This is a genomic window from Halalkalibaculum sp. DA3122 (assembly GCF_043951865.1).
Lineage (GTDB): Bacteria > Bacteroidota > Rhodothermia > Balneolales > Balneolaceae > JAMQKA01.
In genome coordinates, this window is the sequence record NZ_JBINJF010000016.1 from 57,672 (window position 1) to 107,076 (window position 49,405).

Annotated in this window: 48 protein-coding genes and 1 riboswitch (1 of these 49 running past the window's edge); of the genes, 28 read left to right on the forward strand and 20 right to left on the reverse strand. The window is 48.4% G+C overall.

Annotated features, from left to right (window positions below; genetic code table 11):
• Nucleotides 1–43 carry the end of a dienelactone hydrolase family protein gene (locus ACG2F4_RS11675; RefSeq protein ID WP_395260911.1) on the forward strand. It extends 302 nt beyond the left edge of the window, so only the last 43 of its 345 coding nucleotides appear in the window; its start codon lies beyond the left edge, outside the window; the stop codon is at nt 41–43.
• Nucleotides 44–94: 51 nt separating this feature from the next.
• Here ACG2F4_RS11675 and ACG2F4_RS11680 read toward each other — a convergent pair whose 3' ends face one another.
• The 3 genes from ACG2F4_RS11680 to lysS form a co-directional block, all read right to left on the reverse strand.
• A complete protein-coding gene (locus ACG2F4_RS11680; RefSeq protein WP_395260912.1) occupies nt 95–454 on the reverse strand; it encodes a hypothetical protein in 360 nt (119 codons plus the stop codon).
• 72 nt (nt 455–526) lie between these two features.
• Nucleotides 527–1,753 carry an FtsX-like permease family protein gene (locus ACG2F4_RS11685; RefSeq protein ID WP_395260914.1) on the reverse strand — a complete coding sequence of 409 codons (1,227 nt, stop codon included), beginning with the start codon at nt 1,751–1,753 and terminating at the stop codon, nt 527–529.
• A 249-nt stretch (nt 1,754–2,002) separates the two neighbouring features.
• Nucleotides 2,003–3,544 (reverse strand): lysine--tRNA ligase, encoded by a 1,542-nt coding sequence (lysS, locus tag ACG2F4_RS11690; RefSeq protein ID WP_395260915.1) that lies wholly within the window; start codon nt 3,542–3,544, stop codon nt 2,003–2,005.
• A gap of 254 nt (nt 3,545–3,798) precedes the next feature.
• Here lysS and ACG2F4_RS11695 point away from each other — a divergent pair, with 254 nt between their 5' ends.
• From ACG2F4_RS11695 to ACG2F4_RS11730, 8 genes are all read left to right on the forward strand, one after another.
• Nucleotides 3,799–4,830 (forward strand): TIGR00341 family protein, encoded by a 1,032-nt coding sequence (locus tag ACG2F4_RS11695; protein ID WP_395260917.1) that lies wholly within the window; start codon nt 3,799–3,801, stop codon nt 4,828–4,830.
• Between the two features lie 126 nt (nt 4,831–4,956).
• Nucleotides 4,957–5,592: a 4'-phosphopantetheinyl transferase family protein gene (locus ACG2F4_RS11700; RefSeq protein WP_395260918.1), complete on the forward strand. Its 636-nt coding sequence runs from the start codon at nt 4,957–4,959 to the stop codon at nt 5,590–5,592.
• A 197-nt stretch (nt 5,593–5,789) separates the two neighbouring features.
• Complete coding sequence (locus tag ACG2F4_RS11705; RefSeq protein ID WP_395260920.1) at nt 5,790–6,656, forward strand: Rossmann-like and DUF2520 domain-containing protein; 867 nt, start codon at nt 5,790–5,792, stop codon at nt 6,654–6,656.
• A 5-nt stretch (nt 6,657–6,661) separates the two neighbouring features.
• Nucleotides 6,662–7,024 (forward strand): MGMT family protein, encoded by a 363-nt coding sequence (locus tag ACG2F4_RS11710; RefSeq protein WP_395260921.1) that lies wholly within the window; start codon nt 6,662–6,664, stop codon nt 7,022–7,024.
• Entirely contained in the window at nt 7,017–7,532 is a 516-nt protein-coding gene (locus tag ACG2F4_RS11715) for a TlpA family protein disulfide reductase (protein WP_395260923.1), read from the forward strand. The genes ACG2F4_RS11710 and ACG2F4_RS11715 overlap by 8 nt, the downstream gene beginning before the upstream one ends.
• 5 nt (nt 7,533–7,537) lie before the next feature.
• Nucleotides 7,538–8,170 carry a thioredoxin family protein gene (locus ACG2F4_RS11720; RefSeq protein WP_395260924.1) on the forward strand — a complete coding sequence of 211 codons (633 nt, stop codon included), beginning with the start codon at nt 7,538–7,540 and terminating at the stop codon, nt 8,168–8,170.
• 107 nt (nt 8,171–8,277) lie between these two features.
• On the forward strand, nt 8,278–8,661 hold the full coding sequence (locus ACG2F4_RS11725; RefSeq protein ID WP_395260926.1) for a 6-pyruvoyl trahydropterin synthase family protein: 384 nt from the start codon (nt 8,278–8,280) through the stop codon (nt 8,659–8,661).
• Nucleotides 8,662–8,663: 2 nt separating this feature from the next.
• Nucleotides 8,664–9,314 (forward strand): 7-carboxy-7-deazaguanine synthase QueE, encoded by a 651-nt coding sequence (locus ACG2F4_RS11730; protein WP_395260928.1) that lies wholly within the window; start codon nt 8,664–8,666, stop codon nt 9,312–9,314.
• 164 nt (nt 9,315–9,478) lie between these two features.
• Here ACG2F4_RS11730 and ACG2F4_RS11735 read toward each other — a convergent pair whose 3' ends face one another.
• The 5 genes from ACG2F4_RS11735 to ACG2F4_RS11755 form a co-directional block, all read right to left on the reverse strand.
• Nucleotides 9,479–10,642, reverse strand: a complete 1,164-nt coding sequence (locus ACG2F4_RS11735; protein WP_395260929.1) for a citrate synthase — start codon at nt 10,640–10,642, stop codon at nt 9,479–9,481.
• Nucleotides 10,643–10,830: 188 nt separating this feature from the next.
• Complete coding sequence (gene mazG, locus ACG2F4_RS11740; protein ID WP_395260930.1) at nt 10,831–11,598, reverse strand: nucleoside triphosphate pyrophosphohydrolase; 768 nt, start codon at nt 11,596–11,598, stop codon at nt 10,831–10,833.
• Between the two features lie 112 nt (nt 11,599–11,710).
• On the reverse strand, nt 11,711–12,979 hold the full coding sequence (locus ACG2F4_RS11745; RefSeq protein ID WP_395260932.1) for an asparagine synthetase B: 1,269 nt from the start codon (nt 12,977–12,979) through the stop codon (nt 11,711–11,713).
• 2 nt (nt 12,980–12,981) lie between these two features.
• Nucleotides 12,982–14,919, reverse strand: a complete 1,938-nt coding sequence (locus ACG2F4_RS11750; RefSeq protein WP_395260934.1) for a tetratricopeptide repeat protein — start codon at nt 14,917–14,919, stop codon at nt 12,982–12,984.
• Complete coding sequence (locus tag ACG2F4_RS11755; protein WP_395260935.1) at nt 14,912–15,535, reverse strand: Maf family protein; 624 nt, start codon at nt 15,533–15,535, stop codon at nt 14,912–14,914. The genes ACG2F4_RS11750 and ACG2F4_RS11755 overlap by 8 nt, the downstream gene beginning before the upstream one ends.
• A gap of 554 nt (nt 15,536–16,089) precedes the next feature.
• Here ACG2F4_RS11755 and ACG2F4_RS11760 point away from each other — a divergent pair.
• From ACG2F4_RS11760 to ACG2F4_RS11785, 6 genes are all read left to right on the forward strand, one after another.
• Nucleotides 16,090–16,332, forward strand: coding sequence for a DUF3098 domain-containing protein (locus ACG2F4_RS11760; RefSeq protein ID WP_395260937.1), 243 nt, complete (start codon nt 16,090–16,092; stop codon nt 16,330–16,332).
• 3 nt (nt 16,333–16,335) lie between these two features.
• Complete coding sequence (locus ACG2F4_RS11765) at nt 16,336–17,166, forward strand: DUF92 domain-containing protein (protein ID WP_395260939.1); 831 nt, start codon at nt 16,336–16,338, stop codon at nt 17,164–17,166.
• A complete protein-coding gene (locus ACG2F4_RS11770) occupies nt 17,163–18,467 on the forward strand; it encodes a dicarboxylate/amino acid:cation symporter (RefSeq protein ID WP_395260941.1) in 1,305 nt (434 codons plus the stop codon). The genes ACG2F4_RS11765 and ACG2F4_RS11770 overlap by 4 nt, the downstream gene beginning before the upstream one ends.
• 604 nt (nt 18,468–19,071) lie before the next feature.
• Nucleotides 19,072–21,912 (forward strand): lamin tail domain-containing protein, encoded by a 2,841-nt coding sequence (locus tag ACG2F4_RS11775; protein WP_395260942.1) that lies wholly within the window; start codon nt 19,072–19,074, stop codon nt 21,910–21,912.
• 70 nt (nt 21,913–21,982) lie between these two features.
• Nucleotides 21,983–22,186, forward strand: coding sequence for a PID-CTERM protein-sorting domain-containing protein (locus ACG2F4_RS11780; protein WP_395260944.1), 204 nt, complete (start codon nt 21,983–21,985; stop codon nt 22,184–22,186).
• A 111-nt stretch (nt 22,187–22,297) separates the two neighbouring features.
• The gene (locus tag ACG2F4_RS11785; RefSeq protein WP_395260945.1) at nt 22,298–23,113 is read left to right on the forward strand and encodes an aldo/keto reductase; all 816 of its coding nucleotides are present in this window, start codon (nt 22,298–22,300) and stop codon (nt 23,111–23,113) included.
• Nucleotides 23,114–23,244: 131 nt separating this feature from the next.
• On the opposite strand, the gene ACG2F4_RS11790 is transcribed toward ACG2F4_RS11785, so the two are convergent.
• Both ACG2F4_RS11790 and ACG2F4_RS11795 read right to left on the reverse strand, forming a co-directional pair.
• Nucleotides 23,245–23,544 (reverse strand): acyl-ACP thioesterase domain-containing protein, encoded by a 300-nt coding sequence (locus tag ACG2F4_RS11790; RefSeq protein ID WP_395260946.1) that lies wholly within the window; start codon nt 23,542–23,544, stop codon nt 23,245–23,247.
• Nucleotides 23,545–23,627: 83 nt separating this feature from the next.
• The gene (locus tag ACG2F4_RS11795; RefSeq protein WP_395260948.1) at nt 23,628–25,292 is read right to left on the reverse strand and encodes an amidase; all 1,665 of its coding nucleotides are present in this window, start codon (nt 25,290–25,292) and stop codon (nt 23,628–23,630) included.
• Between the two features lie 397 nt (nt 25,293–25,689).
• Nucleotides 25,690–25,906: riboswitch (cobalamin riboswitch) on the forward strand.
• A 24-nt stretch (nt 25,907–25,930) separates the two neighbouring features.
• On the opposite strand from ACG2F4_RS11795, the gene ACG2F4_RS11800 reads away from it, so the two are divergent.
• From ACG2F4_RS11800 to ACG2F4_RS11820, 5 genes are all read left to right on the forward strand, one after another.
• A complete protein-coding gene (locus ACG2F4_RS11800; protein ID WP_395260950.1) occupies nt 25,931–27,118 on the forward strand; it encodes an ABC transporter substrate-binding protein in 1,188 nt (395 codons plus the stop codon).
• A complete protein-coding gene (locus tag ACG2F4_RS11805; RefSeq protein ID WP_395260951.1) occupies nt 27,118–28,197 on the forward strand; it encodes a FecCD family ABC transporter permease in 1,080 nt (359 codons plus the stop codon). The genes ACG2F4_RS11800 and ACG2F4_RS11805 overlap by 1 nt, the downstream gene beginning before the upstream one ends.
• Nucleotides 28,197–29,201, forward strand: coding sequence for an ABC transporter ATP-binding protein (locus ACG2F4_RS11810; RefSeq protein ID WP_395260953.1), 1,005 nt, complete (start codon nt 28,197–28,199; stop codon nt 29,199–29,201). The genes ACG2F4_RS11805 and ACG2F4_RS11810 overlap by 1 nt, the downstream gene beginning before the upstream one ends.
• A 70-nt stretch (nt 29,202–29,271) precedes the next feature.
• Nucleotides 29,272–29,973: an alpha/beta hydrolase gene (locus ACG2F4_RS11815; protein WP_395260955.1), complete on the forward strand. Its 702-nt coding sequence runs from the start codon at nt 29,272–29,274 to the stop codon at nt 29,971–29,973.
• 128 nt (nt 29,974–30,101) lie between these two features.
• Nucleotides 30,102–30,779: a response regulator transcription factor gene (locus ACG2F4_RS11820; protein WP_395260956.1), complete on the forward strand. Its 678-nt coding sequence runs from the start codon at nt 30,102–30,104 to the stop codon at nt 30,777–30,779.
• Between the two features lie 12 nt (nt 30,780–30,791).
• On the opposite strand, the gene ACG2F4_RS11825 is transcribed toward ACG2F4_RS11820, so the two are convergent.
• The 6 genes from ACG2F4_RS11825 to ACG2F4_RS11850 all read right to left on the reverse strand — a co-directional run bounded on the left by ACG2F4_RS11825 (nt 30,792) and on the right by ACG2F4_RS11850 (nt 36,434).
• Complete coding sequence (locus ACG2F4_RS11825) at nt 30,792–31,241, reverse strand: CBS domain-containing protein (RefSeq protein WP_395260988.1); 450 nt, start codon at nt 31,239–31,241, stop codon at nt 30,792–30,794.
• A gap of 305 nt (nt 31,242–31,546) precedes the next feature.
• Complete coding sequence (locus ACG2F4_RS11830) at nt 31,547–32,521, reverse strand: M23 family metallopeptidase (RefSeq protein ID WP_395260958.1); 975 nt, start codon at nt 32,519–32,521, stop codon at nt 31,547–31,549.
• Nucleotides 32,522–32,628: 107 nt separating this feature from the next.
• On the reverse strand, nt 32,629–33,657 hold the full coding sequence (gene hprK / locus ACG2F4_RS11835) for an HPr(Ser) kinase/phosphatase (RefSeq protein WP_395260960.1): 1,029 nt from the start codon (nt 33,655–33,657) through the stop codon (nt 32,629–32,631).
• Nucleotides 33,658–33,666: 9 nt separating this feature from the next.
• Complete coding sequence (gene hpf, locus ACG2F4_RS11840; RefSeq protein ID WP_395260962.1) at nt 33,667–33,966, reverse strand: ribosome hibernation-promoting factor, HPF/YfiA family; 300 nt, start codon at nt 33,964–33,966, stop codon at nt 33,667–33,669.
• Between the two features lie 28 nt (nt 33,967–33,994).
• Nucleotides 33,995–34,912, reverse strand: a complete 918-nt coding sequence (locus ACG2F4_RS11845; RefSeq protein WP_395260964.1) for a tyrosine recombinase — start codon at nt 34,910–34,912, stop codon at nt 33,995–33,997.
• A gap of 349 nt (nt 34,913–35,261) precedes the next feature.
• Nucleotides 35,262–36,434, reverse strand: coding sequence for a glycosyltransferase (locus ACG2F4_RS11850; protein ID WP_395260965.1), 1,173 nt, complete (start codon nt 36,432–36,434; stop codon nt 35,262–35,264).
• Nucleotides 36,435–36,530: 96 nt separating this feature from the next.
• Here ACG2F4_RS11850 and ACG2F4_RS11855 point away from each other — a divergent pair, with 96 nt between their 5' ends.
• Complete coding sequence (locus ACG2F4_RS11855; RefSeq protein ID WP_395260967.1) at nt 36,531–37,628, forward strand: hypothetical protein; 1,098 nt, start codon at nt 36,531–36,533, stop codon at nt 37,626–37,628.
• A 21-nt stretch (nt 37,629–37,649) separates the two neighbouring features.
• Here ACG2F4_RS11855 and ACG2F4_RS11860 read toward each other — a convergent pair whose 3' ends face one another.
• Nucleotides 37,650–38,318 carry a lysophospholipid acyltransferase family protein gene (locus ACG2F4_RS11860; protein WP_395260968.1) on the reverse strand — a complete coding sequence of 223 codons (669 nt, stop codon included), beginning with the start codon at nt 38,316–38,318 and terminating at the stop codon, nt 37,650–37,652.
• Nucleotides 38,319–38,402: 84 nt separating this feature from the next.
• Here ACG2F4_RS11860 and ACG2F4_RS11865 point away from each other — a divergent pair, with 84 nt between their 5' ends.
• The 6 genes from ACG2F4_RS11865 to ACG2F4_RS11890 all read left to right on the forward strand — a co-directional run bounded on the left by ACG2F4_RS11865 (nt 38,403) and on the right by ACG2F4_RS11890 (nt 44,907).
• Nucleotides 38,403–39,035, forward strand: a complete 633-nt coding sequence (locus ACG2F4_RS11865) for an O-methyltransferase (protein ID WP_395260970.1) — start codon at nt 38,403–38,405, stop codon at nt 39,033–39,035.
• A gap of 154 nt (nt 39,036–39,189) precedes the next feature.
• A complete protein-coding gene (locus ACG2F4_RS11870; RefSeq protein WP_395260971.1) occupies nt 39,190–39,888 on the forward strand; it encodes a PspC domain-containing protein in 699 nt (232 codons plus the stop codon).
• 530 nt (nt 39,889–40,418) lie between these two features.
• Nucleotides 40,419–41,693: an NAD(P)/FAD-dependent oxidoreductase gene (locus ACG2F4_RS11875; protein WP_395260972.1), complete on the forward strand. Its 1,275-nt coding sequence runs from the start codon at nt 40,419–40,421 to the stop codon at nt 41,691–41,693.
• Between the two features lie 359 nt (nt 41,694–42,052).
• Nucleotides 42,053–43,357 carry a ferric reductase-like transmembrane domain-containing protein gene (locus ACG2F4_RS11880; protein ID WP_395260974.1) on the forward strand — a complete coding sequence of 435 codons (1,305 nt, stop codon included), beginning with the start codon at nt 42,053–42,055 and terminating at the stop codon, nt 43,355–43,357.
• A 90-nt stretch (nt 43,358–43,447) separates the two neighbouring features.
• The gene (locus tag ACG2F4_RS11885) at nt 43,448–43,567 is read left to right on the forward strand and encodes a hypothetical protein (protein WP_395260976.1); all 120 of its coding nucleotides are present in this window, start codon (nt 43,448–43,450) and stop codon (nt 43,565–43,567) included.
• A 65-nt stretch (nt 43,568–43,632) separates the two neighbouring features.
• Complete coding sequence (locus ACG2F4_RS11890; protein ID WP_395260978.1) at nt 43,633–44,907, forward strand: MgtC/SapB family protein; 1,275 nt, start codon at nt 43,633–43,635, stop codon at nt 44,905–44,907.
• 51 nt (nt 44,908–44,958) lie between these two features.
• Here ACG2F4_RS11890 and ACG2F4_RS11895 read toward each other — a convergent pair whose 3' ends face one another.
• The gene (locus ACG2F4_RS11895; RefSeq protein ID WP_395260980.1) at nt 44,959–45,165 is read right to left on the reverse strand and encodes a dodecin family protein; all 207 of its coding nucleotides are present in this window, start codon (nt 45,163–45,165) and stop codon (nt 44,959–44,961) included.
• 56 nt (nt 45,166–45,221) lie between these two features.
• Nucleotides 45,222–45,530, reverse strand: a complete 309-nt coding sequence (locus ACG2F4_RS11900) for a hypothetical protein (protein ID WP_395260982.1) — start codon at nt 45,528–45,530, stop codon at nt 45,222–45,224.
• A 793-nt stretch (nt 45,531–46,323) separates the two neighbouring features.
• Between ACG2F4_RS11900 and tmk the strand changes: the two genes are divergently transcribed.
• Entirely contained in the window at nt 46,324–46,947 is a 624-nt protein-coding gene (gene tmk / locus ACG2F4_RS11905) for a dTMP kinase (protein WP_395260984.1), read from the forward strand.
• Here tmk and ACG2F4_RS11910 read toward each other — a convergent pair.
• Nucleotides 46,856–49,201, reverse strand: a complete 2,346-nt coding sequence (locus tag ACG2F4_RS11910; RefSeq protein WP_395260986.1) for an RND family transporter — start codon at nt 49,199–49,201, stop codon at nt 46,856–46,858. The two genes, tmk and ACG2F4_RS11910, sit on opposite strands and share 92 nt — an antisense overlap.
• Between the last annotated feature and the right edge of the window lie 204 nt (nt 49,202–49,405).

Consider the following 49,405-nt stretch of genomic DNA (forward strand, 5'->3'; position numbering starts at 1 on the left):
TTTTACAGGAAATTCCTCAACCGTTGATTTGAGATGTTTTTAAATTCTCAAATGGAATTAAACAGCAGTGTAAGACGGACTCACGCTATCGGTGTTATTCGAGAGGATTGGTCCACTGGTCAGATTCTTTGGGAGGCAGGGTGGCAGTAAATTCAATACTTTGCGTAATAAATTTATGGAGTGCTTTCCTGTGTTCATAGATCCCTGAAACCACTGAAAGTATCTTTCCTTCGGTATGGTCGGCCTGCCGAAAATGTTCTATACCCGGTTTTTCCGCCAGGGTATTACCCAGGGAATCACTCAGGCGCACGATGAGCAAATCATCGAAGATGCCAAAGCAGAGATTGCCATTCAGGAGCCATCCCACCCAGCCGAGATTTTTATTTTTGACCAGGCGTTCATTTTCGATCAGGTAGTGATCAATGCGGTCTTCCAGCTTTTGGTTGTAGGACATTTGGTGATACTATATGATTGACAATAGCTCGGAGCAACAAGGTCCGGCAGTACTGTGAGATCCCGATCGGGCTCAACGACCAAAAGCGATAACCTTAAGCGGATCGGTTTTGGCCGCCACTCTCGAGGGGAGCCACGATGCCAGCCCGCACAGCAGAAAAGTAACCAGGGAGACGATCACAAAATCCAGCCCGTGCGGTTCCACCGGGGCGTAGGCCATGTAATAGTTTTGTTCAGAAAGCGGGATGATATGCCAGGTCGACTGCAGCCACACAAATAACAGGGCCAGAGCGATGCCGATCAGGAGTCCCACCGCAGCCACAAAGAACCCTTCCAGCAGAAACACCCATTTGACGCTGCCGTCGGGTGCCCCGATCGTTTTGAGGATACCGATATCTTTGGTGCGTTCCAGTACCATCATCAGGATGGTGCCGATCAGGTTAAACGCCGCCACGATAATCATCACGCTGATCACAAAAGGAATGGTGGATTCCTGCAGGTCTACCCAGGCAAAAATATTGCCGTACCGGTCGTAGATGGTTTCCGTAAAATAGGGAAATGGCATATCGGAGGTCAGCTGGGCGTCGAACACCTGAATTTGATCGGCGCTCTTTAATTTTATCTCTACAGAGGTCGCCTCCCTTCCGGATATTTTAAATAGCGACCGCGCGTACTCGCGATCTACCATCGCGAAGACATCGTCAAACCGGTCGATGCCGGTCTGGTAGATGCCGGAGACCCTGAACTGCTGGATATCAGGTGAATTGAGAGGCGTGGGTATTCCATCAATGGTATAGGAGGTGAGTACGGACCCCACATCCGTTTGCAGGTTCCGGGCCAGCTCGGCGCCCAGGATGATGCCCGGCATTCCCGTGGAATCGACCTCCAGGTCATAGGCACCCCGGCTGATGTAGGAGCGCATGTCGGAGATATCTCCCCCGCGGTCCACCCCTTTCATGAGAATGCCGCTAATTTCCTCCGGCGACTGTATCATCGCCTGTCCGGAGACCACCGCCTGTGCCTTGTCTATTTGGGGATACTTCTGGAGCGTCGTCAGGAGGGTGTCAGCGCGGTAGATCGGGTCGTCGGAGAAGGTGGTTATCGTAATATGGGGTGCGAATCCAAGTATTTTGTCATTGATAACCGACTTAAATCCATGAACGATGGAGAGAGCGATCAACAGTCCGGCAGAACCGACGGCCACCCCGGTAATGGCCATGGTTTTGATAAAAGAGAGAAAGCGGGATCCTTTCCGCTTTCCCCTGAAATACCGAAGGGCCAAATACCACTCAAAGTTCATTTTGTTATCGGTTTTTCGTTATCAGAGGACTTTGCAAACCTAACTTCCTCTTTTTGAGGGAGTTGTACTCCCGGTTAAAGATCAATACGGTCGGTGGTACAACCACCTCCCAATAACATAGTATATTCCGCAAAGGTCCCTATTCGTTATCTGGGATATTGAGAAGTTGAAAATTCAGATGAAGTTTTCAAAAAGTAGAGCATCATTGGAAGATGTGATACTAATAACTATTCAACCAAGAACAAATAACTAATCTTTTTCCGGTTTCATCTGCGGGAAGAAGAGTACGTCTCGAATGGAGTCCGAGTCGGTCATAATCATCGCCAGCCGGTCGATGCCGATACCGAGCCCGGCCGTCGGCGGCATGCCATACTCCAGTGCCCGCAGGAAGTCCTCGTCCAGCTCTTCAATCGCTTCCTCATCGCCCTGAGCCCGAAGCCTGAGCTGCTCTTCAAACCGCTGTCGCTGGTCTACGGGATCATTGAGCTCGGTGAAGGCGTTGGCGATCTCCTTGCCGTTGCAAATACACTCAAACCGTTCCACCAGTCCCTCCTTTGTACGGTGCTTCTTGGCCAAAGGACTCATTTCCACCGGGTAATCGGTGATAAAGGTCGGTTGTATAAGGTTCGGCTCAACAAATTCACCAAAAATTTCATCGATAATTTTCCCTTTCCCGGTTCCTTCCTCCAGTTCAATATTGAGCTCTTCGGCGATCTCCTGCAGCTCATTGAGCTCCTTTTGATAGAGGTCGTAGCCGGTTGCTTCTTCGATCGCCTCCAGCATCGGGATGCGGGGCCAGGGACGTTTGAAGTCGACCTCGTTTCCGCCCACCGTCACTTTTGTAGAGCCGTGCAGCTCAATGGCCACCTTTTCGAGCAGCTCTTCGGTGAAATCCATCATCCAGTGGTAATCCTTGTAGGCCACATACAGCTCAACCTGGGTGAATTCGGGATTGTGAAAGCGCGAAAGGCCCTCATTGCGGAAATCTTTTGAAAACTCATACACCCCGTCATACCCGCCCACGATCAGTCGCTTCAGGTAAAGTTCATTCGCGATACGCAGGTAGAGCTTCATGTCCAGCGCGTTGTGGTGCGTTTCGAAAGGCCGGGCTGTGGCACCGCCGTAGATCGGCTGAAGGATCGGGGTTTCCACCTCCAGGTAACCCCGCTCATTCATGATGGTGCGCATCGCCTGTACCATCTCGGTCCGCTTGCGGAAGGTCTCCCGCACTTCCGGGTTTACAATCAGGTCTAGATACCGCTGCCGATACCGTTGCTCCTTGTCGGTAAACGCATCGTACACCTTCGTTTTACCCTCGTCGGTTTCCACCTCTTTGGGGATCGGAATCGGGCGCAGGGCTTTGCTGAGCAGCACAAACTCTTCGGCGTGTACGGTGGTTTCTCCGGTACCTGTTTCAAAGACAAAGCCTTTGATACCGACGATATCCCCGATGTCAGTCAGCTTTTTGAAAACGGTGTTGTAATTTTCTTTGCCCACATCGTCGCGACGGATGTACACCTGGATCTCCCCGGCAGAATCCTGCAGGTTAAAGAAGGTCGATTTCCCCATGATACGGCGGGTCATGATTCGCCCGGCGATGGAAACGCGCTCCAGCTCTTCTTCATCCTGCCCGTCCTGGCGCATTAATTTGGGATTTTCCAGGATCTGCCGGCTGGTGTGGGTTACGTCAAATTCATAGGGGTAGGGGTCGACATCCATGGCCCGGAGCTGGTCCAGTTTTTCCAGTCGAATTTCATGTTGTTCGCTGACAGTTGAATCGGCGTTGCTCATCAGGGTATCTGTAAAATTGTTTTAAATTTGTGACTCTTTGATAGTCGCGCAAAATAGGGAATTTATTTGACAGATGAGTATATCGATTTGGGAAATCCAGCCTGCATATTCCTAGATGGAAACTTGATCATGTTCCATCCTGATATTTTAATAACTTCACTTACCAGCAGGGATGAGCCAGGGGCGAGTTTATCCTTTTTTCTTATTCATTTCCTTTGTACTCTGTCACCGAACAGTCACCAAGATTTTCGCTGATGGATTATAGAATGCTCGAGCTGATGGCACCCCCGGATACGATCAGGGAGGCGCGGAAGGTTGTGGAACAGGAGCAGGTACTGGGAGTATGGACCGATACCCTGGATGACAGCTGTTCCATCCTGCGCGTATTGATTAACACCAATCGAACGGAAGCGCTTTCCGACCGGCTGACCCAGAAGTTTTCCAGTGCCGACGGATTCCGAATCATGCTTTTTTCTGTTGAGGCGACGGTACCGCAGCCGGAGGTTGACCAGGAAGATGAAACGGCGGATGACACGAACGGCGAGAACGACTCCTCGAAAAGCGACTTGGGTCGAATAAGCAGGGAAGAGCTCTATGCGGATGTATCCAGCGGAAGCGATCTGAACTGGGTGTATATCGGAATGGTTATTTTGTCGACGATTGTGGCGGGAGTGGGATTGGTTCGCGATGATGTCGCCGTTATCATCGGCGCCATGGTGATCGCCCCGCTGCTCGGTCCCAATGTTTCAATGGCGCTGGCTGCTACGCTGGGCGACCTGAAACTGGGCTGGCGGTCGCTGAAGGCCAATGCGGTGGGCGTGTTTTCATCTTTGGCGGTGGCTTTATTGATGGGATTACTTATGGAAGTGGACCTGAATTCCCAGCAACTCATCAATAAAACAAACGTTAGTATGGGAGATATCAGCATCGCCCTGGCGGCAGGAAGTGCTGGCGTACTTGCGTTCACCCGTGGCGTGCCGGCAGCGATCGTGGGAGTAATGGTGGCGGTTGCCCTGTTGCCGCCGCTGGTTAACGTGGGACTGCTTCTTGGGGCTGGATATACCGGCTTGGCGGTCGGATCCATGATTCTCACGTTTACCAACCTGATCTGCATCAACCTGGCCGGTATCCTTACCTTCTTGATGCAGGGCGTTCGGCCCCGAACCTGGTGGGATGCTCAGAAAGCCAAAAAGGCGGCTCGTACGGCTATCGCCATATGGTTGGTCTTGCTCATAATTTTAGCCGTTATTATCTGGTTCTGGAACCTGACTTTCAATCCCCTGTAACATTACGATTCAAGCTGGCATGGATGGTCGGCAGATATAGCCCGGATTTTTCGAGAACTTTGATGTTGGTTTTCAACCAGCGTAGTGAGACTTTCAACCAAGGATTCATTAATCAGAGGTATAAGTTTGGAAAATATAACAGCTCTGTACCGATCTCTATTACCGGAAGATTTGCATGTAGCGATGGGAGCGATTGGCCGGCAATACTCCGCTGGCTTGTTGTCCCCGGCCGAACGGGAGGAATACCGGCAGATCAGTCACCAGCGCCGCCGTAATGAGTTCCTTACCACGCGGGGCCTGATAAAAGAGCTGGTCGGAGAGATGGGGCTGGATCAAACCGTTTTTGAAATACAGAAGGATGGGTTTGGTAAACCGTTTGGGATATACAGCAATGCCCGCTATCACCTCAGTTTGGCTCATACCTCGGAAAAGGTGGTGTGCGGAATATCGCCCACTCTCCCGGTAGGGGTGGATATTGAGCCGGTCGGACGTACGGTGGCAGAACGGTTGAGGAGGCGGATTCTGCATGATGAAGAGCGCGCTTTGCTGGCCGATCAGCCGATTGTGCGGATCTGGACGCTAAAAGAAGCGATGGTAAAGCTCGAGGGAAAAGGGCTGCGCACCAACTTGAATAAATTGAAATTACAGGTGGAGAGTGACCGGCTGTTTACCGGCTTTTTTGCTGATGATAAAACGGCGATAATTTGTAGCTTACGGCATCGCAACCACTGGGTGGCGGTGGCGTATTACAGCCGGGGATAGAGCCAAAACAGGCGGTCTATTTTCTATGAAGAGAGCTCTGCCGAATCTCCGTTTCTCCCGTTATTTTAAATCAAATCCTCATTTATGAGGGATCAACTTCCGTCTCGAATTTGTTCAGTTTCCATAATGGACCACCTGGTGGTGTAAGAAATCACCTGAAATTGAATGTCTGATACTTAAAATATAATCTTCACAGTATGGGAAAAACGGTATCGATCATTGGAATCGGGGCGCTGGGAAAGACGCTGGCCCGGGCACTCGAGCTGCAGGGGTATAAAATCTACAGCCTATTTAATCGGACGGTATCAAAAGCGGAAGACCTGGGGAGTGAGCTCAATGCCGGCATCGTCGGCTCAATCCCGGAATCTGCCGGGGATTTGGGGGAACTCACATTTATAACGGTTGCTGACGATGCGATTGGAGCTGTGACAGGTCAACTGGCAGGTCAACTGTGGGACCTCTCTTCGTGTACGATTGCGCACTGCTCCGGAAACGAATCATCGGAAATACTGGAACCCCTGAGTGGCGCCGGAGCAGAAATTGCTGCATTTCACCCGCTGCAGACTTTCAATCCAACCTCTGCACCCGGTATTTTCGGGGACATCTATATTAGCCTGGAAGGACAGGCGGGAGCGGTTGATCAGCTGGAGCTGGTGGTTTCCCGCCTGGGAGCGCATCCACTTCATGTAACGCCGGAGGCCAAATCGTACCTGCACGCCGCGGCCGTGATGGCATCGAACTACCTCATTACGCTGGTGCACCTTTCCGGAGAGATTGCCGGGCTGGGAGGAGTCGATCCATGGGAGGCACGTAAAGCCCTGCACGCGCTTGTGCGTACAACCGCCGAAAATGCGTCTGCCGAAAAGTTGTCTTCGGTGCTGAGCGGTCCCATTGCCAGGGGAGACCTGAAGACGGTGAAAAAGCATGTGCAACTGCTGGAACAAAATGAGCATCTTGCCTCGTTATACAAACGACTCGGGTTGGAAACGGTAGCTCTGGCAAGACAAAAAGAGGGGATTACCGATGAGGAAGTCGTACAAATAACGAAGTTGCTGAAGGATTGAGTACCGTGAAATATTCTGATGCTAACCGCAAAGATTTTTATGACCGTGTTTATGAGGTGGTGGAGCAGATCCCAAAAGGTAAAGTGACCACCTACGGGGCTATAGCTTCGTATCTGGGTGTGGCCTCCGGGGCGCGGATGGTTGGATATGCCCTGAATAATGCCGCCGAAGCGGAAATTCCGGCCCATCGTGTACTGAACCGGCTGGGAGAGCTCACTGGACGGGGGCATTTTCCCGGCGATACGATGCGCGAGCGGCTCCGGCAGGAAAATGTGACATTTGTTGCAGAATACACCGTTGATATTGAGCAGCATTTTTGGAATCCGGAAGAGATGAAAACCGAATCTAATCAGACTTCGCATGAGTGAAAAAATTGTGTTTCAAGCTGTGTTGGCATCTTTAATTTTCTGTTTCGTATTCCTGGAGGGAGAGCTGCGGGCGCAGCAGGTACCAGACGCGCAGCTGATAAAAGATATTAACGGGGAGGAACTGCAGGAGCTGGTCGACTCCTACCAGGGAGAGAAAGCCGTGTTGGTAAATATGTGGGCGACGTGGTGCGGCCCCTGCGTTGAGGAATTTCCTCACATCATAAAACTGCAGCGGAAATATGTAGAAAAACTGCAGGTTATTTTTGTTTCTGCGGATTTTAAAAAGGAAGATGCCCTCCGGTTCCTGCGCGAGCAGGGGGTAGACTGGACGACCTATTTTAAAACAGGCGGTGACGAGGCGTTTATCAATGCGATCTCTGACAAGTGGTCCGGCGCAATGCCGTTTACAAAGATTCTTGACGCCAGCGGTAACCTGGTGGCAAGTTGGGAAAACAAAGCTGATTTTTCTACATTTGAAACGAATGTCAAACAAGCCATAAATCCTTAAAAATCATGAAGAAAAGAACCTTGACAACTACCGCGTTATTGAGCTTGCTTATCGGAATTACAGCGTGGGCTTTTTATCCCGCCGATACTGCCCCCGTCGAGGAGCTTGAGCTCGGCAGCCAGGCCCCGATGACGGAGACCGAGGTAAAAGATGTATCAGGTGAAATGCTGACCCTTGCCGGGGTGGCTCAGGAAAACGGACTGCTGGTTATTTTCAGCTGTAATACCTGTCCGTGGGTAGAAGCGTGGGAGGATCGGTACAACCCGATTGCCAACCTCGCAGCGGAGAAAGGGATCGGGATGATCGCATTAAACCCGAATACGACTTACCGCGACAGGGGGGATGGATTTAAAGATATGAAGCAGCGTGCGCAAGAGATGAACTACCAGTTCCCCTATGCGCTGGATGAAAGCAACAGGCTGGCCGATGCGTTCGGGGCCAGCAAAACACCCCACGTATTCCTTTTTAACTCCGACCTGGAGCTCGTATACAAGGGGGCTATCGACGACAATGCCAAGTCGGCGGAGGAGGTGAGCCGGCACTACCTGCGTGATGCAATTAATGAACTGGCGGCCGGAGAAGAAATTTCGACCAGGAGTTCGCAGTCGCTGGGTTGCTCCATTAAACGGGCGCGTTAGAGCTGTTTTACATGCGGTCAACCTGAGAAATTACCGTACATCACGGGGAAAATTTTATGAGGTTTGTCTATTGGGCAAACCTCATTTTTATTTTATTTTGAGGGGTTATGCCAACATGGAAACTTCATACGGAATTTACGTTCGACGCCGCCCATTTTATTGAAGGATACGACGGGAAATGCGGTCGCATGCACGGCCATTCCTATCGGGTGCAGATGAGAGCGGAGTCAAGCGAGCTGAATCCCTCAAAATATTTGGATTCTCCGGACATGGTATGCGATTTCCGGGAACTAAAATGGGCCTCGAAAGGGGCTGAAAAAGGAGGATTGGATCACAGTCTCCTGAACGAGGAGCTGCCCTGCGCGACCACCGCTGAACGCATAGCGGAATTTATTCACCAGGAAACCAGCAAGCGCATTCCGGATAATATAAGACTGACGGTTACGGTTTGGGAAACTGAAGACAGCTGGGTTGAATACACCGAAGACTAGCAATGTTTACTTCTACAGAAATAGCAGACGATCTACTGAATGCGGAATCCTTCGGAGAGGAGGAATACCCTTTGATGGAGGATTTCTATACCATCCAGGGTGAGGGAGCCCATACGGGAAAGGCCGCCTACTTCATACGAACGGCCGGTTGTGATGTCAACTGCTGGTGGTGCGATGTCAAGGAGAGCTGGGATGAGGATGCGCATCCCCGGGTAGCGGTGGAAGAGATTGTACGCCGGGCCAGGGAGAGTGGCGCCCCGATGGCGGTCATAACGGGAGGCGAGCCACTGTTGCATAACCTCGATCCACTTACCTACAGGCTCAGGGAAGCGGGGCTCAGCGTCCATATCGAAACCAGTGGTTCTTCACCACTCTCCGGGTATCTTGACTGGATCACGCTTTCTCCCAAACGGTTTAAAGAGCCGGTCGAAGAGATTTTTCCCTACGTGGATGAACTTAAAGTCGTGGTGCTCAGGCAGAAAGATATTGAATGGGCGGAAAAAAATGCCGATAAATGCCCAGATGACACCACACTCCTGCTGCAACCCGAATGGGATACGCCCTCCTCAATGGAGCTTATTGTGGATTACGTCAAAAAAAATCCCAAATGGGGCATTAGCCTGCAGACGCATAAGTTTTTGGGGGTTAGATAGTAAAAAGTGATAAGTAACGAGTGAACCTTTGCAAAACCCTCTAACGAGTAATAGATAAGGAAGTATCACCTTTTCATTCGTTACTCCCGGCTCGTCTTTATAGTAAAAAAGCCCGCACCTTCAAAAGGCACGAGCTTTGTAAAACGTTAAGAAGTGCTAAAGAACTATCGCTCCTCAACCGGTACCCAATCCTGGTTTTTTTCTCCGATGTACAGTGCTCTTGGGCGAATCAACCGGTTGTTTTCAGCCTGTTCAATATAGTGGCCGGTCCATCCGGAAACTCGGCTCATGGAAAAGATACAGGTGTAAAGGTCAGGCTTGATCCCCATCGAGTAGTAGACTGTAGCGGAGAAAAAGTCGACATTGGGGTCGATATTTTTCTCACTTTTCATTGTTTCGAGGATCGCCTCCGACCAGTTGTAGAGCTCAACATGACCCGTTTCCTCCGAAAGCTGTTTAGACATGCTGCGCAGGATTCTGGCCCGCGGGTCCATAGTTTTGTATACGCGGTGACCAAAACCCATTATTTTTTCCTTGTTGGCGAGTCGCTCCTTGACAAACTCAACCGGGTCGGCATCTTGTTCCTCAATTTCAAGCAGCATATTCATAACCGCCTGGTTGGCTCCCCCGTGAAGAGGACCTTTCAGCGCACCGATCGCCCCGGTAATGGCAGAAAACATATCCGATTCGGTGGCACAAATGGTACGGCTGGTGAAGGTGGAGGCGTTCATGCCGTGTTCGGCATGGAGTATCAGGCAGAGATCCATGGTCTTGGCAGCCTGTTCACCCGGATGTTCGCCATTGAGCATGTAGAGAAAGTTGTGGGCGGTATTCTTGTCGCTCAGCGGCGAGACCGGTTCTTTGTCATTTCTTATTCGATCAAAAGCCGCAATAATCGTGGGCATTTTGGCAGCGATTGTAATCGCTTTGTCAACCCAGCCGTCGGGGCCGTTTTTTTTCCCCGTTTCATAAAAGTCACCCAGCATAGACACGCCGGTGCGGAGCACCGACATCGGTTCCGCCGAGGCTGAAGTATTGCGGATATACTGGAGCACCGGTTCGGGGAGGGAGCGCGCTTTCTGCATTTTTTTGTTGAGCTCATCGAGCTCTTGTTGGTTCGGCAAACGGTCGTGCCAGAGCAAAAAACAGACCTCTTCAAAGGTGGCATTTTCAGCCAGTGTTTCTATGCTGTACCCGTCGTAGATAAGCTCACCTTTCTGTCCATCAATAAAACTTTTCCGGGAGCTAAATGCGATGATACCATCCAGCCCCTTGTTAATGTGAGGATACTGACTTAAATCAATCTCTGTTTTTACACTCTCGGCCATGCCTGTTCTCCGGTTTTAAATTGGTTTTATCGGTTATAAAATTCGGTCCAATATAATATGGAAGCGATAAAATATCAGGTCCTAACTTACGTAAATGCTTTAGCTACTTCCATTTGCTACTCTTCAAACATTCAGGAAGTTATGAACGTTTGCAATGTATTGAACAAAATTGAAGAATGTATGAAAGGTTATTCGCTGGATTTAGCCTCTTCCCAGTAGGCATCCATCTGTTCTAATGTAGCTTTGTTGATCTCAAGTCCCTCTTTGTCTAACTTTTCTTCCACGAAGCGAAATCGCTGTTCAAATTTTCGATTCGTTATCCGGAGAGAATCTTCTGCATCTAGCTCATAAAATCGCCCGAGGTTGACGAGCGAAAACAGCAGGTCCCCAAACTCGTTCCGGCACTCTTCCCGGTCTTGGTTTTCAAGCGCTTCCTTCAGCTCATCCAGCTCCTCTTTTACCTTGTCCAGCACCTGCTCTGCTTCCGGCCAGTCGAAGCCCACATTTGCGGCTTTCTCCTGCATGCGTTGGGCTTTGATCAAGGCGGGCAGATGATTCGGAACGCCCTCCAACACCGAGGTTCTGCCTTCTTTCATCTTGATGGTCTCCCAGTTTTCCGCGACCTGCTGTTCATCACGTACGACTTCATCCCCAAACACATGCGGATGACGCTGAATTAACTTCTGCTGGATTGACAAGATCACATCTTCGATCGAAAATGAATCGGTTTCCGAGGCCATGGTGCTGTGGAATATCACGTGAAGCAGCAGATCGCCGAGCTCTTTTTTGAGTTCCTCAAGATCATTTCGGTCGATCGCTTCTACCGCCTCATAGGCTTCCTCAATAAGGTTGTCTTTTATGCTCTGGTGGGTCTGTTTACGGTCCCAGGGACACTCTTTCCTGAGAATTTCAATAATTTCAACAAGATCGTTAAAGTTTTTCGATGCCTCAATCATTACAAACTCGTACGGGTTGAAGGTTGAAGGTTACAGGTTGAAGATTATAGGTTGCAACTGTGTCAAACATCCTTCAACCTGTAACCTTCAACTTTTAACCTGTAACAGATAATCAGGTTTTCCGTTTTTTCTTTGTGGCGGCGGGAAAGAGGATATTATTGAGAATCAGACGGTAACCCGGGCTGCTGGGATGCAGACTCAGGTCGGTCGGCGGATCATCCACGCGGTGGGTGTAATCTTCGGGATCATGTCCGGCGTAAAAGGTAAAGGTGCCGCGACCGTAATTTCCATGAATATATTTCACCATATCGCGCCCCGGACTTTCCCCGAGTATTACCACCGACTCTTTAATCTTGTCTTTTTGAAAAGCGGTGGTCTGCCCGTAAAATCCCTTAATGCTGCTCACGTGATTCTGGGTAAGCATGGTGGGTACCGGGTCCCATTTTGCTGAAAATTCAAACAGGGTAAAGAAATCGAGCTTTTGATCCACCTCGTTCAGCTGTACCGGCACATCAATATTGGCGTGTTCATATTCCGTGGGATCAAGGCTGATCGTGAAATCGGTAAATGCAAGCGTTTTGGAGTAATCCAGCATTTCCTGGGCATTGGGATCGGCCGGATCCCCGTCAAAGGGGGTGGGTGCAATATCTACGCCTTCAGCGGCCAGAGCGATATCAAACGTATCGGTACCGGAGCACATGGAAAAAAGGAACCCGCCGTTTCCCACATATTCCTTGATCTCGCGGGCCACCGCTTTCTTTTCGTTGCTCACCTTGTTGTAGCCCATCTCTCTGGCCATTTGTTCCATCTGGTTAACCTGAGTGATATACCAGGGATGGTTGCGGTAGGAGACCCAGAATTTGCCGTATTGCCCTGTAAAATCTTCGTGATGCATGTGCAGCCAGTCGTATTCCGAGAGCTTCCCGTTCAGCACCTCGGGGTCCCATATTTTGTCGTAATCCACCTCCGCATATTCCAGTGCAAGTGTTACGGCATCGTCCCAGGGGAGGGCCTGTTTTGGGGTGTAAACGGCAATTTCCGGAGCCTTGTCTAGCTGTACTACGGATGTATTTGCCTGAGGCTGCTCCACGTCCGCAATTATCCTGGAAGCTTCGGCTGCTCCTATGGTGCGGGTTTTAACGTTTTTCAGCCGGGTTTCGCGGATCAGTTCGTCGGAATAGGGTGCTACAAAACTCCCGCCCTGGTAGTTCAGCAGCCATTGAACCGAGTTACCGTCTTTCAGGTAGTTGAAGACGACGCCATAGGCCTTTAAGTGGTTTGTTTGGGAAGCATCCATTGGGATGAATACTTTTTGCTGGGCAACGACCGCGGAGCCCAGACCGAATGTAAGGGCGAACAATAGCAGAAGAGTGCGTTTCATAATCAGGTTTGGGGATTTTTTAATTCTTGAATTCTATTACGTGCATAGGAGGCGTAAAAACCGTTTGGGAATTCGAGTAAAATATTTTCGTAAAGAGTCTGAACCTGTTGCTGGCTTTCGGGGAGGGAGAACTCTTCAGCAGCAGTTGCTGGAAACAGCTCCCCGGCCGGGGAAGGGGTCTCGGATGGTTGATCGATTGGTATCCTGTTGGTGACAACCTGGTCGGCTATGCGGGCTTTTTCCCACATCAGGCGTTCGCGCAGGGCAGAGGCTTGTCCCCAGCGATCCAGGTAATTGCTGATGGCCGCATAAGTGAGATAGGTTAGGTCGGGGGTAATGTGTTTGCTGAGCTCCAGCAACGCCTCATCCATCAGCGGGTGGTATGCCTTGGCGGAGATAATCGGGCTCAATGCCTTGACCGCCTCACGGTGCTTCCCCTGGTTGAAATGTTCCATCCCGCGGGCAAACGGTTCAATGATAGAGCCCGTACTATCGGCACTTAATCCTTTTTGAATCCAGATGCGGAGCTGTACTGCATCATTGGCGTAATACGAGGTCGTCTGCTTCTCCAGTGAATTCAGCTGAATCTTGGCGAATTCGTAGTCACCGGCGTAAAAGTCGGTAAGAGCCAGGTAATAGCGCGTTTTTTCCGCCAGGGATCCGATGCCTTCCTGTTTGTTGCTTCGTGTAAAGGCGATGCGAGCGCGGGCATAATCCTGTTCATACAGCTTGATCCTGCCCTCCACGTAAAATTGCTGGGCGGAGTTGGACTCATTGCTTTGGTTCTGAATTCTGGTGAGATATTTTTTTGCCAGCTCTACGTCGTGCAGGTAGTCGATCGCCAGTTCCGCCTGTCGCAGCCGCACACGCCCCATCTGGTTATAATAGGGAGCTTCAGCCTGCAGCTGCTGGAGGATATCGAACGACTGCTGGTAAAGGGAATCTCTGCGCCGGGCATGTGCCAGATTGTGTTCAGAGAGAAAGTCGGCCCACGACTGGTATACCTGCGAGAGCTGTTCCATGCTCTGGTATTTGGCTGAGACTATATCATTCCTGATATAATATTGATAAGCCTCTTCAGCCAGCTCATATTCATGTTCTGATATCAGCCTGTTGCCAAGTGCCAGCAGGCTGTATGTTACATTTTCCGATTGCTGTTCATACGCTTTGGCGGCTGCAACGGCCCGTTCATATAAGTTGCGTTCCAGCAGCAGCCACTGGTGCAGCTGGTGCAGGTGCCGGTGCGAGGGATGATCAAACGAAAGGTCGTCGAGGAACTCTTCAATTTCGAGGATGGCAATATCATGCAGGTATTCATCGCCATAGCGGATCAGGCTGCGCTGCACATAGTCGATACGGTCCGGCTCCTCGCGAACGAGTTGTAAAAATTCATTTACGGCATTCTCGTACTGAGCGGCCTGCATGTAGGTGTTGGCCAGTTCGGTGGCCAGAAGGGTTGTATTGGAAAACCGGGTTCGGGCCTGTTCATATATTTCAACTGCACGGGCAAACTCCCTGCGGTCGCTCATGGTCCGCGCCACATCCAGGTAGGTTTGAAAATTCGAATGCTGAGCCAGGGTTTGATCCCAGATTGAAAACGCCCGCGCGGTGTCTCCCTTCACGTGGTAAATCTCGGCCAGGCGTACCGAAGCCCGCCCGTCGGAGTCAGACTGTTCGATTGCTTTTTCGGCCATCGATATCGCTTCCTCATAGCGCTTGAGGTTTATCAGGCATTCGGTGGCTTTCTGCAGGAACAAGGGGTTGGCCGGGTTTTGTTGATGCAGTTTTTCAAAGATCTGGTACGCCTGTTCATATTTCTGCTGTTGCAACAGCTGGTTACCCACGTGGTATTGCTGATTGTTCTGGCCCTGCAGCGGAAGTACCGTAACAGCCAGCAAAAAAACCATAGAAAAACCGAACGTGCAAAGCTGTTTAATCATAGTGCGGAATGTTTAATCCTGGGTGGAGAAGTTCGGGTGCGAATTTCTTTAGCTTTTGATAAAAGAGACGTAGCGGAAAACCCACCACATTGTAGTAGTCGCCGTTGATCCGCTTCACAAAAAGGGAGCCTCCCTCATCCTGGATTCCATAAGCGCCGGCCTTGTCCATCGGCAGGCCGGATTGCACATATTGTTGAATTTCAATTTCATCGAGTTCGCCGAAAACGACATCGGTCGATTGAAAAAACGTGAGAATCTCCTGTTTGTTACCCGGAGATGAAGTTTTTACAAGCGCAACCCCCGTCAATACCTGGTGCGTATTTCCACTGAGTGTTCTCAGCATCTGTTCAGCTTCGCGCAGCGTTGCGGGTTTTTCCAGGATGGATTGCCCAAAAACCACGATAGTGTCGGCCCCTATTACCAGCTGGTCTGATCCACGGTGTTCTCCCGCCACTTGCCGGGCCTTCCTCAACGCCAGGTTTTGTACGATCTCTTCCGGCGGCAGATCGGGATTATAGGTCTCGCTGGCATTGCTGGCCTGCACTTCAAAATCAAGGTTAAGCTGTTCCAGGAGCCTCTTTCGACGGGGGCTTCCCGATGCTAATATGATGTTCACCGTATGTGATTTATATCTTTAAATTTTCGGCAGAAGAACATAAAAGCGTTCCTTTTGAGCAGTTTGTGTGCCAATCCTTGAACAGAAGACCTGGTAAAGCCGGTTATTTTGTCCAACGTCGGCAGGTTTATAAATTCCGCTGTTCCAATTGTGACTGCCAACCGAGGGTCACAATTGACCTGGATAAATCCCGGTTTTAAACGCCGTAGTTATAAGTCCACTAAATTTGTGATCCGGTGGCTGTTAAATTATGGATGTAATATCGGAACTGTCTTTCTTCTGGCCAAAGAAATAACGCCCACCTCAACGGGGTGTTATTGACTTTCTTTTAACAAGTTCAGGATACGGAAAGATCCTGGAAAAGCAAGTATTTTATCCATTTAATTGCCGGGATGTAAACAGCGGTCTCTTGGGCCCTCAAATAGAAATTTCGACAAGCTGTATTCAGCGGCTGGGCAGGGGATGAAATAATGAATTGCTTCTGGCGTTTTTGGAATTCCACATATTTAGATACTTTCAAGGCTCAAGAAAATTGTAACAGATCAAGACGTCAAATGGTAGCAAAGCAGAGAACAAGGTCCGGCAGCGATGAGATGTTCTTTTCATCCTGGAATTACAAAACCCTGGTGATTGGTTTTCTACTGGTCGTGGTGGGCTTCACTGCCATGTACCTGGAAAATGAGGTGCAGGGATTTATCTCACTTTATGTATCTCCCATTGTTATTATGGCAGGCTATATTACCGTGATATTTGCCATCATGAAACATGATAAAAGCAAGCCTGACAGTTCAGAGTAAGTGTTGGATCGATTAATCAATTATGCTTTCCTGCTGCTTCTTATTTTTCTGTTCGTACTGTCAGCGGGTAGTCCCGAACGATACCAGATCATCATCGCCCTGCTGGCCGCGCTGTTGTTCAGCTTTGCGGTATTCATCCTTAACTGGCTGACGCTTGACGGTGCGATGGCGGCTTCTGTTTTTGGAGGCATCGCCTTTGGTTTGGGAGGGTGGACTGTGGCGGGTCTGATACTCCTTTTTTTTATAACAAGCACCCTTCTTTCAGTGAATTCGATCGTGGTTATTGAAGCGACGGCACAGGCTTTTTCGGAGCGCAAACGAAGAGACGGGATCCAGGTGTGGGCCAACGGTTTCTGGGTGGCCGTGTGCGTTATCTGTTGGTTTGTGTTTAAGGCCGATCTGTTTCTTTTTGGGGCGGCCGGGGCGATCGCTACCGCTACGGCAGATACATGGGCTACAGAAATGGGAAGCAACAGGTTTGGTGGCAGCACCTTCCTGATTACCAATTTGAAGCGGGTCAAAGCCGGCACAGATGGCGGAATAAGCCTGCAGGGGACCGTTGCGGCATTACTGGGAAGCCTGATGATTGCAGCTGCTTCAATCCTGTTTTTCTCCATTACCTGGGGTGTAGCCCTGCTGGCGGTATTCCTGCCGGGATTTCTGGGAAATATCGCAGATTCTTATTTGGGAGCCACCTTTCAACAGGTTCGGAAAGATTCCGACACAAATGAATCCCCCTTTCAGATGAGAATAGACAATAATTTTGTAAACTGGGCTGCTACCGGTATTGGCTCACTTACAGCCGTAATCATAAACGTACTGCTATTATTATGAATGTATGGTATAAGCAACTGCACTGGCAAATTATTATCGGACTGCTGCTGGGATTGGCATGGGGACTCATCGCCAGTGTAACAGGACTTGCCGATTTTACCACGGATTACATAAGCCCGGTGGGAACGATCTTTATCAACCTGCTCAAGCTTATCGCGGTTCCGCTTGTGCTGGCCTCTCTTATTGTTGGGGTAACCAGCCTCAATGATATCGCCAAGCTTTCGAGAATGGGGGGGAAGACCGTTGCGCTCTATATGGTAACCACGGTACTGGCAATTACGATCGGTTTAACGGTCGTCAATGTGGTACAGCCCGGTAAATTTCTGCCGAAGGAGACACAAAACGAGCTGATGCAGGGATACCAGCAAAACCTGGAGGGTTCCAGCGAATCCGCCCGGGAGGTGATGGAGCGGAGTCCCCTCGATTTTTTTGTGGATATTGTACCCGAAAACTTTTTTTCGGCGGCTTCCGATAACTCCAGCATGCTGCAGGTGGTCTTTGTAGCAATTCTTTTTGGAATCGGTATTATCCAGTTGCCGCTGCAAAAGGGAGAGATCCTGATTAACTTTTTTGATGCGCTGAATGAAGTCATCATAAAGATTGTAGACCTCATTATGAAGACGGCCCCGTACGGCGTTTTTGCCCTGATGGCGGGCGTTATTGTTGACCTGGCGGGGGACGATCTCGGCAGGGCCCTCGATCTGCTTGGTGCGCTCGGGTGGTATACCATTACTGTTTTGCTGGGACTCACGCTGCACCTGACGCTGGTGTATTCCAGCCTGTTTAAGTTTTTCAGCAACATGAAATTGAGCGATTTTTTCCGGGCTATCCGGCCGGCAATGCTGTTGGGATTCAGTACCAGTTCCAGTTCGGCCACGCTACCGGTTACCATGGAACGGGTCGAAAAAAATGTAGGGGTTGATGAGGAGGTATCCAGTTTTGTACTCCCGATCGGTGCAACTATCAACATGGACGGAACCAGCCTGTACCAGGCGATAGCGGCGGTCTTCATTGCCCAGGCACTGGGAATGGATCTTTCTGTTGCCCAGCAGCTAACGATAGTGCTGACGGCCACCCTGGCCTCTGTGGGATCGGCGGGAGTGCCCGGAGCGGGTATCATCATGCTGGTGATTGTCTTGCAGGCGATTGAAGTACCGGTGGAGGGCATAGCCCTTATTCTGGGCGTAGATCGCATCCTGGATATGTGCCGCACCGCCGTCAACATCACGGGGGATGCCGCAGTATCTGTAGCAGTGGCCCACACAGAGGGACTGCTTGGAGATATGCATTTTGATGATTAGATACTCTCAGGGATCTTTGCAGAACCTGCTATGTTGTTGGGAGGTGGTTGTACCACCGATCGTTTTGACTTTTAAAACGGGAGTACAACTCCCTTGCAACGAGGAAATGAGGTCTTTCCAACGCCCTCTCTTAACAGTGATTCCACAGAGATAAATAAGATTCTTCAAAAAAATAGCTCAAGAGAATTTGGTAAAAAATAGAAGTAACTATCTGTTTTTACTGAATATAATACTGGCCGGGAAAGAATTTGACAACATTTCTCGTTACATTCCCGATACAGTTATAAGACTAAACCCGGACGGTATCAGAGGTTTGCGAAGCTCTTTTTATGCTTTTCTTTCCCAGAAAATATGGGGCTAAACAATAAGCAGGGGATTCCGGATGTTAACAGTTATATAATCGAAAGCAGGGATAGAACAGGGATCTTTAATTAAATGATAAAATATATTTTAATAATCAAAATACTTGAAATAATTGTTTCAAGTATTAAAGTGATTTATTGGTATTGTTAAAATTTTATTGAATTATATCTTAAGAATAGCTTAATTACCGACGTCGGGAAATAAAAAAAAGAGAGCTATTTTTAAGAGAAGCTATTTGGCTATGTATGTAAAGATACGATCAAAATTCTTACATAAAATATTACTTATTTTTGTACCACTTGTCTTGACGCTGACGGGGACAACCATCAACGCGCAACCCAATGCGTGGATTAATGAAATTCACTATGATAATGAGGGGGGAGATTCGGAGGAGTTTATCGAGGTTGTCATCAAAAGTCCGGATTCATACAGCCTCTCCGATTTCGAGATAACATTGTATAATGGCAGCGACGACCAGCCCGTTGATAGTGAGACCCTGGATAGTTTTACGGTTGGTGACAGTGAACGAGACTACACCTTCTATACCTGGTATCCTCCCTCCATACAAAATGACAAGGAGGCGATCGCATTAAGCTACCAGGGCAGCCTGGTCCAGTTTTTAAGCTATGAGGGGACTCTTACGGCCGACGGGGGACCAGCGGATGGGAGCACCTCCGTTGACATTGGCGTGGATGAGGAACCGCCGCCTCCTGAAGATCCCCCACATTCACTGCAACTCACCGGTACGGGACTGCAATACGGCGATTTTTCCTGGCAGGAACCTGCCGAGGCTTCTCCCGGAGCCATCAATGCGGAACAGTACCTGAATTCCACGATACAGTTGACCTCCAGCAGCAATTCCCTGGATGAGAATGCAGGCTCATTTTCGGTAATCGTATCGATTACCAAGCCTGACGGCCACGAGGTAACGGCCGATATATCGTTTCAGACCACCCTGAGCACGTCTGTAGCGGAGGATTTTACGGGACCGGTTACCAAAACCATTACGTTTCCTGCCGACTCGGATGACGGGGATACCCAGTCCGTTAACTTCACGATCAGCGACGACAACAACTTTGAGGGACCTGAAACGGCCGTCTTTACGCTTGGCAACCTAGCTACTTCCGGGAGTGCGAAAGTGGGAACGCCGGCAACCTACGAATTGACCATCAACGACAACGATCAGCCTGATGTGGTCATCAATGAGATCCTTGCGGATCCGGGTGGGGATGCGGATGGTGACAATGAAATAGATACTGATGATGATGAATTTGTAGAAATTGTCAATAATGAACCAGTAGCCGTAGATATTAGCGGGTGGACAATTGCAGATGAAAATGAGGTGCAATTTACATTTGAGCCGGGTACTATATTGAAAGCTAATAGTGCCGCAGTTGCTTTTGGTAGTACTGGTTTTTCTGGAAACTTTGGTAACTCAATTGTACAAGGAACCAGTTCCCTGCGCCTAAATAATGGGGGTGATAGAGTAGTTTTAAAGAATAAGAGTGGATACTTAATTGACTCTCATACTTATGGAAGTGAGGGAGGGGATGGAACTTCACTTGTAAGAGAGCATGATGGATCGGGTAGCTTTGTTAAACATGATGGCATTTCAGATACTAATTTCTCCCCGGGTACAAGAATTGACGGGAGCAGCTTTACCAATTCCCTGACCGTTGAGGGAACCGCAGGATGGAGAATGCTCTCGGCACCGCGGGACGGCATGAAGATTTCGGATATTGATGCCCCAATTCAAGGATTTGGCGATGGACATGAGAAGAATTTTTTCACCGGCTATGATGGATCCGGTTTTACGGCACCAGGGAACCTGGATGGGACTTTGCCCAGCGGCAAGGGGTTTATACTCTATTTCTACAACAATGATCGAGCGGGTAGTTCCGATCTGCCTGTTACGCTGGATGCTTCGACCGGGAAAACACATACCGGAGATTTAACCGGGGTCCCTCTGCACGCCGATGGCGACAAGTGGAATTTGCTGGGCAACCCGTTTGAAACAGCGATCAATATTTCAGACATAGGTTCCTGGGTCAACGGAGGATCGTTGGCAAGCGGGATCGGTCAAGTGTGGGACAATAATACTGAATCTTATGTTTTGACCACTACAAATGATGACAAAGTGGAGTCGTGGCAGGGGTTTTTTATTGAAAACGATGATGCAACATCCATTGATTTCCCCCTTTCGGCCAAAACATCGGGGGGACGATTTTATAAGGAAAATACAAAAAGTGGCTACCTGGCTTTTACGTTGGAGGCCAAAAACTCCTCGGAGCAGGTTACCACGACCGATAAAGCGGCCGTGCTGTATTTTCATGAAAATGCAGAGCACGAACGGGATCAGTATGATGCGACTAAACTACTGCCATTTACGGCCCGTTATGCCTTGGTGGGATTTGTTTCTTTGGAGGAAAATCAGGAGGGATTAAGTACAACGCTCAAAGCACAGGATTCACGCCCGTATAACTTTGAAGGTGAACTCTCAGTGGACCTGCAGCTGGAAGCCCAGGGCATGCAGGGGGAGTTTGACCTGAGTTGGCAGAAACGGGATCTGCCTGATGACTGGAGTTTCACTCTCGTCGATAATATAACAGGACAGGAAGTGGATATGAATGTCCACCAGTCCTACAGCTTTACGTATCAGGCGCGTGAAAAAGAACTGACAACTACGGCCCAAAAGAGTGAGGCGATGCACTCCCTGCCGGCCGCTACCGAGGTAAAAGCCAAACAGGAAGAGAAGCCCCGGTTTACAGTCAAGACTTCTGCACCGGGTAGCGAACGGGATGCGTCAAGTGATATACCGGAACAGGTAAAACTGAATCCCAATTATCCCAATCCGTTCAACCCCGCCACTACTATCTCTTTTGAATTGACGGAACAAGCTCACGTAACCTTGAACGTGTATACTATTGTGGGACAAAAGGTGGCTACTCTGGTAGATGAGGTCAGGGAGGTAGGCGAACACAATGAAAGTTGGAATGCAACCGACATGCCGAGTGGAATCTATATCGCTCAGCTGGAAGTGATGGGAAAAGTATATATACGCAAAATGACGCTTATCAAATAAACTGAGAAGTCAAGAGTTTTTTCGGGTATCGTTCGAATAAACGGGAACACGCAAATAAAAAGGGAGACTTATGAGACGCATAGAAATCGTACTTGTTATTGGCCTTGTTTCACTTCTTGCAATAGCAGATATCACCATTGCTCAGCAGCCGCTGCCGGCTCCGGTGCTTCCGGAGGAACCCAGTCAGGCACCTGTTGACGGGGGGCTTGGTATCCTGGCCGCTGCCGGCGGCGCGTATGCATTAAAAAAGTTAAGAGATCGGCAAAAAGCGTAATTTTTCTTTTTTATTACCCAAAAATATATTTTACTTGAAACCCTACTGGTAATTTGACTGTTTACTAAATAGATTTTTAAGAAAAACATAGGAGTATATTTAAATAACCATATGCAATATAAAACTATTCAGGGTATAGATGTCCCGGAAATAGGGTTAGGTACCCATAAGCTTCATGACAGAGAATGTGCTAAAGTAGTGAGGATGGCACTTGATCTGGGCTATCGTCATATTGATACTGCACAAATGTACAAAAATGAGCGCGAGGTGGGAGAAGCACTCAAAATTTCAAACGTGCCTCGCGACGATATTTTTCTTACCACAAAAATTTGGCACACCAATCTTGATTCTGAGGATGTCCTTCAGTCTACGGAACAGAGCCTCCGAAACCTGGATACTCCCTATGTAGATCTATTACTTATTCACTGGCCGAATGATCAGTACGATCTGAGAAAGACGATCGAATCGATGCTGATTTTGCGGGATCAGGGTAAGGCGGTGAATATTGGAGTAAGCAACTTTCCGTTGGATCTGCTTAAAAAGGTAAATGATGATATTCGGGCCCCTATATTCTGCAATCAGGTGGAATACCACCCCTACCTGGATCAGCTGGACCTGCTTGATTATGCCATTGAAAAGGATATTCTGCTGACGGCCTACAGCCCGTTGGCTCAGGGAGATGTCATACAAGATGAGGATCTTATCCAGATGGCCAAAAAATATGAGAAAAGTCCTGCCCAGATCGCCCTCCGCTGGCTAATAGAACAGGAGAATGTAGTAGCCATCCCCAAAGCATCCAGCCGTGAGCACCTTGAGGCGAATATCGATATCTTCGACTTTTATCTCGAAGATGAGGATTTTGACAAGATTGATAATCTGAATAAGTCTAAACGCCTTGTCAATCCCAGTTTTGCTCCCAGGTGGTGATCCTGTTTACGCTTGAAATTGCTTGGTATCCTCCTTTATGGATGAAGAGCTGATAGATGCTAATAGCGGTTGAATACAAGGTGACCAGAGAATGGACGTGGCTACCGCTTGCAACAGTTAAACTAATCGGTTTAAAATAACTGTATTTGAAATGTTGACCGAAGCTTGTCACTCCCGGATGGCCATGTTTGTACTGTTACCCGGTCTCTCCACTCGGTATACTGTTCAATTTCGAGATCTAGTCTATGGAGAACCCATGTCAGATTATCGTTGTGAAACTGCGTAACATCGAAATTCAGTTGCAGGGCGTGGTTGCCCGCAATCTCCTGCAACAGGCCACAAATAGCCTGTATTTTGGCTTTTCCATCGGGGCACACTTCCGAGGACCGAATACGGCAGGATTCCGAATACACTTGTTTCTGTCGGACCATTTGTATGTTTTGTATCTGGTGAATTGTAGAGTTCCTTTATTCGTAGCTTACGTACTATCCCAGAGGTTAACTGAAATCTTATATTATCTCCCTTTAAACAGTTTCGGATGCTGCCGGTGGAACCCTGTGGCTTCCTGAAAAATGTTGGCAAATTCCAGCAGTTTTCCTTCCTCATACAGATTTCCTGAAAAAGTGATGCTGGTCGGTTCCCCGTTTTCCGTAAACCCGTTGGGCAGCACGACGGCCGGATGACCCGTGAGATTGGTCAGCAGCAGGTTGTCACCAAAGGTAGGAGACACATATATATCCACATGCCTCATCAGGGAATCCATCTTTTGGATGAGTTGGTGGCGGATTCGATTGGCCTGGATATATTCCACTGCCGGAATGAAGCGGGATGAGCGGAAAAGGTTCGGCCAGGCCTCCTGGCTTTGGCGGACCATTTTGTCATCGCGGTCAGAACGGGTTAGCTGATCGAATGCGGCTGCAGCTTCGGCATTAAGTATAAAGCTGAGTGAAGATACAGGCAGCCGGGGCAGGGTTATGGATGTTAAATTAACCCCGAGCTTCCTTAGGGATTCCAGCGTAAGGCTATCTTGGCTCTGACTGGCATAATTTCGGTCGAACGAGGACTCCACGTAGCCAATAGTCAATTTGTCGAGGTCCAACTCCTGGTCATAATTAAAAGGAAGGTCCACTACGGTCTGGTCATCGCCGCCGGGACCGTGAATCGCATGGAATACAATGGCCGCGTCTTCTGCGCTGCGGGTTATCGGCCCCACCTTGTCCATGCTCCAGCTGAGAGCCATCGCTCCGTGCCGGCTAACCCGGCCATAGGTGGGTCTGAGGCCCGTTGTGCCTGTTCGGGTAGAGGGAGAGACGATGGAGCCCCAGGTTTCGGTACCGAGCGCAAAGGGCACCAATCCCGCTGCAGTTGTCGCAGCGGAACCAGCAGATGACCCACTGGATCCCTGCCTTAGATTCCAGGGATTGCGGGTCATCCCCCCGAACCACACGTCGCCATAGGCCAGCGCACCAAGCGTGGTTTTGGCTACGAGCACCGCACCGGCTTCATCCAGTTTTTTCACAACAGTGGCTGTCTCACTGATTTGCTGATTTTTGTAGGGTTCGGCGCCCCAGGTGGTTTTGTATCCTTTAACAGCAAAAAGATCTTTTAACCCGTACGGAATACCGTGCAGTGGACCGCGATAATACCCGTCTTCCAGCTCCTGATCCAGTTGCCGTGCCTGCCGGAGCGCACGTTCCTCCGTTAATGTGACGACAGCCTCCAGAGTATCGCCGTATGTCTTGAGGCGATCAAGAAAGAACCGTGTCAGTTCAGAGGGGGATATCTTCCGGTTTTTGATGAGTGAAGAAAGTTCTGCAACAGTATAAAAGGCGAGTTCTGAACTGTCGGAAGGCAGTGAGATCTCCGGTGGTATATCCCATTCAACAGGACGTTGTTCGTGGTCAAACGTTTTCCCTCTGGGGATCGGGTTAAAATCAAGCGCCGGAGGAACTTCATTTGCAATTTCCCAGTCGCGGATGGTTTGATAGTTCTTTCTGAGTCCTTCAAGCTGAGAGATCATCGAATCTTTTTCCGAGCTGGTAAATGTCAGGCCGATCAGTTCTCCTGCATGGGTTATCGTCTCGTTTGTAATAGGGCGTTGATACAGCGAATGGGCGGTGAACGCGAGAAGAAATCCCAGGGAGATACCGGTAATCAAGTAGATAAGACGTTGTTCCATAAATAAAGCCGTAGTGAAAATTTGTTGTAAAAGAGGGCCTTGAAAACCAGGAGTGTTGGTCAAGATCAACCCCTGAGGGGATTCGAAACCGCAGTTTATATCTCATAAATGAGGATTTCGAATTCGCGAAGTTGACGATATTGGCCAATACAACAGTTTTGCATAGATCTCTAAAATACGATTGTAGGAACAAAATGAAACCAGATATTGACCTGCTGCAGCTTTTTTAAAAGGTCGCAAAATCCCCGGCTCGTCGTTGGTCAGGGAGTTGCACTCCCGCTTGACAGGACGCCCCGATCCCGATAAAACAGAAGGTTTTGCCCTCTCCCTGAAAATCAAAAAGCCAAATGATTAGGTTAAAAGTTGGAATACCTGTATAATTAGCACGCTAATGCTAACATACTGATTCAGTGTCGGTCACCCGTCCACTGGCGGGTGTGAAAAGGGAATCCGGTGACCAACCATAATTGGGCTGGAAGTCCGGAGCAGTCCCCGCTGCTGTGAATTCCGTTGATGATGTTACAGGCACATATCCACTGTCCCCGCACGCTGGGATGGGAAGGAGGCCTGGATCGGGATAAGCCAGAAGACCTGCCAACGCTGATGAAGGAAAAGCTTTCGGGAGAAAAGCTGTACCTATGATTGATTATACATATCTGCCACCGCACCTGGTTGGTATTATCTGCCTGCTTTTTTGGGGCAGTTGTAAAAAAAGTGATGCGGATTATACACCTGAAACAGCCCCTCAGCCTGCTGTAACCACCGTTGCCCATCAACCTGCTGAGCAGGTGGAAATCAATTTTGCACGGGGATTTGACATACATTATCGTGAAGGCTACAAACGTCTCGAAATACTGAACCCATACCAGGATCAGGCTGATACCCTGCATTACGTGCTGATACCCCGCGGGGCGAGCCTGCCCGAATTTGAAGGAGACGCCCAGGTTATCGAGATACCGATTCGCAGTATGATAGCCACATCAACCACCCACATCGCTCTAACAGATATGCTCGGGGCCAACTCCATAATTGAAGGTGTAAGTCAGCCGGATTACGTATTCAACAGAGAAATCCGCAGGGGCCTGCAGCAGGGAGATATCAAGGGCTACCCGGGGGGCGAACTTAACAAAGAGCAGGCGCTTGCACAGAATCCCGACCTGGTTATGATTTCCGGAGGGCAGGCGTCGCAGTACGACAATTTCCGGGTACTCCTGGATTCCGGCATTAACGTGTTGGTAAATTCGGAGTGGTTGGAAAATACTCCGCTTGGAAAGGCTGAATGGGTGAAAATGATGGCGGCCCTGCTTGACAAGGAGGCCCTGGCCAATCGCCGTTTTGAAAAGGTGAAAAGAAGGTACCGGGAGCTCAAGGCGAAGGTTGAAGATGTTTCTGAGAAGCCGCTGGTGATTAATAACATGCCCTATAAAGGGGCTTGGTTCGTATCGGGTGGAGATAGTTTTTTCGCCCGGTTTCTCCGTGATGCCGGCGCCGATTATCCCTGGTTCAACAAGGCCTCAACAGGGGGATTGAGAATGGATTTTGAAGTGGTGTATGAAGCGGGGCTGCGCGCGGATATCTGGCTTAATCCGGGAAATGCAAGAACAAAAGAGGATATCCTGGCCGATGACAGCCGTTTCAGGGAGTTCAAATCGTTTGCTAACGGCCGTATATTTAACAACAACCGGCGGATGAGTAAAACCGGAGGGAATGATTTTTGGGAATCGGGGGTGGTGCGTCCCCACATTGTACTGGCCGACCTGATTAAGATTATGCATCCATCCCTGCTGCCGGATCATCACCTGTATTATTATCAAAAAATTGAGTAATGCAGGAAATACGCAAACATACGGAGTCGATACCTCAAAGCACGACAAACCGATGGTATTTTGCAGGACTTTCCGGGGGCGTGGTGCTGCTCTTTCTCGTCAACTTGGCACTGGGCTCGGTGGATATCCCGGTTGACGAGATTATCGTTATCTTGCTGGGGGAGGGAGCAACGCATGAATCGTGGACCAAGATTGTATTGAACATTCGCCTGCCCCGAGCATTGACAGCGATTTTTGCTGGCAGTGCACTCTCAATCGGCGGTCTTTTGATGCAGACGCTGTTCAGAAATCCGCTGGCGGGACCCTCAGTGCTGGGAATAACGGCGGGAGCCAGCCTGGGGGTGGCCGTTGTGATGCTGGCCACAGGCACCATCACCAGTATCTTTGCAATACAACAGCTCAGCAGTGTTGGCAGCTGGATAATCGCGGCTGCCGCAAGTGTGGGTTCTTTTGCCGTCCTGCTTCTCATACTGGCTATTTCAGTGCGTATTCGTGACAACGTAACCCTGCTGATTATCGGCCTCATGATCGCCAATATTACTATTGCACTGGTCAGCATCTGGCAATATTTCAGCGAGCCGGAGCAGATACAGGATTACCTCATATGGACCTTCGGCAGTCTTGGTGGCGTTACGATGAGCCAGATATCCATCCTCTTTGTCATTATTACCATTGGAACCGGCATCGCTTTTCTGCTTTCAAAATCCCTTAATGGACTGCTGTTGGGGGAAAACTATGCCCGGAGCATGGGTATTGCCGTCCAGCAATCCCGAATATGGATCATCATCAGTACCAGCTTGCTGGCAGGCAGCATCACCGCATTTTGTGGGCCCATCGGTTTCGTGGGAATTGCCGTGCCCCATTTAACCCGCTCCCTGCTGGGCACAAACGATCATCGCATGCTGATCCCCAGTACATTCCTTATGGGCGCAATACTGATGCTGGCCTGCGACATTATTGCCCAGGTGCCCGGCAGCAGCACAACGCTCCCGATCAGTGCCGTAACTTCGCTGGTCGGTTCCCCGGTAGTCGTATGGGTCATTGTGCAGCGCAAGAATTTACAAGCTTCTTTCTCCTGATGGCAGTAAAAAATGACATACTGGCAACCCGAAAGTTGTCGATCGGCTATAAAGGAAAAAACAGACCGGCCGTGGTGGCCGGGGAGCTCAATCTTTTCTTGAAAAAAGGAGAATTGGTTGGGCTTTTGGGACCAAACGGATCGGGAAAGTCAACATTAATTCGAACGCTGGCTCGTATGCAGCGTCCGCTGAACGGTAGAATCTTGCTGGAAGGGAGCGATCTCGCAAGCCTTCCAATGAAAGAGGTAGCGAAAAAGGTAAGTACCGTTCTTACCGACCGAATCCGGATCGGCAACCTGACGGTCTATAACCTGATTGCGTTCGGCCGGTCTCCATACACCGGAATGATGGGAAAGTTGAGGGAAGAGGACCGGGAGATCGTGCACTGGGCCATCGAGGCAACGGGATTGCAACGCTTCGTGGAGCGGGATATCCTGAAATTGAGCGACGGAGAGCGCCAGAAGGTGATGATTGCCCGGGCACTGGCCCAGGATACTCCGGTTATATTGCTGGATGAACCCACCGCCCACCTGGACCTTCCCAACCGGGTGGAAATAATTCGTCTGCTTCGAAAACTGGCCCGTGATACCGGCAAGGCGATCCTGATGTCGACTCACGAGCTCGACCTTGCCCTGAAAGCATCGGACCAGGTTTGGCTTATGGACCGGGAAACCGATATCCGCTGCGGCACCCCGGAGGATCTGGTGCTAAACGGGTCCTTTGAAGAGGTTTTCCAGCAGGAGAGTTTTGATTTTGACCGGAAAACAGGTTCATTTAAGATCCATCAAAATTGCGGAAGGCAGATTACCCTGAGTGGGGATGAGGTGTCAAAATACTGGACGACCCGGGCCCTGGAACGGGAGGGCTTCATCGTGCAGGAAGTTGATACTGAAGGGAAGGTGCGGGCCCTGAATAAAGACGGAGAATTGATCTGGAAAGTGGGCAATGCGCCTGCTCTTTCCTCAGTTGAGGCCCTGATTCAGCGACTGCGAAGTGGAGGATGAGTAATCCAAGAGGATTTTGTACAACTATAACCCTGGCCAAAGTGGAAATGCTGAACATAAGCTGAATACAATGAAAAAAGAGGTGCTGACATCGGGAAAGGCGTCATTCAAAATAGAGGTTCCCTACAAATTGATTGAAGTTGGCGAGAAGGGGCCAAGGCCGCTGATCATCTACCTGCATGGATTTGGACAAAATATTGGCACATTCAGGAAACAGGTTGAAGGAATGCTGAAGATCAACGCATTCCATCTTTTTATTCAGGGTCCATACCCGATTTACGAAAGGGCGAAAGAGCGCACCGTGGATGATTGGGGGCGCGCGTGGTACCTGTATGACGGGACACAGGCGCAGTTTGCCAAGTCGCTGGAGCTTGGCTCAGAGTTTGTTCAACAGGTTGTTGACAAAATACTGAACCATATTGAGGTTACACGCATATGCATATTCGGATACTCCATGGGGGCCTATCTGGCCGGTTTTTTTGCCCTGTCCCGGTGGATGCATGTTAATGAACTTGTCATGATCGGGGGGCGGTTGAAGACGGAACTGTTTGAGGATCGAGAACATCACTACCGGCACCTGAATATGCTTGCTTTACACGGAACCAGGGATGACACAGTGCAGGCGGAACCCCAGGAAAAATCCGTTACTCGGTTGAGAGAGTGGGGCGCCAATGTCTCTTTTATTGAATTGGAGGAAGGGCACAGGTTGACAAATGCGTATATTGATGCCGCTAAAGGATGGTTGGAGGATGGGGGTTACCTGCTATTTTAACATTTGTAAAAATTTATCTTTGAAAAAATCGAACTTATCTGTTTATTATCAGAGAGTTAGGTCAGGAATTATTTTACTCGAGTAAAACAAGTGGCCAAAGAAGAAAACAGCCTTAAAAGATAAATTCCATGGAAGTATTAGTTATTGAAGACGATCCTTCTGTTCGCACGTTAGTCAAAGCCGTGCTGGAACACAAGGGAAATGAGGTAACCCAGGCAGACAACGCCAGCAAGGGTAGAGAGCTTGCGACTTCTGATGATTTTGATATCATCATACTGGATCTTGGATTGCCAGACGGAGATGGTTTCGATATCGCCAAGGATATTCGGGACAAGGATATCACTACGCCTATCCTCGTACTTTCAGCAGAGCAGGAAACCGATGTCAAGATCAAGTGCCTGAAGGTGGGAGCCGACGACTACCTTACCAAACCTTTTAATACGGAAGAGTTGATGGCCCGTATTGAAGCTATTACCCGCCGTTCAGGAGAATCGCTTGATGACCAGGTACTTGTGTGCGGTGAATTGATGGTAAAGCTGCTGGAACGCCAATTCTCTGTTGACGGAACGGCCGTGGATCTAACCAACAACGAGTTCAACCTGCTGGTGTTCCTGATGAAGAACAAGAATAAGATTGTCACGCAGGAACAAATTGCAGAAGAGGTGTGGGATATTCATTTCGATACGCAGACCAACTATATAAATGTATACATCAGTTACCTGCGCAAGAAAATACGAGAGCACGCCGAAAATGATTATATCGAAACGGTGCGTAAAAAAGGCTTCGTGCTCCGGTGCGGGGACTAACAGAAACAGGTCTTACCCGGGGTATGAGCCAACGATATAATTTTTCAGATGATTAATCTCCACTTTTTGTTCTGAGATAATCTGTTTAACCAGGTCCCCAATTGAAATAACACCGATAACCTCGCCATTTTGCTGCTCCAGGATGGGTAAATGCCTGAATTTTTTCTCAGTCATCAATGCCATACACTTTTTTATTGGAGTATCGGGTGTTACCCAATATACTTCCGAAGTCATAATATCTTTGACAGGGGTTGTTTTAGACCTGCGGCCTTTCAGGATTACCTTGTCCCGGTAATCCCGTTCCGAGATGATCCCACACAGGGCCCCCCGTTCATCCAATACCACCAGTGCCCCAATTCGCTTTTCTGACATCAGCTTTATCGCTTGATAGACGGTACTTTCCGGATCAATATGATAGACCGTATTCCCCTTGCTTTTTAAAATATTGCTTACCAGCATAATCTACTCCTTTTTTTAGGATGGGCTAACAATAGTATAATAAAATTCGGGAATATTTTTAACAGATTGTTGGAGATGATGATAAATAGGGGAAACTTAAAAGTATTGGTGGGTCTTTTCAGGCCGAGAGTTCGTTTTGTGTGAACAAAAACGCGGTCATAGATCCAATGAAGCCGTGTGCTCAGGCAGGCAGACCTGAGACCTGAGTTATGCCGTGAAGCTACAACAATATTGCTAAACCGGGCTCAGGAAGAATCATAGACCAGATAAACTTTGCCGATTTAACTGTAGCTGCCAGGTTCCTGGTCCTAGTCCATGGACTTTTCGTTGGTCCGTGCAATTTCTTTGTACAAGAGAAATTCATCGGGCGTAATGTCCGCAAAGAGATAGTTAATGGGGTCGATAGGTTCACCATCGTGATACACCTCATAGTGCAGGTGGGGACCTTCAACCATGCCTGAATGCCCGGAATACCCGATAAGATCGCCGCGGGAAACTTTGGCACCGGGCTTGATATTTTTGGCGTAGGAGGAGAGATGAGCATAGCGGCTTTCGTACCCGTAGCCGTGATCAATAATGACGAGCCGGCCGTAAGTTCCCTTCATGCCCGCAAACTTGACCGTGCCGTCACCGGTGGCAAAAACATCATCGCCAACATTGGCCCTGAAATCAAGTCCGTCATGCATTCGGCGATACTTCAGGACAGGATGAAACCGCATGCCGTACCCGCTCAGCATGATGCCCTGAACCGGTTTGATAGCGGGAATGTGCCTCATTTTTTCCTGATTGCTGTTATAGTACTGCTTAATCTCGTTGAAACTGGATTTTTGGATATTTACGCCTCGTTCCAGGGTTTCCAGCTTTTCAGAAGTCCATTTGAGGATCTCGGCTGTTTCCTGGCTGTATACATCAAAATCAGAATAGATATCAGCACCCCCGACCCCTGCTTCTCGCTCGTCATAGGGGATCGGTTCCAGTCCAAGAACGGAACGGTACATTTCGTTGTCAGTTTGGGCCAGCTGATCCAGCTCCCCGTCGAGTTCCTGAATGGAATCTTTGGTTTGCTCCAGGTGGCTGAGAAGGGCCTGATTTTCTGCCTTGAGGGCAATTTCGGCCGGCGTTCCCACCGTGGATGAGAGAATTGAGATCCCCACTCCCGAAAAAACAACGCCGAACAGAATATAAAGGGAGGCGGTGTAAACGACGCGTTCAAACGTATTATATTGAACCGGTACAAATTCACAATTACGCTCGTCGTAAAAAAAATAATTTTTTAGAGCCATGTCTCCATTTTTATTTCAAGAGAGTAATTGCTGAATGAGAATGATGAACGTACCCCACAGCAACTCACAGATCCTTCACACTTTTTTAATATAATACATTTTACTGATTACTCAACATCCCCCTCAAAATAGTCGATGGCCCGTTTGGGCATATCGCTGGAGTTGGATTTTTTAGCGATGTGCTGTTTGATCTTGTCTTGCAAAACTTCGGCGGCGTCGTAGCCGTAGTGACGCAGCAGGTAGTTCATGGCAATGACTTCGGCAATAACGGTGATATTTTTGCCTGGAGTAATCGGGAGGTGGATCAGGGGAACTTCAACGCCGAGAATATCGGTAGAATCCTGGTCTAGCCCCGTGCGCTCAATATCTTTGGATTCATCCCACAGGGAGAGCTCCAGTACCACCTCGAGCCGTTTCTGGTAGCGAATGGCACGGATACCAAACATCGACATGACATCGACGATGCCGAGACCACGGATCTCCATAAAGTGCTGGTTCATCTCGGTGGCAGAGGTCATCAGGATGTTATTTTTTTTGGTGAGCATTACCACGTCATCGGCGACCAGCCGGTGCCCCCGTTCCACCAGATCCAGCGCCACTTCGCTCTTGCCGATCCCCGACTTTCCGGCAATAAGAATACCGATGCCGTAGACATCCACCATGGACCCGTGCACCAGCGTCTGTACGGCAAATTGATCTTCCAGGAAATCCCTGATCAGGTACATAAACCGGGTCGTTTCGATGGGGGTGTTGTAGATCGGAATTTCAGCCTCCCGCGCCATCTGAAGCAGGTAGTCGGGCAGGTTGTTGCTGTCGGTCAGGAAGATAATGGGAATGTTGAACTTGACGAGCTGGCTGAATGACTGCCGGCGCTCTTCTTCGCTCATGTTATCCAGGTACTGGCTTTCGGTGTTGCCAATAACCTGGATACGCTGGTAGGTAAACAGCTTAACGTAGCCCGCAAGAGCGAGCCCCGGCCGGTGAAGGTCGGCTTCGGTAACATACCGCTCTTCGGTAAACTCTTCGCCCGTAAGCGGGCGCAGATCGATATTAACCCGCTCCTGCAGTTTTTTTACTAAATGGGCTACACTGATTTTGTCTTTTCTGGGTATCGGTTCCAGATCTCCAAAAGGCATAAATGGATCTTAATGGTTGGTAAAATGTTTGTTTTTATACTTTTTAAGCTGGCGGGTGATATTGTCCACCACCCGGTTCATTGCCTGTTCATAGGTGGGGGCGGTTGCTTTTGCATTTAATAATTTCTGGGGAATTTTCACATTCAGTTCGGCTTGTTGCGGTTCCTCGTCATCGGGGGTAGGCTCCAGGATGATATCACAGGCCAGGATTCGGTCATAAAATTGATCCAGTTTTTGTACCGCGTCTATGCTGTATTCTTTCAGTTGTTGACTGGCATCGAAATGGCGTGCGGTGAATGTAGTTTTCATAGTTGTAAACCTCCTACTAAATATGCGATTAACTTTTAGCTCTCGGATGTGCTAATTCGTACACATTCTTGAGTCGTTCTACACTTGTGTGAGTATACACCTGGGTTGAAGCCAGGTTTGAATGTCCCAAAAGTTCCTTGATAATACGGATATCCGCTCCGCGATCGAGCAGATGGGTGGCAAAACTGTGGCGCAGTACATGGGGACTTTTTTGCGTGACTTCGCTTGCCCGCTGCATATAATCTTTGACAATGCGCTGCACCGCCCGTGGATAGATGCGCTGGCCGTGGGCGGCCAGGAACAGGGCCCGGCGTGCATCGGCATCCGTTCGTGTACCGAACAACTCTTTCCGGGTTTCCAGATGCTGCTTGAGTGCTGTAACCGCCTCGCTGCCCAGCGGCACGATACGCTGCTTGGCCCCTTTACCCATTACCGTAACCTGTTGCAGGTTAAAGTTGAGTTCTTCAACATCAAGTGAAACAAGCTCACTCAGGCGAATACCGGTGCTGTAAAACAGTTCCAGGATTGCGCGGTCCTGGGCACTCCGGGGATGATCTGCCCGGGCCAGCTCCATCATTCGGCTGATATCCTCGCTATTGGCTGTTTTGGGCAGCGGCTGGTCCCGTTTGGGGACAATCAGCAGGTGCGCCGGATTTTGTTCAACGAGTCCACGCTTGAAGCAGTATTTAAAGAATGAACGGACGGCGGCCGCTTTCCTTGCAATGGAATTTTTTGCCAGGTCTCGTTCTGCAAGTTCTCCCAGCCATAATCGTATCGTGAGGCGTTCAATATGTGAGAGGTCGACCTCCCCATTTGAACGGGGTTGCATTTCAGCGCAATAGTCATGTAGCTGCATCAGATCATTTTCATAAGCGGCAAGGGTGTGTGTGGAAGCGTTCCGCTCAATTTTCAGGTAGCGCAGGTATTTATTAACAGCTTCTTTCATGCAACTAAGTAGTATATCTCGATATTAGAATGAAGAGATAAGATATTAAGTCTGCCGTCTTCCATCTCACGGTTGATCCTCGGTGTCTGTCAATGCCGTCTTGCTATGTTTGTAATATATGTTCTCATAGAGATGTATTCCATTTTTGTTTCCCCGCGGTAGTACTTGGATATTGTCAATAATTTAAAAGGTATCCAAATGACAATTCATGTTACGGTTATGCTGATAACCGGAGCCGGATTTTTTGGTCCTGTCGTGTTCTCCAGCGGGAATGCGGATTTGAAAAACGGCCCCGAAACCGACCCGAATTCAAGGTGAATAACAGGCCGGCTTTTAAAAAGTGTGGTGACTAAATCGACCGCCCTTTCCAGGTGACGCTGCTATCTCCCAGGTAATCTTTGGCGGAAATAACGGCTAGTAGCTGAAACCACAGGACACTGACAGGATGCAGCAAGCCGTACAGCGGGTTCCAGCCAAACCAGCGGGCCAGCAAAAATCGGTGGGCCAAGATCAGCAGAACGGGGATTCCCGCCCACATAAAAATGGCAACGGAACCGGCAGAGATAGCCCAAGCCAGCATGACGAAAGGGTAGACATATACCAACAAGTGGAGCAGTCCCATAAGTCCAAAGAAAGGGAGGCTGTATCCAAAGCCCGCCAGGAAATTTTTGCGAAAACCTTCGCGAATCTCTTTTTCTGAACGATACATTCTGCAGCCTACGGCCCTGCTCCCGTAGTACATGCGCATGGAAAGACCGGCCGATTTTATTTTTTTGGCCAGTGCCACATCCTCAACAACCTGCGATTTCACGGATTGGTGTCCCCCGATTTTGTGGTAGCTATTTGCCTTGAACGCCATGAACTGTCCGCATGCCGCCGCGAATAACGGGGTGACTCTTGAATGAAGAAACGGGGGCATCCAGCGGGGTGCCCGAAAGACATAATGAACCGGCAACAGGCTCAAAAGAGCGTAATATACCAGTGGAATAAGCATTTTTTCCCAAAAGCTGCCCAGGACCTGCCGGGGCCATACAGTGACCATATCGACGACATCGCGCCCCATGGTCCGCACCACTCTTCCCACGGTCTGCTTCTCAAACCAGGTATCGGCATCGGCAAAGATCAGGATCTCGCCCTCGGTGGCCTCCGCAAGCTGCTGACACGCCCACGGCTTGCCCAGCCAGTCTGTGGGCTTGGGTTTGCCTTTCAGCAGCACAAGATTTTCGGAGCGGGGATGATTTTGTTTCAGGGAGGAGAGGATCGCTCCGGTCTTGTCGGTGGATTGATCGTCAAGGACCAGGACCTCCAGGTGGGGATATCGCTGGTCGAGTGCGGTCTCCACACATCGCCTGATGTTGGATTCTTCATTCCGGGCAGGGATGCAGAGGCTTACTTTGGGAGATTCGGCGGTAAATGTAATACGCTCTGCGGGCGATAAAGAGGTGAAATTTTGCCGATTTCGCAGTAAAATGAACGAGGTTATAATCAAATAGCCGGAGGCAACGTATAAAAGATAGATCATATGGACAGGTTACAGGCTGTGTAAAAACTGGAAAATCGAAAAACTGCGTTATATTTCAGAGTAACAAGAATATACAATTTTACGTGGCGACCCATTATGCAGATACTCTCGAATTATACAAAAGATGTACGGTCCCCAAAGTTCAAGCCAGGTGCGTATGAGTGGTGGTATTTTGACGGTATCGACAGCACGGGAACCTACAGCTTTGTGATCATATTTTACGAGGGCAACCCTTTTTCGACGCGCTATATACAGCGTCTGAAGAACTGGAATCGTTCGGATGACGTCTACCCGGAGGAGCATCCGGCGGTGAGCATCTCCATATACAAAGATCAAAAAACGATATATTACAGTTTTACTGAATTTGAGAAAGAGGATTGCGAGTTTGATTCGGACCATCCCAGCCTCAAAGTCGGCAGGCACAGGATGCATTCTGTTGCCGATGAAAACAAGATCTCCTACCAGTTGACGCTGAATGAACAGCTTCCCTCGGGAGACGAAATCAGGGGGAGCATAACCTATGAGAGCCCCCGCCCCTCTGATGCGCTGCTTGAGGAGGCGCAGTCATTCGATGAGGTGGGCCATCTCTGGAACCTTGTTCAACCCCGCGCTGACGTAGCGGTCGACCTGCTCATTTCCGCCCGTGCGGAGTCTACCCGGCAAATTGTGTTTGAGGGGCGGGGATATCACGATCATAATATGGGCAACGAGCCGATGCGGAACGAATTTAATGAATGGTACTGGGGACGGTTTCACTTTGAGATGGGAACGCTGGTTTACTACGTGATGGACCGCAAAAATGAAAAGCAGCACCAGGCCTGGCTGCTAAGCCCGGATAACGCTGAACTGATTGCCACCTATCCCACTGTGGAGCTGCAGGACGAGGGGTGGAATCCTTTTGGCCTGCGTACCGCGCGCAAGCTGATGCTGAGCAATGAAAAAGCACATATCACAATACAGCAGGCCCGGGTGCTGGACAGCGGCCCCTTTTACCAGCGGTTTAGCAGCGACTCCTTTATCAATATTCCCGACAAAGACATTATGCAGGTGGCCGAAGGCATATCGGAGTATATCCGCCCAGACCGTATATACTGGCGCACGTTCTGGCCCCTGGTGAATATGCGCATCCGGTACAGCAACGAATCGCCCCACTGGGTTCAGCGGTCGAAACGGCTCTACCGGTGGACCTGGTGAAGCGGTGGGTAATCTCCAAATCTACATAAATCGTTCAAAACCGGTATCCTCAAATCCCGCCACAGAGCGGAGCCGTTCGAGCATGGAGCCAAGGCGGCGTTCAAAGAACCGGGTTTTCTCCTCATTAGAGGCATCACATGGCGGAACGGCCGGCTCCCCGATCTCAATATGGAGTTCCGGTTTGTCGGACCGTATCGTATGGATGCAGATGGCTACAGGCACGAAATCGACCTCCGAACTCTTCACTTTTGAATGGAGCCATGCCAGCCCGCCCTGGAACTGTGGCGGATCTGGCAATGGCGTGATTTCGCCTTCTGGGTATATAAAGAGACTGGCGCCCGGCCGCTGCATCGATTGAACGGCATACCGCAGAGAAGTGATCGCTTTCCGGGGATGATCCCGGTTGATGGAAAACGCCCCGATTTTGCGGAAGAACCTGTACCGTTCCATCTGCCGGTCTTCCATCAGGGCACGCGCCTGCTGGTGGAAACGGAATTCATTGAGCAGCAGTGGTATCAAGCCATCCCACCAGGAGCTGTGATTCAGGAAATAAACCGTCTTTTGTCCGTTTTCCGGTTGATATCGCTGCCGAATCCAGACACGGCTGAAGCGCCGTTTAAACAGAAACCAGGTATACCATTTGAACAGGGCGATAAACCACGTTGACTCTTTGGCCGGTATAAATTCCACAGGTAGAAAGATTTTGTTGAACAAACGGATTGTGAATATCTTTAGCCGCTGACAAAGAATCCACCTGAACACAAAATTATACTGATGCTTCAGATTAATCCCGATATTCAAGCCTACGCCCGCGACCATACCACACCGGAACCGGAGTTAATGCAGGAACTGATCGAGGTTTCTGATCAAAACCTGGAATATATTGACATGCTCAGCGGACGCGTTGTGGGACGCCTGCTGAATATGCTGGTGAAAATGACCGGCTCGCGGCGCGTTCTGGAGATCGGGATGTTTACCGGCTATTCGGCGCTGATGATGGCCGAGGCACTGCCAGACGACGGAAAGCTCATCACCTGTGATCTCAATGAAAAATATGCTTCCATAGCCCGTTCCTTTTTTGAGAGGAGTCAACATGGTCATAAAATCGAGGTTAGGATGGGAGAAGCCCTGGAAACACTCAAAACGCTTGAAGGGCCCTTCGATTTCATTTTTGTGGATGCCGACAAAGGAAACTATCCCAATTATTACCGGGAGACGCTCCCGATGCTGAAAAGGGGCGGTGTGATGGTCATCGATAATGTGTTCCTGGCGGAGAATGTACTGGCCCCCAATGACGAAAAGGCGGAAGCGGTAGACCAGCTCAATACGCTAATAGCGGAAGATGATAGCGTGGAACAGGTAATGCTGACTGAACGAGACGGGCTTACAATCGCCCGGAAATTGTAAAACAAAATCAATTAAATTGGTAAATTCAATGATGTCAGAACCTGTTGAATGAAGTCTCCCATGGACAACTTTGACACCTTTTTAAACCATTATAGTCAGACTTGCAACATTAAGGTGGCGGGAGACGTAGTAAAGGCCTTAAGGAGGAAAAATTATGGCAGAAAAAACAAGACAACGCTTTACAGAACATAACCTGGATTCACTCAGTGACTTTGAGGATCACGAACTGCAGGCCACAATGCAGGAGTTTCTCGAGGAAGAAAAAAAAGCCAACACCAATATCTGGAATGTTGCTACTATTGCCGGCATTGCTATGTTTTTCATCGGTATGGTGTACCTGATACAGGCCCTGGGCCTCCAGGTTGGTCCTGATCTCTCCGGGGTGATTGAAGTCCTGCCGATTATCGGCGGAGTGCTGGTAACATTTATCGGATTCGGTTTTTTGGTTGGTGATCGCAAAAGAGGCAAGTCAAAGAAGCAGCGCAATAAAAAAGAGTTTGACGATTTTGACTTTGAGTACGACGAGGAAAGCGAACGTGCCGCCGAAGAGGAGTTTGGGCTCCACAACGATCTCGATAGTCGTTCATCGGGAAAAAAGCGGGATAAAAATACGAAACGGGCAACCGACTATTATGCATACCGCCACGCAAAAAAGCTCTACAAATCCCGTTCTGATAAAAAATGGGCCGGCGTTTGCGGCGGACTGGCAAACTATTTCGGAATCAGTTCTACGGTCATACGACTGCTTTTCGTGATCACCTTTTTTGCGGGGTCCGGTACCTCACTTCTGGTATACCTGGCCCTGGCGATAGCCCTGGATAAAGAGCCGGTTGAATTTATGGATGATTTTTAGGCGAACCTTTTGGGTTCACGGTCTTTTTGCCGCTCATTTTCTTTAAATAAAGCCACCGAAAAATCCCGATGGTAATCCAAGGCCGCTTCCCGTAGCTTGGAACCCCATTACCTGCCTGAAATATCTGGACGTGAAGATCTCCAGCTAAGTTCCCTCCCGGCTTGTGGATTTGTGAGCCGTTCCGGGTTAATGCAGCACCGACATGGTTTCGTTACGGACTGGTTATGAGTTGTTTGATTAAACGAATAACTAATTCCCGATAACCTGTAACTACTTCTGCCGGTGAGTTGGGGGGGCTTTGTTCGTACAGAAAAACATTTCTTGCCAGGAAAAAGGCTTTCGTGATTTTCTTGAGATAGGCTGACCAGTCTGAACCTCTTGTAGGCATTTCTCTTACAAATTCCCTATAGATTTCACCCTGCTCTACCGGGGAAGTCACTACAGGTATTCGTTCATTAAGAGGTTAAAATAGGATTCATATATCCATGCTACCGAGCAATTCAATGTTAACCTCTAAAAATGTCGTAACTATGGCTGCTCAACCACATATACTGATACTGGGAACCAATTTTGCCGGTTTAACTACGGCACGTTATATCCGTGAATTTGCAGGCGAAAATGCACGAATGACCTGCATTGACCGGAAACCATACCTGACATTTATCCCGAATATCCCGATTGAAGTCTGGAACAATAACAATCCGGAAACCTCACTGCACATGCCTTTCATCAAGTTTCTGGAGCGTGACAATATTGATTTCATCCAGGCAGAGGTGGAAGCTATAGATGTTGAACGTAAGGCTGTTGAGTACAAGCCGGTTGAACGATCGGGTTCGGCAATTGAGGAAATTGACTACGATTATCTTGTCATAGCTGTGGGTAACAAACTGGCATTTGATGAAATTGAAGGTTTCGGAAAATACGGCCATACTTTTACCGACACCTATTATGGTGACAAGATCCGGAGACACCTGCACGAGGGCGGGTATAAAGGCGGACCGATTGCCATAGGATCAGATCTTTTTGTACAGGGAAAAAGTGATAAGCTGCCTGACGTGCCAGTGGCAGAGGCAGCCTGTGAAGGTCCTCCGGTTGAAATATCCTTTTCAATGGCCGAGTGGCTAAAAAAACGCGGGCTGGGAGGGGCAGAAAATATTACGATGTTTACTCCAGCCGAGGTGATCGCAGAAGATGCCGGTGAAAAAATTCTTGATGAGCTGCTGCCGATGGTAGAGGAGATGGGGTACGGCTACAGGGCACATACCCGGGGAATTAAAAGAATTTACGAGGACGGCATAGAGTTTAAAGACGGCAGCAGCCTGGAAGCTGAACTTAAGATCATATTCCCGAATTGGAGGGCACATGACTTTCTGAGAGACCTGCCCATAACAGACGACCAGGGCTTTATCATAACGGATCTCTTTATGCGTAACCCCGATTATCCCGAAGTGTTTGCCGTGGGGGATGCCGCGTCCATAACTGTTCCCAAATTGGGATCGCTGGGTCACCTGGAAGCGGAAGTACTCGCAAAAGTACTTGGAAAAGAAGTGGGAGGGTATCAGCCGAAAGAGGCTATTGAACCGCTCAAGTTTAAACTGGTCTGTATGGGAGATATGGGAGCACATACAGGTTTCTACATGCATACGGATGAGTGGTGGGGCGGAGATACCAGCATCCTGAAAATGGGTCATACTCCTCATTTGCTAAAGATGGGTTTTAAAACAATGTATTACACCCTCGGCGGAAAAATTCCGGGCTGGGGATTACCCGTTTCTGAATTTATTGCAGATCGTACAGTAATTTAAACCAGTGTGAAAAATGAGAGTTTTACTCACCTGAATAGGTGAAATGTATCGATAATGTGGAGTTCAGCATGGAAACCAAGGTATTCTCCGATCACAATTTCCGGACCATGAGACATGGTATCGTGTTAAACGGGCTGTGCCTCCCGAAGGATTGACTGATCTAAATTGGCCAAGCTGACAACTTGGTTACTGGGTATTTGTCCGATATTCGTTAAGCTGATCTACATTGCGTAATTTAATGTTGTGTTGATAATCTCACGCTGCATATTCCACAGGTTGGAACCTTTGGGGGGATCCGTGATACAGATTGCCAATAAGAAATGATAATTTCTCAACCGACCTGATCTAACCCCTTCACTTTGCCAGAAAATAATTATCATAAGAGAAATATAGGACCACAGGTATTCTGGCTGATTCCCCTGCTGGTTATCCCGCTGTGGCTGACGGCCTATCCGGAGACAACAGTCAAACACAGCGCCAAAGGATTTTTCATCTACTCCAGTCAACTGTTCGCACTTGCCGGCTTTGCTCTTTTTGCAGTTACATTTATACTGGCCGCCCGGATAAAATGGCTGGAATCCTGGTTCGGCGGGTTGGATAAAATGTACCATACCCATCACCGGATGGCCAATGTTGCTTTTGTGTTGCTGTTGTTTCATCCGATTTTGTTGGCAACAAGATGGATACCGCAGGATATAGCCAAGGTATTCTGGTATTTTTTCCCGGTACACCGCCGGTTGGCAGTCGATTTCGGCAGCTGGTCTTTGTGGGGATTGATTATCCTGATGTTGCTGACTTTGGTGATCAAACTCCCTTATGACAAGTGGAAGTTAACGCACAAATTTATGGGAGTAATATTTATCTTCGGTGTTATCCATCTGTTTGCGCTGGATAATCTGGCAACCGCCAACCCATTATTGTTGCTGTATCTGTTGATCCTGTCAGGTGCGGCTATAGCTGCATGGCTCTACAAATCATTCCTGCTGGAGCACGTACTGCAAAAACCCCAAGTTCAGGTTACAAATGTTGACCGGTTGAGTGACCAGGTAATGGAAATAGAATTAGAAGCAGGAGAAGCTATAACTTTTACTCCCGGACAGTTTTACTTTTTTAGCTTTATCGCTCCTGATATTACGCGTGAAGCTCATCCGTATACAGTTTGCAGCGCCCCCGGACAGAGGCAAATAAAAATAATGGTAAAGGCCCTGGGGGATTATACCCGGAATCTTTATAGAAATTTGGAAGCCGGCGCTTCAGCATTTCTTGAAGGCCCATACGGTCGTTTCGATAACAGGCAGGAATCAAAAAGCCAGGTATGGATAGCCGGGGGCGTGGGAATTGCTCCCTTTCTGAGCTGGATTAGAAATATGAAAGAGCAGGATTCAGATCTCAAGACAGATTTGTACTACTGTGTAAACAGTGAAGAGGAGGCAGTATACCTGAATGAGTTTAAAGAGTTCGAGAAGCAATCTACCGGTTTCAATATTCATCTGGTTTGTGCCGACCGCGAAGGTTTTTTGGATGCCCGGGACATTTCTGATCTGAAACAGAAAACCGTTTATATCTGTGGACCTCGACAGATGAGGCAGAAGTTATTGAGCGAGCTAAAGAAAATGAATGTATCGGAGAAGGATATTCACTACGAAGACTTTGATTTCTTTTAGTAGGATATTTATTTCCTCTTTGGGCGTTAAAATTGCGTTTGCGGAGTTTGCTGAATGGAGATTCCCTCGCTTTGAACTCGTAAACCAGGAATGGCTCTATGGAGAGAAAAACTATTTTCCTGGATGTCACGTAATGCAGAACGGGCTGCCTCACATTTTCATATCCCCTCGGATAGGGTGATAGAAATCGGAACACAAATTGAACTTTAACACATTTACGGGCTAAAGATTTAAGAAATATATCATGTATTATTCAATAGGTTTAAAAATGTTTAATGCGCAAAAATATAATGTATATTGACGCAATAGAAATGCAGTTATTGTTAAGGATGGGTCTCATCCTGCTGCTTGGCTTTCTGGTCGGCATTGAGCGGGGGTGGAGCTTCCAGAAAAAGAAGGAAGGAGAGCGTACTGCCGGTATCAGAACGTTTACGCTTATTGCCCTGTCCGGTGGATTTTGGGGAATTTTGTCTGAACATATAGACGGCATTATACTGGGATTCGCTCTGTTGGGGTTTATCATTATTATAATGACCGGTTATTTCCATCACGCCAAAGAGACCGGTACCCTGGGTCTGACGACCGAAATCGCCGCCTTTCTAACCTTCACAATCGGTATTGCCGTCATCAAGGGATACATCATACTCTCGGTAAGTGTTACCATTATCATGGTATTGTTGCTTAGCATTAAACCGAGACTGCATAAATGGGTAAAAACGATAGAGCCTGAGGAACTCTATTCCGGAATCATTTTTCTCATTATTTCGGCAATTTTGCTTCCACTACTGCCTAATCAGGGATACGGGCCCTGGAATGTTTTGAATCCATTTGAGATATGGGGTATGGTGGTTCTGATTGCGGGCATATCCTATGTCGGCTTTTTTGCTATGAAATACCTGGGTAAAGAGAAGGGTATTTTATTCACCTCATTTACAGGTTCGCTGGTTTCTTCTCTGGCAGTCACGGTTACACTGGGAAAATTTAGCAGTAAGGTGAAGTCAATAGATGTAGTGATAACCGGCATTCTTATAGCCACATTTACCGCCCTGGGAAGGGTACTGCTTTTGGCACTTCTGTTTAACCCTGCTCTAATCACAATTATAGGTCCTTCTGTTGCTGCCATGGCTATAGTGGCCCTGGGTGCTGCAATTTATATTAACAAAACAAGGGAGCCTGATAAATCTGTTAGCCAATTCAAGCTGCGCAATCCCCTGCAGTTGAGTACAGCTATCCAGTTTGGGATTGTTCTGGCAATGGTGATGTTGCTTTCTGAATTCAGCAGGCAGTGGTTTGGTGATACCGGCATCTACGGTTTATCACTGATATCCGGGATGATAGATATTGACTCGATTACTCTTACCCTCCTGGACATGGGAGGAGAAAATCTAGGCTCAAACATTGCCGCCAATGGGATTATCCTGGCTGCTATGACCAATACACTGGTTAAAGGGTTAATATTTACTTTTTTTATAGGATTTAAAAATGCATGGAAGCTGTTACTGTTCTGCCTGCTCATAGTTGTATCTGCCCTACCCGGAATGTTAGTCTGATTTTTATAAAACTTTGGAAAAGGCTTACAAAAAATTGTCTTTCAGCAACTGTCAGCCCTTTTTACCAACTACAAAGGTTACCTTTGCATTAACTCTGTATTTGGTCACTGAGTTGTTCTCTACTATAGCCTGTATGCTTTCGCAATAAATACTTTTTATGTTATCGACTGTTTTTGAGGCTTCCGTGGCTACATTTTGTACGGCACCTTCCATGGTATCGCCTTCGCCTATTACTTCGATTACTTTTGCTAGTGACATATGATCCTCTTTTTTTATTTTTGGTTTTAAGTAGTTATAACCTGTTTTCTTGCTTTTCAGTCTATTTCCAATTCATCCTTAAGTGACTCGAGTTTTTTCTTGGAATTTTCCCACAGTTTCTGAAGATCTTTTTTTATAGAATCAAAAGCTTCTTCACTACTTTCTTCAATCCTGTTGAGTTCTTTCTTTATTTTAGGTCGGACTTCCTTAAGATTTTCAATTTTATCCCGGTAGTCACTTACTAATTCCTCAAACCGTTCATCTATTTCTTCTTCAACCTTTTCCAGATCACGGTCCCATTCTTTGAGTTTATTCGAAAGAGTGTCGATGTATTCTTCTTTTTTTGACTGTTTAATATTTTTCATAAGAATGTTTCTGTAATTAGTAAGATTGTTATGAAGGTTCGATTCTAATTCTAAAATTTTACTTCTGTCTGGCAAATGTCTGTTTCGGCAACAAGTGAATTATGAGATTCATCCCAGCCCAAAATCTTTCATTTTTTTCGGCTGACTATATAATCAATATCTATGTCCTTGATTATTCACAGGTTAAATCACTAAATATTTGGCGGGAGAAATACTACATCATTTTCTATTGCCAGGACCTTCATTGACTGGTTCCTGATGTATCAATCAATCATTTCTACTACTTTTGAAAGTGATTTTGCCTTTACTCTGTAGGAGGTTCTGCTAATTCTGCGCTTAGTCTGGAATATGCCGGGATTGAAGGATTGGAACCGACAGGGTAAAATAAACCGGGATATCGTATAAAACGACACGTTTGTAAAATTTTTCAAAAAATAAGAATGACCTCAAAATGAATGAATACAGGAGGGCTTTGTAAATCCAGGGGGGGACAGATTCAAAGCCTGAGCATATTTAAAACCACAGTTTATACCTCATAAATGAGGATTTCGAATTCGAAAAAATGCCGAAACTGGGCACAACAACAGTTTTGAAAAGCCTTCTATAAATAGATTGGAAATTAAATAACGTTTATTCAATAGAGGTGATGGGAAGTGAATTCCCGTCTACTATTTTTAGTAGCCCAAAAATAGTACATTGTTGTTTTAAAATGGTCTTTTTGAATTCTACATGCGATATTCATTTTGGAAAAAGTTCAAGATGAATTTTTAATTTTTAAAAGACTCTGTTTACAGTGTTTATCACCTTCGAAGGTATTGACGGCAGCGGTAAATCAACACATATCAACCTGGTACGCCATAAATTACAGGAGAACGGGTATCGCGTCGAGGTGTTCCGCGAGCCGGGAGGCACCGAGTTATCCGAAAACATTCGTTCACTATTGCTCAATTCCGATCTGGATATTGATCCGGTTTCCGAACTGTTACTGTTTTCTGCAGCGCGGGCGCAGCTTATCTCAGAACGGGTACTCCCACTGCTTGATGAGGGCGCGGTTGTAATTCTGGATCGTTTTTATGATTCCACGACGGCCTACCAGGGATATGGGCGCGGCTCCGCCCCTTTGGAGTCGATTGCCCTGTTGAATGAGCTGGCAAGTCATCACCGCCAGCCCGACCTGACCTTCTACCTCCAAATTAGCCTCGAGGAGGCAAAAAAACGGATTCAGTCGCTTCCCAAAGACCGGATGGAAAAATCCGGGGATTCGTTTTTCAGGAAAGTCATCAAGGGATTTGAGAAACTGGCCGCTGCAGAAGACCGCATTGTAGCTATCGATTCGAGTCTTTCTCAAGAGCAGGTGCATGAGCTGATTTGGCATCGGATTTCGGAGGCGCTGCATCAAAACGAACATCCGGCTTGATCCAGTAAAACAGGGCGGGTAGCAAAACCAGGTCGCACAGCAGGGCGGAAAGCACAGTTAGTCCCACAAGCATCCCCATGTACACGGTTGATATAAAAACACTGGTCAGCAGTGAGCCAAATCCCGCGATAAGGATAAGACTGGTAACCACAATTGCCTTGCCGGTCTTTATGGTTGTGAAATTCAGGGCCTCCGGCAGGGAACGTCCCCGCTTCATCTCTATTCGGAGGCGCGCCAGGTAGTGAATAGAATCATCCACTGCAATACCAAACGCAATGGTGAATATCACCGCCGTGGAAGCTTTGATATCAATACCGGCAAATCCCATAAAACCCGCCACCATCAGCAGGGGCAGGATGTTCGGGACGAGCGAGATAAAAACCATTCGGGCATTTTTGAACAGCAGGGCCATGATAATTGAGATGAGACCGAAAGCCAGCAGAATGCTTTTGAACAGTGAGTTTACGATCTTCCCGTTGAGATTGGCGCTCAGTATCGTGCTGCCGGTAAGAGTCACTTCATTCTCGGGAAATGCTTCCCGCAGGTAGCTCTGCAGCGAGTCGCGGAGCAGGTTGATCTGATAGGATCCCACATCAAATACATTGGCAGCTACACGGACCTGCTGGTAGGAAAAGTCGCTAAAACGGGGGAGGAGATCCGATTCATTGAATTCGAGCAACAAAATATACTGGGCGATCAGCTGTTCGTCTTGAGGTAGCGGCCGCTCGCGATACTGTTCCGGGGCCATCGCCTGGTGGACCTCTTTCAGCAATGTGTTGATCGAGATGACCCGGTCGACCTCGGGATGTTGCTCCAGGTACCGGGTAAACGTCTCCACTTTTTGGAGAAACCCGGGGTCCATAATCCCGTTTTCTGATCCCGTGTTAATGACGAATTCCATGGGATAGGGCGGAGTCAAATGCTGACTGAAAAACTCGGCATCCCTGATAGGCTGGGTATTCCGGCCGAGTTCGTCAAAGACTTTTCCGTTTACTTTGAGCAGGAATATACCGCTGCCGAGGCTAAGGGTGAGCAGAAGCGAGCCAATCACAATTTTTTTGTAGTGCTGCCGGTTGAATGAACTTATTCTCCGGAGCCCCCGGGTGAAAAAGTTGAACAGGCGGGCGTTTTTATGCCCGAATATCTTTTGACTGCCCGACATGGTAAGCACCGAGGGGAGGAACGTGATGGTAATGAAAAATGCTGCCAGGACTCCCACAGCGGTGTAGATACCGAAGCGCTGCATCGGAACGATAGTGCTGGTAACCAGCGTGCCAAACCCGATGGCTGTTGTGATGCTGGTCAGAAATGTGGCGCTGCCAAGCGTGAGAAGCATTTCAACAATGGATTGCCGCTTGTCCAGTCCATCCGTGCGGGCATCATCGTATTTCGAAATCATGTGGATGGAATCGGCAATACCCACGCAAAGCAGAATCGGAGCGATAGTGCTCGACATGACCTCGAAATATCCCCCCGTCAACTGCATGATCGCCAACGTAAACAGGATCGTCAGCCAGACGATCAGCATCGGGAAAAGCACCCCGAGTTTACTGCGGTATAGAAGCCAGAGCAACAGGATGATCAGAACGGATGAGAGAGATATATAGAATGTAATTTCATCATTCAGGTAGTTGACATACTGGTTGCGGTAATAGGGAATCCCGGAAAGCTTGAAGTCGTACCTGGAGCGGTACTGATCCAGAATATCGTTGAGCTGGTTGATCACTTGTTGCCGGGTATCGAAATTGTTTTGGTCGCCGGCAATTTCCAGGTAGAAAGCGGTAACGGTCGCCTGCTCGTTGATTAGAAAGCCTTCAATAAGTGAATCGCTCGTCAGGGCCGTACGGATACTATCGGTTGAGACGAAGTTCAAATCTGCTGCCTGAAGGTAGGGTTCGAACTCGAGGCTGGCCCTATCTCCGCGGATATGTTCGGCCGACCACAAGCTCCGGACTTCCGTCACCAGCGGGATCATTTTCACGGAGTCAACTATTGAGCTTAAATCGGTGAGCACGGAAGGAGAGAGTAAAGAATGGTGCCTGAATCCTACCATGATGGTGTTGTCATCCCGGCCAAACTCCTGTTCAAGATACTCGTAATCCCTGATGGTGGGATCCTGTTTTGGGAAAAAATTCTCCAGGTTGAAGTCGGTTCGGATATTCAGCGCGGGGTACAACGCGGCAAGGACCAGGACCCCAGAGATAACCAGGATCGGTTTTGGATGATGAAGGATAAATTGGGCGAACCGTCTCAATATTATTGGCTTGTTTCCGAATGAAAAGCGATAACCAGAACCTGCATCAATTCATTCCGGGAAAGTCCCGGGCCGATTCACCTGGCACAATGTACAAAATCAGTATTAGTAACGCGTTTAGGGGTTAACCTTAAGCAGCCAATGCATGTTTAATGCGATTAATGGGTTCATCGTTTTGCCAATTGATGTACTGCAATAGCGTCA

What these genes read in the sequence shown, in the direction of transcription:
- ACG2F4_RS11680 (WP_395260912.1), bottom strand. Translation starts at nt 454, where the DNA reads ATGTCCTACAACCAAAAGCTGGAAGACCGCATTGATCACTACCTGATC.
- ACG2F4_RS11685 (WP_395260914.1), bottom strand. Translation starts at nt 1,753, where the DNA reads ATGAACTTTGAGTGGTATTTGGCCCTTCGGTATTTCAGGGGAAAGCGG.
- lysS (WP_395260915.1), bottom strand. Translation starts at nt 3,544, where the DNA reads ATGAGCAACGCCGATTCAACTGTCAGCGAACAACATGAAATTCGACTG.
- ACG2F4_RS11695 (WP_395260917.1), top strand. Translation starts at nt 3,799, where the DNA reads ATGGATTATAGAATGCTCGAGCTGATGGCACCCCCGGATACGATCAGG.
- ACG2F4_RS11705 (WP_395260920.1), top strand. Translation starts at nt 5,790, where the DNA reads ATGGGAAAAACGGTATCGATCATTGGAATCGGGGCGCTGGGAAAGACG.
- ACG2F4_RS11715 (WP_395260923.1), top strand. Translation starts at nt 7,017, where the DNA reads ATGAGTGAAAAAATTGTGTTTCAAGCTGTGTTGGCATCTTTAATTTTC.
- ACG2F4_RS11720 (WP_395260924.1), top strand. Translation starts at nt 7,538, where the DNA reads ATGAAGAAAAGAACCTTGACAACTACCGCGTTATTGAGCTTGCTTATC.
- ACG2F4_RS11725 (WP_395260926.1), top strand. Translation starts at nt 8,278, where the DNA reads ATGCCAACATGGAAACTTCATACGGAATTTACGTTCGACGCCGCCCAT.
- ACG2F4_RS11730 (WP_395260928.1), top strand. Translation starts at nt 8,664, where the DNA reads ATGTTTACTTCTACAGAAATAGCAGACGATCTACTGAATGCGGAATCC.
- ACG2F4_RS11735 (WP_395260929.1), bottom strand. Translation starts at nt 10,642, where the DNA reads ATGGCCGAGAGTGTAAAAACAGAGATTGATTTAAGTCAGTATCCTCAC.
- mazG (WP_395260930.1), bottom strand. Translation starts at nt 11,598, where the DNA reads ATGATTGAGGCATCGAAAAACTTTAACGATCTTGTTGAAATTATTGAA.
- ACG2F4_RS11745 (WP_395260932.1), bottom strand. Translation starts at nt 12,979, where the DNA reads ATGAAACGCACTCTTCTGCTATTGTTCGCCCTTACATTCGGTCTGGGC.
- ACG2F4_RS11750 (WP_395260934.1), bottom strand. Translation starts at nt 14,919, where the DNA reads ATGATTAAACAGCTTTGCACGTTCGGTTTTTCTATGGTTTTTTTGCTG.
- ACG2F4_RS11760 (WP_395260937.1), top strand. Translation starts at nt 16,090, where the DNA reads ATGGTAGCAAAGCAGAGAACAAGGTCCGGCAGCGATGAGATGTTCTTT.
- ACG2F4_RS11770 (WP_395260941.1), top strand. Translation starts at nt 17,163, where the DNA reads ATGAATGTATGGTATAAGCAACTGCACTGGCAAATTATTATCGGACTG.
- ACG2F4_RS11775 (WP_395260942.1), top strand. Translation starts at nt 19,072, where the DNA reads ATGTATGTAAAGATACGATCAAAATTCTTACATAAAATATTACTTATT.
- ACG2F4_RS11780 (WP_395260944.1), top strand. Translation starts at nt 21,983, where the DNA reads ATGAGACGCATAGAAATCGTACTTGTTATTGGCCTTGTTTCACTTCTT.
- ACG2F4_RS11785 (WP_395260945.1), top strand. Translation starts at nt 22,298, where the DNA reads ATGCAATATAAAACTATTCAGGGTATAGATGTCCCGGAAATAGGGTTA.
- ACG2F4_RS11790 (WP_395260946.1), bottom strand. Translation starts at nt 23,544, where the DNA reads ATGGTCCGACAGAAACAAGTGTATTCGGAATCCTGCCGTATTCGGTCC.
- ACG2F4_RS11795 (WP_395260948.1), bottom strand. Translation starts at nt 25,292, where the DNA reads ATGGAACAACGTCTTATCTACTTGATTACCGGTATCTCCCTGGGATTT.
- ACG2F4_RS11800 (WP_395260950.1), top strand. Translation starts at nt 25,931, where the DNA reads ATGATTGATTATACATATCTGCCACCGCACCTGGTTGGTATTATCTGC.
- ACG2F4_RS11805 (WP_395260951.1), top strand. Translation starts at nt 27,118, where the DNA reads ATGCAGGAAATACGCAAACATACGGAGTCGATACCTCAAAGCACGACA.
- ACG2F4_RS11810 (WP_395260953.1), top strand. Translation starts at nt 28,197, where the DNA reads ATGGCAGTAAAAAATGACATACTGGCAACCCGAAAGTTGTCGATCGGC.
- ACG2F4_RS11815 (WP_395260955.1), top strand. Translation starts at nt 29,272, where the DNA reads ATGAAAAAAGAGGTGCTGACATCGGGAAAGGCGTCATTCAAAATAGAG.
- ACG2F4_RS11820 (WP_395260956.1), top strand. Translation starts at nt 30,102, where the DNA reads ATGGAAGTATTAGTTATTGAAGACGATCCTTCTGTTCGCACGTTAGTC.
- ACG2F4_RS11830 (WP_395260958.1), bottom strand. Translation starts at nt 32,521, where the DNA reads ATGGCTCTAAAAAATTATTTTTTTTACGACGAGCGTAATTGTGAATTT.
- hprK (WP_395260960.1), bottom strand. Translation starts at nt 33,657, where the DNA reads ATGCCTTTTGGAGATCTGGAACCGATACCCAGAAAAGACAAAATCAGT.
- hpf (WP_395260962.1), bottom strand. Translation starts at nt 33,966, where the DNA reads ATGAAAACTACATTCACCGCACGCCATTTCGATGCCAGTCAACAACTG.
- ACG2F4_RS11845 (WP_395260964.1), bottom strand. Translation starts at nt 34,912, where the DNA reads ATGAAAGAAGCTGTTAATAAATACCTGCGCTACCTGAAAATTGAGCGG.
- ACG2F4_RS11850 (WP_395260965.1), bottom strand. Translation starts at nt 36,434, where the DNA reads ATGATCTATCTTTTATACGTTGCCTCCGGCTATTTGATTATAACCTCG.
- ACG2F4_RS11855 (WP_395260967.1), top strand. Translation starts at nt 36,531, where the DNA reads ATGCAGATACTCTCGAATTATACAAAAGATGTACGGTCCCCAAAGTTC.
- ACG2F4_RS11865 (WP_395260970.1), top strand. Translation starts at nt 38,403, where the DNA reads ATGCTTCAGATTAATCCCGATATTCAAGCCTACGCCCGCGACCATACC.
- ACG2F4_RS11870 (WP_395260971.1), top strand. Translation starts at nt 39,190, where the DNA reads ATGGCAGAAAAAACAAGACAACGCTTTACAGAACATAACCTGGATTCA.
- ACG2F4_RS11875 (WP_395260972.1), top strand. Translation starts at nt 40,419, where the DNA reads ATGGCTGCTCAACCACATATACTGATACTGGGAACCAATTTTGCCGGT.
- ACG2F4_RS11885 (WP_395260976.1), top strand. Translation starts at nt 43,448, where the DNA reads ATGGCTCTATGGAGAGAAAAACTATTTTCCTGGATGTCACGTAATGCA.
- ACG2F4_RS11890 (WP_395260978.1), top strand. Translation starts at nt 43,633, where the DNA reads ATGCGCAAAAATATAATGTATATTGACGCAATAGAAATGCAGTTATTG.
- ACG2F4_RS11895 (WP_395260980.1), bottom strand. Translation starts at nt 45,165, where the DNA reads ATGTCACTAGCAAAAGTAATCGAAGTAATAGGCGAAGGCGATACCATG.
- ACG2F4_RS11900 (WP_395260982.1), bottom strand. Translation starts at nt 45,530, where the DNA reads ATGAAAAATATTAAACAGTCAAAAAAAGAAGAATACATCGACACTCTT.